Annotated in this window: 48 protein-coding genes and 2 pseudogenes (2 of these 50 only partly in view); 41 read left to right on the forward strand and 9 right to left on the reverse strand. The window is 56.8% G+C overall.

The window, feature by feature from the left end; all coding sequences use genetic code 11:
- Both ACMWL8_RS00880 and ldcA read right to left on the reverse strand, forming a co-directional pair.
- Positions 1-77, reverse strand: partial view of a potassium/proton antiporter gene (locus tag ACMWL8_RS00880; protein ID WP_041909504.1) — the 5' portion only. Its footprint begins 1,657 nt before the window's first position; the window shows 77 of its 1,734 coding nt (coding positions 1-77); its start codon is at positions 75-77; its stop codon lies beyond the left edge, outside the window.
- Positions 78-165: 88 nt separating this feature from the next.
- Entirely contained in the window at positions 166-1,080 is a 915-nt protein-coding gene (gene ldcA / locus ACMWL8_RS00885) for a muramoyltetrapeptide carboxypeptidase (RefSeq protein WP_045260287.1), read from the reverse strand.
- 106 nt (positions 1,081-1,186) lie between these two features.
- On the opposite strand from ldcA, the gene emtA reads away from it, so the two are divergent.
- Entirely contained in the window at positions 1,187-1,798 is a 612-nt protein-coding gene (gene emtA, locus ACMWL8_RS00890; protein ID WP_028013510.1) for a membrane-bound lytic murein transglycosylase EmtA, read from the forward strand.
- A 36-nt stretch (positions 1,799-1,834) separates the two neighbouring features.
- Here the strand turns inward: emtA and ycgR are convergent, their stop codons facing one another.
- Positions 1,835-2,566, reverse strand: coding sequence for a flagellar brake protein YcgR (ycgR, locus tag ACMWL8_RS00895; protein ID WP_028013509.1), 732 nt, complete (start codon positions 2,564-2,566; stop codon positions 1,835-1,837).
- A 207-nt stretch (positions 2,567-2,773) separates the two neighbouring features.
- On the opposite strand from ycgR, the gene ACMWL8_RS00900 reads away from it, so the two are divergent.
- Positions 2,774-3,028: a GlsB/YeaQ/YmgE family stress response membrane protein gene (locus tag ACMWL8_RS00900; RefSeq protein ID WP_028013508.1), complete on the forward strand. Its 255-nt coding sequence runs from the start codon at positions 2,774-2,776 to the stop codon at positions 3,026-3,028.
- Positions 3,029-3,140: 112 nt separating this feature from the next.
- A complete protein-coding gene (locus tag ACMWL8_RS00905) occupies positions 3,141-5,243 on the forward strand; it encodes a TonB-dependent siderophore receptor (RefSeq protein ID WP_045260286.1) in 2,103 nt (700 codons plus the stop codon).
- A 60-nt stretch (positions 5,244-5,303) separates the two neighbouring features.
- Here ACMWL8_RS00905 and ACMWL8_RS00910 read toward each other — a convergent pair whose 3' ends face one another.
- Complete coding sequence (locus tag ACMWL8_RS00910; RefSeq protein ID WP_045260285.1) at positions 5,304-6,989, reverse strand: alpha,alpha-trehalase; 1,686 nt, start codon at positions 6,987-6,989, stop codon at positions 5,304-5,306.
- A gap of 280 nt (positions 6,990-7,269) precedes the next feature.
- On the opposite strand from ACMWL8_RS00910, the pseudogene ACMWL8_RS00915 reads away from it, so the two are divergent.
- Positions 7,270-7,966: pseudogene (locus tag ACMWL8_RS00915) on the forward strand (carbohydrate porin).
- 14 nt (positions 7,967-7,980) lie between these two features.
- Here ACMWL8_RS00915 and ACMWL8_RS00920 read toward each other — a convergent pair.
- Complete coding sequence (locus ACMWL8_RS00920; RefSeq protein WP_028013503.1) at positions 7,981-8,937, reverse strand: AraC family transcriptional regulator; 957 nt, start codon at positions 8,935-8,937, stop codon at positions 7,981-7,983.
- A gap of 115 nt (positions 8,938-9,052) precedes the next feature.
- On the opposite strand from ACMWL8_RS00920, the gene ACMWL8_RS00925 reads away from it, so the two are divergent.
- Entirely contained in the window at positions 9,053-10,240 is a 1,188-nt protein-coding gene (locus ACMWL8_RS00925; RefSeq protein WP_045260284.1) for an MFS transporter, read from the forward strand.
- A 40-nt stretch (positions 10,241-10,280) separates the two neighbouring features.
- Here the strand turns inward: ACMWL8_RS00925 and gap are convergent, their stop codons facing one another.
- Entirely contained in the window at positions 10,281-11,291 is a 1,011-nt protein-coding gene (gap, locus tag ACMWL8_RS00930) for a type I glyceraldehyde-3-phosphate dehydrogenase (protein WP_045260283.1), read from the reverse strand.
- 78 nt (positions 11,292-11,369) lie between these two features.
- Positions 11,370-12,350, reverse strand: a complete 981-nt coding sequence (locus tag ACMWL8_RS00935) for a GlxA family transcriptional regulator (protein WP_041909518.1) — start codon at positions 12,348-12,350, stop codon at positions 11,370-11,372.
- A 148-nt stretch (positions 12,351-12,498) separates the two neighbouring features.
- Here ACMWL8_RS00935 and ACMWL8_RS00940 point away from each other — a divergent pair.
- Positions 12,499-13,470: pseudogene (locus tag ACMWL8_RS00940) on the forward strand (fatty acid desaturase).
- Positions 13,463-14,221: a phosphate/phosphite/phosphonate ABC transporter substrate-binding protein gene (locus tag ACMWL8_RS00945; RefSeq protein WP_045260282.1), complete on the forward strand. Its 759-nt coding sequence runs from the start codon at positions 13,463-13,465 to the stop codon at positions 14,219-14,221. The pseudogene ACMWL8_RS00940 and the gene ACMWL8_RS00945 overlap by 8 nt, the downstream one beginning before the upstream one ends.
- Here the strand turns inward: ACMWL8_RS00945 and ACMWL8_RS00950 are convergent.
- Both ACMWL8_RS00950 and ACMWL8_RS00955 read right to left on the reverse strand, forming a co-directional pair.
- Positions 14,200-15,096: a LysR family transcriptional regulator gene (locus ACMWL8_RS00950; RefSeq protein ID WP_045260281.1), complete on the reverse strand. Its 897-nt coding sequence runs from the start codon at positions 15,094-15,096 to the stop codon at positions 14,200-14,202. The two genes, ACMWL8_RS00945 and ACMWL8_RS00950, sit on opposite strands and share 22 nt — an antisense overlap.
- A gap of 23 nt (positions 15,097-15,119) precedes the next feature.
- Complete coding sequence (locus tag ACMWL8_RS00955; RefSeq protein ID WP_045260280.1) at positions 15,120-17,408, reverse strand: FdhF/YdeP family oxidoreductase; 2,289 nt, start codon at positions 17,406-17,408, stop codon at positions 15,120-15,122.
- Between the two features lie 978 nt (positions 17,409-18,386).
- Between ACMWL8_RS00955 and ACMWL8_RS00960 the strand changes: the two genes are divergently transcribed.
- The 34 genes from ACMWL8_RS00960 to ACMWL8_RS01125 form a co-directional block, all read left to right on the forward strand.
- Positions 18,387-18,881, forward strand: a complete 495-nt coding sequence (locus ACMWL8_RS00960) for a hypothetical protein (protein WP_045260279.1) — start codon at positions 18,387-18,389, stop codon at positions 18,879-18,881.
- Between the two features lie 23 nt (positions 18,882-18,904).
- Positions 18,905-19,408 carry a type VI secretion system lipoprotein TssJ gene (gene tssJ / locus ACMWL8_RS00965; RefSeq protein WP_028013495.1) on the forward strand — a complete coding sequence of 168 codons (504 nt, stop codon included), beginning with the start codon at positions 18,905-18,907 and terminating at the stop codon, positions 19,406-19,408.
- A 28-nt stretch (positions 19,409-19,436) separates the two neighbouring features.
- Positions 19,437-20,780 (forward strand): type VI secretion system baseplate subunit TssK, encoded by a 1,344-nt coding sequence (gene tssK / locus ACMWL8_RS00970; RefSeq protein ID WP_041909533.1) that lies wholly within the window; start codon positions 19,437-19,439, stop codon positions 20,778-20,780.
- A 17-nt stretch (positions 20,781-20,797) separates the two neighbouring features.
- On the forward strand, positions 20,798-22,036 hold the full coding sequence (locus ACMWL8_RS00975) for a DotU family type VI secretion system protein (protein WP_028013493.1): 1,239 nt from the start codon (positions 20,798-20,800) through the stop codon (positions 22,034-22,036).
- Positions 22,037-22,038: 2 nt separating this feature from the next.
- The gene (gene tssM, locus ACMWL8_RS00980) at positions 22,039-25,659 is read left to right on the forward strand and encodes a type VI secretion system membrane subunit TssM (RefSeq protein WP_045260278.1); all 3,621 of its coding nucleotides are present in this window, start codon (positions 22,039-22,041) and stop codon (positions 25,657-25,659) included.
- Between the two features lie 16 nt (positions 25,660-25,675).
- Entirely contained in the window at positions 25,676-26,392 is a 717-nt protein-coding gene (gene tagF, locus ACMWL8_RS00985) for a type VI secretion system-associated protein TagF (RefSeq protein ID WP_028013492.1), read from the forward strand.
- A gap of 11 nt (positions 26,393-26,403) precedes the next feature.
- The gene (tssA, locus tag ACMWL8_RS00990) at positions 26,404-27,420 is read left to right on the forward strand and encodes a type VI secretion system protein TssA (RefSeq protein WP_045260277.1); all 1,017 of its coding nucleotides are present in this window, start codon (positions 26,404-26,406) and stop codon (positions 27,418-27,420) included.
- A 75-nt stretch (positions 27,421-27,495) separates the two neighbouring features.
- The gene (tssB, locus tag ACMWL8_RS00995; protein ID WP_022648413.1) at positions 27,496-28,020 is read left to right on the forward strand and encodes a type VI secretion system contractile sheath small subunit; all 525 of its coding nucleotides are present in this window, start codon (positions 27,496-27,498) and stop codon (positions 28,018-28,020) included.
- Between the two features lie 3 nt (positions 28,021-28,023).
- Positions 28,024-29,523, forward strand: coding sequence for a type VI secretion system contractile sheath large subunit (tssC, locus tag ACMWL8_RS01000; protein WP_006810956.1), 1,500 nt, complete (start codon positions 28,024-28,026; stop codon positions 29,521-29,523).
- A 225-nt stretch (positions 29,524-29,748) separates the two neighbouring features.
- Positions 29,749-30,231 carry an Hcp family type VI secretion system effector gene (locus ACMWL8_RS01005; protein WP_008502640.1) on the forward strand — a complete coding sequence of 161 codons (483 nt, stop codon included), beginning with the start codon at positions 29,749-29,751 and terminating at the stop codon, positions 30,229-30,231.
- A 58-nt stretch (positions 30,232-30,289) separates the two neighbouring features.
- A complete protein-coding gene (locus ACMWL8_RS01010; RefSeq protein WP_023330611.1) occupies positions 30,290-30,781 on the forward strand; it encodes a type VI secretion system amidase effector protein Tae4 in 492 nt (163 codons plus the stop codon).
- Positions 30,778-31,131 carry a T6SS amidase immunity protein Tai4 family protein gene (locus ACMWL8_RS01015; RefSeq protein ID WP_045260276.1) on the forward strand — a complete coding sequence of 118 codons (354 nt, stop codon included), beginning with the start codon at positions 30,778-30,780 and terminating at the stop codon, positions 31,129-31,131. The genes ACMWL8_RS01010 and ACMWL8_RS01015 overlap by 4 nt, the downstream gene beginning before the upstream one ends.
- Positions 31,132-31,217: 86 nt before the next feature.
- Entirely contained in the window at positions 31,218-32,978 is a 1,761-nt protein-coding gene (gene tagH / locus ACMWL8_RS01020; RefSeq protein ID WP_045260275.1) for a type VI secretion system-associated FHA domain protein TagH, read from the forward strand.
- Complete coding sequence (locus ACMWL8_RS01025) at positions 32,975-33,772, forward strand: PP2C family protein-serine/threonine phosphatase (RefSeq protein ID WP_023336024.1); 798 nt, start codon at positions 32,975-32,977, stop codon at positions 33,770-33,772. Before tagH ends, ACMWL8_RS01025 begins: the two co-directional genes overlap by 4 nt.
- 16 nt (positions 33,773-33,788) lie before the next feature.
- Positions 33,789-34,781: a hypothetical protein gene (locus tag ACMWL8_RS01030; protein WP_045260274.1), complete on the forward strand. Its 993-nt coding sequence runs from the start codon at positions 33,789-33,791 to the stop codon at positions 34,779-34,781.
- A 9-nt stretch (positions 34,782-34,790) separates the two neighbouring features.
- Entirely contained in the window at positions 34,791-35,603 is an 813-nt protein-coding gene (locus ACMWL8_RS01035; RefSeq protein ID WP_045260273.1) for a type VI secretion system accessory protein TagJ, read from the forward strand.
- Complete coding sequence (gene tssE, locus ACMWL8_RS01040; RefSeq protein ID WP_028013485.1) at positions 35,596-36,159, forward strand: type VI secretion system baseplate subunit TssE; 564 nt, start codon at positions 35,596-35,598, stop codon at positions 36,157-36,159. Before ACMWL8_RS01035 ends, tssE begins: the two co-directional genes overlap by 8 nt.
- 2 nt (positions 36,160-36,161) lie before the next feature.
- Positions 36,162-38,033, forward strand: a complete 1,872-nt coding sequence (gene tssF, locus ACMWL8_RS01045; protein ID WP_045260272.1) for a type VI secretion system baseplate subunit TssF — start codon at positions 36,162-36,164, stop codon at positions 38,031-38,033.
- Positions 38,030-39,073 (forward strand): type VI secretion system baseplate subunit TssG, encoded by a 1,044-nt coding sequence (tssG, locus tag ACMWL8_RS01050; protein ID WP_045260271.1) that lies wholly within the window; start codon positions 38,030-38,032, stop codon positions 39,071-39,073. The genes tssF and tssG overlap by 4 nt, the downstream gene beginning before the upstream one ends.
- Positions 39,074-39,108: 35 nt before the next feature.
- A complete protein-coding gene (gene tssH, locus ACMWL8_RS01055) occupies positions 39,109-41,724 on the forward strand; it encodes a type VI secretion system ATPase TssH (protein WP_045260270.1) in 2,616 nt (871 codons plus the stop codon).
- 24 nt (positions 41,725-41,748) lie between these two features.
- On the forward strand, positions 41,749-43,167 hold the full coding sequence (locus ACMWL8_RS01060) for a serine/threonine protein kinase (RefSeq protein WP_414751537.1): 1,419 nt from the start codon (positions 41,749-41,751) through the stop codon (positions 43,165-43,167).
- 279 nt (positions 43,168-43,446) lie between these two features.
- Positions 43,447-43,857 carry a hypothetical protein gene (locus tag ACMWL8_RS01065; RefSeq protein ID WP_235428249.1) on the forward strand — a complete coding sequence of 137 codons (411 nt, stop codon included), beginning with the start codon at positions 43,447-43,449 and terminating at the stop codon, positions 43,855-43,857.
- 64 nt (positions 43,858-43,921) lie between these two features.
- Positions 43,922-45,880, forward strand: a complete 1,959-nt coding sequence (locus ACMWL8_RS01070; protein WP_246893629.1) for a type VI secretion system Vgr family protein — start codon at positions 43,922-43,924, stop codon at positions 45,878-45,880.
- Positions 45,881-45,902: 22 nt separating this feature from the next.
- Positions 45,903-46,958: a PAAR domain-containing protein gene (locus tag ACMWL8_RS01075; protein WP_024909805.1), complete on the forward strand. Its 1,056-nt coding sequence runs from the start codon at positions 45,903-45,905 to the stop codon at positions 46,956-46,958.
- Positions 46,959-46,982: 24 nt separating this feature from the next.
- Entirely contained in the window at positions 46,983-47,417 is a 435-nt protein-coding gene (locus ACMWL8_RS01080; protein WP_028013479.1) for a hypothetical protein, read from the forward strand.
- A gap of 22 nt (positions 47,418-47,439) precedes the next feature.
- The gene (locus tag ACMWL8_RS01085; protein WP_045261347.1) at positions 47,440-48,513 is read left to right on the forward strand and encodes a hypothetical protein; all 1,074 of its coding nucleotides are present in this window, start codon (positions 47,440-47,442) and stop codon (positions 48,511-48,513) included.
- Positions 48,514-48,859: 346 nt separating this feature from the next.
- Positions 48,860-49,210 (forward strand): immunity protein Tsi6 family protein, encoded by a 351-nt coding sequence (locus ACMWL8_RS01090; RefSeq protein WP_045261346.1) that lies wholly within the window; start codon positions 48,860-48,862, stop codon positions 49,208-49,210.
- A gap of 25 nt (positions 49,211-49,235) precedes the next feature.
- A complete protein-coding gene (gene tri1, locus ACMWL8_RS01095; RefSeq protein ID WP_045261345.1) occupies positions 49,236-50,303 on the forward strand; it encodes an ADP-ribosylarginine hydrolase Tri1 in 1,068 nt (355 codons plus the stop codon).
- Between the two features lie 157 nt (positions 50,304-50,460).
- Positions 50,461-53,001 (forward strand): type VI secretion system Vgr family protein, encoded by a 2,541-nt coding sequence (locus ACMWL8_RS01100; protein WP_246893631.1) that lies wholly within the window; start codon positions 50,461-50,463, stop codon positions 52,999-53,001.
- Positions 52,982-53,494, forward strand: a complete 513-nt coding sequence (locus ACMWL8_RS01105) for a hypothetical protein (RefSeq protein ID WP_045261119.1) — start codon at positions 52,982-52,984, stop codon at positions 53,492-53,494. Before ACMWL8_RS01100 ends, ACMWL8_RS01105 begins: the two co-directional genes overlap by 20 nt.
- A gap of 75 nt (positions 53,495-53,569) precedes the next feature.
- Positions 53,570-54,124 carry a hypothetical protein gene (locus tag ACMWL8_RS01110; RefSeq protein ID WP_074147927.1) on the forward strand — a complete coding sequence of 185 codons (555 nt, stop codon included), beginning with the start codon at positions 53,570-53,572 and terminating at the stop codon, positions 54,122-54,124.
- A 3-nt stretch (positions 54,125-54,127) separates the two neighbouring features.
- Complete coding sequence (locus ACMWL8_RS01115) at positions 54,128-55,204, forward strand: hypothetical protein (RefSeq protein ID WP_045261117.1); 1,077 nt, start codon at positions 54,128-54,130, stop codon at positions 55,202-55,204.
- A gap of 73 nt (positions 55,205-55,277) precedes the next feature.
- Positions 55,278-55,718, forward strand: coding sequence for a DcrB-related protein (locus tag ACMWL8_RS01120; protein ID WP_045261116.1), 441 nt, complete (start codon positions 55,278-55,280; stop codon positions 55,716-55,718).
- A gap of 3 nt (positions 55,719-55,721) precedes the next feature.
- Positions 55,722-57,671, forward strand: partial view of an RHS repeat-associated core domain-containing protein gene (locus ACMWL8_RS01125; RefSeq protein ID WP_045261115.1) — the 5' portion only. It continues 2,529 nt past the right edge of the window; the window shows 1,950 of its 4,479 coding nt (coding positions 1-1,950); it begins with the start codon at positions 55,722-55,724; its stop codon lies beyond the right edge, outside the window.

Below are 57,671 nucleotides of genomic sequence, written 5' to 3' on the forward strand. Positions count from 1 at the left end.
AATGAACTTAATAAAATACTGCTGGTTACAAGTACAGAACCCAAAATGAAAAGGCTGATTATCGCTGCGGCATCCAATGTTCTCTTTCTCCCACCTCAATGTTAACGCTGTTACTAAAACCCTAACATATTAACAACGGCAACAGCGTTTTATTAAGGGGGTTTTTTATGCTTTTATGACCGGATGACCACCGATCGTTAACCGACTGCCCGAAACATCATGTGTAAGCGTCGCCTGCGCGCCCAGCGCAAGGGTAACGGTCTGCTGTTCATGGCCGAAATCCAGTCCGGTGATAACCGGAATATCCAGCCGCGAGCGGATGAAATCGACCATCGTTTCCAGGGAGTAGCCCGCATCATAGTCATTCGGGGCAGAGCCGCTGAAGCTGCCCAGCACGATCGCGGACTGGCGATCGAGAATACCGGCATGATAAAGCTGCAATAACATGCGCTCGACGCGGAACGGATGTTCGTTAATATCCTCCAGCACCAGAATGCCGTCCTTGATTTGCGGCATCCACGGCGTGCCGATGAGCGAGACCAGCATCGCCAGGTTACCGCCCCAGAGCTGGCCCTCACATTCCCAGTGCGGTCCATTGCCTTGCCATTCCACGCTGTAGGTGGGATTGCGCAGCGCGCGCCAGAAATGCTCCATGGTGAACGCGTCCAGTTCCGGCGCGCCGAAGTTACCGGCCAGCATCGGGCCGCTAAACGTGATGACGTTATGCAGCGCCAGAAGACCAAGCTGGATGGCGGTGAAATCGCTGTGGCCGCATATCAACAGCGGATCCTGCTGCTGGCGTTGTGCCAGGCCCTGCCAGTCAATGCTCTCAAGCAGCCTGCTCGCACCATAGCCGCCGCGCACCGCAAGGACTATTCGGTTTTCGCCCTCCAGGTTCACCAGGCTATTGATATCATTTAACCTCTGCGCTTCTGTTCCGGCAAAACGCTGCTGGCGGCGGGGGATAATTGTCTGATTTTCTACCTGATGGCCGGATTCCAGTAAGCGCTGAACGCCCCGCTGCGCCGCGTCCTGGTTAATACAGTAGCCCGATGGCGCGATGAGATGAAACTGAGACATGGCAATTCCTTGCTGAATGAGAAACTAATTGTCTATATCATGCCGCGTATACGACGCCTGCTTCAAGGGCGGCGCACCGCGATGACCGGCTATAAGGATAGATGACGTGAAATTGAGATGGTTTGCTTTTTTGATTGTTTTGCTGGCTGGCTGTAGTTCAAAACATGATTATCAAAACCCGCCCTGGAACCCGGAAGTGCCGGTGAAACGGGCCATGCAGTGGATGCCGATCAGTGAAAAAGCCGGGAAGGCATGGGGCGTCAGCCCGCGGCTGATTACCGCCATTATTGCGGTGGAGTCCGGCGGCAATCCCACGCTTGTCAGCAAATCCAACGCGGTGGGGCTGATGCAGCTGAAAGCCTCTACGGCGGGGAGAGAGGTCTACCGCTATATGGGCTGGAGCGGCCAGCCGTCGACCAGCGAGCTGAAGAACCCGGAACGCAACATTTCTATGGGGACCGCTTACCTGAGCATTCTGGAACACGGCGTGCTGAAGGGCATTGAGGATCCGGAAGTGATGCAATACGCGCTGGTGGTCTCGTACGTGAACGGCGCCGGGGCGCTGCTCAGAACCTTCTCCTCTGACCGCAAAGAGGCGATTGAGGAGATCAACGACATGGACAAAGATGAGTTCGTCGAGCATGTGGCGAAAAATCATCCGGCACCGCAGGCGCCTCGCTATATCTGGAAAGTACAGAAAGCGATGGATGCCATGTAATGCCGCAAACGGGCGGCGCTCGCTGCCCGACTTTTCCTACAGAACCTTATTCGCACGTTCCCGTGCTTCCCGTTCCAGCGAATAGATAATGCGCTGCAGCTCGCGCTCCGCGCCGGGCCCGACGTTCAGAAAACGGAAGCTCAGACGCGGCGTGGTAATCGTTTCATTTTTGCTGTCCACCACCGTGCGCTCGCTGATGGCAATCAGCTGTGCATCGAAATAAAAGCGGCCCCAGCCCGCCATATCCAGTTCAATTTGCGTGAACCGCATGCCTTCTACCAGACCCTCCGGCTTCGGGGTATCCATCAGCGCGCCCATTCCGCCCAGCGACAGGTCAAAGAGACGGAAGCGGATCTCTTTTTTGTCCGGCATTTTGGCCTTACAAAAATAGGCAGGATGAAGGGGGGCGCTGATGCGGAAATATTCACGGCGCTGGACAAACCAGAGATTGCCAGGAAGGAGGGTAACAAAAGCCGGAAGTCCCTGGTATTCGCTCAATTCCAGACGCGGCAGGACAAATTCCACTTTGGCCCCATGGGTTTCGGCCATGACCACGATATTCTCTGCTTTCAGCGCCGCGCGGTTTTCATACTCCAGGCTGCCCAGGTCAATAACCAGCCTCTCCTGCGAGACGTCAAGGATCTTGCTGATAAATTGATTATTCGACCAGCTGATGCGCAGCGGCACTTCGCCTTTTTGCAGGTCGCGTAATACCCCTAATACAGCCAGCGGATTTTGCTTGAGGAACTGCTCACTGTAATGACTCACGCCGGATGGCTCCTTGATTGATGACAGACTGTCTTAGCGTTATCGGCAATCCACCCTCAAACTTAATACAAACCGGTGAGATTTTTTTACCGTTGTCCGCAGGATAAGTCGGTGAGACGAAACTGGTTTTCCGGTGATGACCTATACTTAAGTTAGCTGTGCAGAAGGTTTTCTGTACATGCGTTTAATCTGCAAGAGGGCATTGCTATGGGTATCATCGCCTGGATTATCTTTGGCCTTATTGCCGGCGCTATCGCAAAACTGATCATGCCGGGAAACGATGGCGGCGGCTTTATTTTGACCTGCGTACTCGGGGTCGTTGGTGCGGTTGTAGGCGGCTGGCTGGCGACGATGTTTGGTTTTGGTGGTGACATCAGTGGTTTCGACATGCACAGTTTCCTGGTCGCTGTCGTGGGAGCCATTGTCGTGCTGGGCATATTCAGATTACTGCGACGAGCATAAAATGACAGAACGGCTCTCTGCGGAGGGCCGTTTTTTTTGCCGCTATATTGATTTGCTAATCTAAATGATAATAATTGTCGTTCCGTATTACATGTAATAACAAGACGACATTATGAACTCCTCACGTTTTACGTTATGCACCCTGGCGGGTGCCGTCACGCTGGCATTGCAGGTCCAGGCTTTCGCCGAAGAATCAACCATTGTCGTCACGGGCTCAGAGCAGGGCAGCGCGCTGCCGGCCTGGACCAACAGCGCCACCAAATCGGCCGTTGCCGAAAGTAAAACGCCGCAGGTTATCAACACGCTCTCTGCGCCGGAGATCGAAAAGCGTCACGCGAACTCCGTGAATGAAATCCTGCGCTATGCCCCAGGCGTCTCAACCGAGGTGCGGGGGAATACCTCCTATATGAGCGAATACAAAATTCGTGGCTTTACCGTTGATCAGGAGTTTTACAACGGACTGCAGCTACCCTATAACGTCACCGGCAACACTAAGGCGCGCATCGATCCGCTGTTAATAGAGAGCGTCGATATCCTGAAAGGGCCTTCATCGGTGCTTTACGGCGGCGGTTCGCCGGGCGGGCTGGTAAATATTCAAAGCAAAAAGCCGCAGCGGGAAGCCCGAACCGAGGTCGGTTTTAACACCGGGAACCGTAATCTGAAAGAAGGTTACCTCGATTCGACCGGACAAATTGCCGACAGCGACTGGAATTACCGCCTGCTGGGTAAGGCGACGGAGAATAACGATCAGCCGCACACCAGCCGCTATGAAAATTATCTGGTCGCCCCGTCCGTTACATGGCAACCCGACAGTAAAACCCGCCTCACCCTGGATGCGCTGGCGCAAAACTCCCCGAGCCTGACGCCGTCTAACCCGCTGCCGCTCGCTTATCTGCGGTCCAAATATGCCGATCGCCGGGATTACGCCGGAGATGAGTGGAGCGGGTTTAAGCAGCGCCAGTGGATGCTGGGCTACAGCTTCGAACACGAGTTTGACAGCGGCTGGGGCTTTAATCAGAAAGCGCGCTATTTCGACGTCGATACCCACCAGAACAGCGTCTACGCGACGGGAACGGGAAGTGAGGTCTATCAGCTTAACCGCTTTGCCTATACCACCGATGAAGATCTTAAGAGCTTCAACATCGACAACCAGGTGACTAAAACCGTTGCGATGGGCGACTGGAAACACCATCTGCTGGCCGGGTTTGACTATCAGAGGCTGAACTCCCATTTCCACTACCGCTACGCGTCGACTACGCCGGGCATGGATATGCGTAATCCGGACTATTCGCAAATCCACAAAAGCGCGCTGGGGCTCTACACCGCCCAGAAAAACCGCCTCAGCTACCAGCAGAACGGGTATTACCTGCAGGATCAGGTGGAATTTGGCGGCTTAAATCTGTTAGGCAGCCTGCGCTACGACGATTACCGCTCCGTCACCACCGATTACCTGCAAAACGGCGATAAGGCCTGGGTATCGCAGGATCGCGTTACCAAACGCCTGGGAGCGCTTTACGCCTTCGATAACGGTATTTCGCCGTTTATCAGCTATTCAGAAGGTTTTGCACCGGTCTCGCCGCAGGGGACGTTCACGGCGAAAGACGTCAAGCCAACCACCAGCAAGCAGGTTGAAGGCGGGGTAAAATATCTGCTGGCAGAGTACGCCACGACGTTTACCGCCTCGGTGTTTAACATCCGGCAGAAAAACGTCGTCACCTCCGACCCGGGCTTCCTGAACTACCGTCAGACTGGTGAAGTGGAATCCAAAGGCGCGGAGCTCTCCGCCATCAGCCGCCCGACGGACAACCTGACGCTGATTGCCAACTATGCCTACACCCACGTAATTAATACCGAAGATGATAAATACCAGGGCAAGCGTCCTACTCAGGTGCCGGAAAATGCGTTCAACCTGTGGGGGGACTACACCTTCGAGAGCACGCCGCTGAAGGGGCTGATGCTGGGCGCCGGGGCGCGCTATACCGGGCCGATGGAGATTTCACCGTCTAACGATGCGGGTAAGCTGGGGGGCACCACGCAGTACGATCTGGCGGCGTCGTACCGGATGGGCGAAATTCTGCCTTCGCTGGCGGGGCTGACGCTTAAGGCAAGTATGCAGAACATCACCAATAAAGAGACGCTGACCTGCTACGATGCGACTAACTGCTGGATTGGGCGTGACAGGACGTATCAGCTAGGGGCGAGTTACAGCTTCTAAATCCCTGTGAGTTCAAAATGAAGGCCGGGTAAGGCGTAGCCATCACCCGGCAATACTCCCTTACTGCGCCGCAGCTTTCACCGGCGCAGCCTCATCGTTCGCCGCAGGCTGATTTTCCGGCACGTTGTCGCACGGTTTCTCTTTCGGACAAACCAGATCCAGCATTTTCAGCGTCACGCCGTTACTCCAGCCGAACCCATCCTGGAGCGGATATTCACCGCCGCCACCGCCGGTACCGGTAGAAGAGACATCATACTTCTCCACCAGCTTCTTCTCGCGATCATAAGTGTGCTGAACGTTCTTCAGGAAGCGCCAGGTCACGTCCATTGCAACCTTATCCTGCCCATAGTTCTGCAACCCTTCCGTTGCCACCCACTGCAGCGGTGCCCAGCCGTTTGGCGCATCCCACTGCTGGCCGCTGTTGATTGTGGTGGTGGTAATACCGCCCGGCTTCAACAGGCGCGCGGAGGTGGCCGCGGCCACTTTATCGGCGCGATCCTGTGCCGCCGCCTTCACGTAGAGCGGGAAGAGGGCCGCCGCCGTGAGCTGGTTGCGCACCTTCTTACTCTTGAGATCGTAATCGGCGTACCAGCCCTCTTTATCGTTCCACAGGTGGCGCTCAATGGCTTTTTGACGCGCGGTGGCTAATGCCTCGTATTTACTCGCCGCCGCGCTGTCGCCCGCCTCCTGGCCTGCTCGCGCGAGCAGTTTTTCCATTTTAAACATCAGGGCGTTCAGATCGACGGGCACAATGCTGGTGGTGCGGATGGTGCCGAGCTTTTGCGGGTCGTCCATCCAGCGGGAGCTAAAGTCCCACCCCGAGGCCGCTGCGGAGCGCAAATCGCGGTAGATTTCCGTCGCAGGCCGGTTAGGGTTGCTCTTCGCCGTGGTGATATCGTCAAGCCAGGACTCCGGGCGCGGGGTATCGCGATCGTCCCAGTAGCGGTTGAGTACGGAACCGTCATCGAGCTTCACCACGCGCTGGTTAGCCTGCCCTGGCTGAAGGCTTTCTACACCCTCCATCCAGTAGGTGTACTCTTTCTCCATTTGTGGACGGTATTTTTTCAGCGCGTCTTTGTCATGCGTCGCCAGCAGCTCAACCATCAGTGAGAAGAACGGCGGCTGGGAGCGGCTCAGGTAGTAGCTGCGGTTGCCGTTGGGGATATGGCCGAAGGTATCAATCTCATACGCAAAGTTATCCACCATATCGCTGATTTTGTCCCAGTGGCCGCTCTCCGCCAGGCCCAGCATGGTGAAATAGCTATCCCAGTAGTAGACCTCGCGGAAGCGCCCGCCGGGCACAACGTAAGGTTTCGGTAACGGCAGCAGGGAATCCCATTTGTTACTGGCTTTATCCGTGGTGCGCGTCAGCACAGGCCAGAGGTCGTCAATGTGCTCACGTAAGCTTTGTCCCGCAGGCGGCACATATTTTTCACCTTCCGCAGGCAGCGTGAAGTTCATCTCCACAAAGTGGCGCAGGTCAAAGCTTGTCTGGGTGTGCTGCATCCGGTAATCCGCCAGAATCATCAGCGGGTCGCTTTTGGGAACGGCATCGGCAAAGGTTTTCTGATCGGGAAACAGTTTGGCACTCTGCACGTCGTTAAACAGAGGGCCAAGCAAAATATCGGGTGAATTTTTCTGGTAGGCTGGTTGTTCTTCAGCATAACTCATCGTTGCCACACCAAGCAGCGCGCCTCCCAGCGCGAGGTGCAAAAGAGCAGGGCGTAAAGTACGAGGTCTTATCATCGGTTCGTCTCCTGTATTCCTGAGCAGCGTGACCGCTGTTATCAATCACCTGAAAACCTTAGACGAATATTGCCCGCTTCGCGTGTTGAATATCCCATTTTGCGCAGAACCAGACAATTTACCGCTTCGCACGCCCTGTCCGGAAGGATTTGTTGTGCAACAAAAAAAATAATAGAACCCAAAAGGCTATGTAGTCGAAATGGCGATGCTCCCTATTTGCGTATCCACTTTTATAATCAGGATGAATTTTATGAAATTAAAAAAACGGTAATACTGATAAGTGCATTTTATTCCGGCGCTTAGACAGCAGCAGGCGGCCGCCGCGCAGGCACCACCCGCCGTTGTTATGCAGTCCGAAGAGCCGGTGAGCAAAGCCGAACCGCCAAAGCTGACGCTTTCAGGGTTTGGCGATATTAAATTTTATGGTGACGTGGAGTTTAATATGGATGCCGCCAGTAAAACAGGCAGTCTGACCTCCATTAATCAAAGCACTAATAGCGACCGGGCGCCGGGATATAAATAACGCTGGGATATTAACGGGCGTAATTTATGAGGTTTTGATGGTTATCGAAAAATGGATAACGGCAATTTTGCCGGATTTTCCGTTCAGCCTCTCGGCGGGAAAATGTATCTCGATGATGCGGTATTCTTCTTCGGTTCTGTGAACGACGGGGAAATTAAAGTCGGACGATCTCTACAGCGACGGCTACGGGTTTACTATGACCTGGGACGGGCTTAAAACCGATCCGGAGAACGGCGTGGTCATGAACCTCAACACCGCTTACCTGGACGCGACGGGCGAGTATGATATTCATACCATCCATACGACGTACCTGATCCCGAACGTCATGAAGATGAAAAACTTCAACATCTATCTGGGCGCGTATGCGTCCTGGGTCAACGCTTCCCCGAAAGCGGGCGATAAGAAAAACGACGATCGCTACGGTGGCCGCGTGCGCTTTAAATACTCTTTCTGATGCCAGCCTGCCGGTCAGACCTCTTCCGGGGCCTGGCCGGCTTCCCGCAGCGTGCCCGGCGCATGGCCAATGATGCGCTTAAAGGCCCGGCTAAACGCCGCCAGCGATCCGTAACCCAGCCGCAGGGCGACCGTTTCAATCGGCTGATTTTCGTGACGAATGTACTGAATCGCCAGCCGCATTCTCAGTTCGCTGAGATACTTTGCCGGGGTCGTCCCCGTCGCGGCCAGAAACCGTTCGGCAAACACGGAGCGTGAGGTGCCCGCTTCTTTCGCCAGATCCGCCACGCTCCAGTTCAGGCCAGGCTGCTGGTGCATGGCGTAAATGGCCCGGCTCAGGCGCGGGTCGCGTAAAACCTGCACCCAGCCGGTGGCTTTACCGCAGCCGCCCTCAACCCAGCCGCGCACAATTAACGCCGCCACCACGTCAGCCAGCCGGGCAAGGATCCCGGCGAACCCGGCCTGACGGGTCATGGATTCTCGCTCCATCGCCGCCAGTAGCGGATGAATTTCCGGCCAGGTGGACATCAGCCGGCTGACCATCATCACTTCCGGCATTGCTTTGATCAGCGGCTGCATCCCGCCGAGCTCAAAATCCATACACCCGCTAAAGATGATGGTGTTCTCGCTCTCCGGACAGGGCTCGCAGGTAATGGCGCACACCGAGCCGCAGATAGGTTCGCTCGGAAAAGCGTTCACCGGGGTAATGGCTGCCTGCGCGTCAGAGAGCAGGGCGTGGGCATTCCCGCCAGGAATAAACAGCGCGTCGCCGCCGCTCAGTTCGAAGGTCGCACCGCTCTCCATACGCAGCAGGGCGCTACCGTGGCTCACAAAATGGAACTGCGCCTTACCGGGCGCCTGGTGGAACGCCACGCCAAACGGCGCGCTGGCTTCAATCCGTCGGTATTTCACACCCGACAGGCGCATGCCGCGTAAGAGTTCGCTGATCAAATCGGGGGACTGAACGGTCATGGCGCAACTCCGGACGAATAATCAATAAGTGGAGATTATATGTCATAGATCGTCCACGGTGAACCCTCTATGCTTTTGCGACAGTTGTCACATTTTTATAACGGGAGAACAACAGATGAATTCATGTGTCGTGGCGAGAGAGGCCGTGGCGCCAGCCAGACCCGCCTGGCGGGCCGTCTATTCACTGGGGCTGGGCGTGTTTGGGTTGATAACGGCTGAGTTCCTGCCAGCCAGTTTGCTGACGCCGATGGCCGCGAGTCTGGGCGTCAGCGAGGGCATGGCCGGGCAGGCCGTCACCGCCACCGCGCTGGTGGCACTGGTCACTGGGCTTCTGATTACGCCGGCGACCAAAAGTATCGACCGTCGCTGGGTACTGATGTTTTTCTCCGTGCTGCAAATCATCTCCAGCCTGCTGGTAGCCTTTGCGCCTACGCTGCACGTCCTGCTGATGGGGCGCCTGCTGTTAGGGGTCGCCATCGGTGGCTTCTGGGCGATGTCGACGGCCACCACGATGCGCCTGGTTCCGACGGATAAAGTACCGAAGGCGCTGGCGGTGATTTTCTCCAGCGTGTCGATTGCCACCGTGGTTGCTGCCCCGCTAGGGAGTTATCTGGGTAGCCTGATCGGCTGGCGCAACGTCTTTGTGCTCTGCATACTGCCGAGCGTACTGGCGCTGCTGTGGCAGATCTGGGTGCTGCCGTCCATGAAGCCCGAGAGCAGCGGTAGCCTCAGCACGCTGTTCCGCGTGCTGCGTCGACCGGGCATGATCGGCGGCATGCTGGCCACTATTCTGATCTTCAGCGGCCATTTCGCCTTCTTTACCTACCTGCGCCCGTTCCTGGAAACGGTGGGGCAGGCGAACGTTGAGACCATTTCACTGATCCTGCTGGGCTTTGGGCTGGCGAACTTTGTCGGTACTTCCGTTGCCGGACATCTGCTGGCACGTAATCTGCGCCTGACGCTGGCGCTGGTGCCGTTCGCCATGGGCATACTGGCGCTGACGATGGTGGCGTTTGGCCATCTGGCAATGCTGGACGGTTTCCTGGTGGCGCTGTGGGGCTTTGCGTTTGGTCTGGTTCCGGTGGGCTGGTCAACCTGGCTTGCCACCACCGTTCCGGATGAAGCCGAAAGTGCAGGGGGGCTGCTGGTGGCCTCAATCCAGCTGGCGATAAGCGCCGGTGCGGCCGGGGGCGGGGCGGTATTTGACCTTAACGGTGCCAGCGGCGTATTCGCCGGAAGCGGGTTCCTGCTGGTGACGGCGATGGTGATTGTGTTGATGGGCGTGAAAGTGAAAGCGGAATGATTTTTTGCCGGGTGAGCGTTCGCGCCACCCGGCTCCAGGCTTACAGCCCTTTCTTATCCATTAGCACCGCCAGATCTACCAGGCGGTTAGAGAAGCCCCACTCGTTGTCATACCACGCCAGGATCTTCACCATGTTCCCGCCAATCACCAGCGTGGAAAGCCCGTCGATAATGGAGGAGCGCGGGTCGCCCTGATAGTCGCTGGAGACCAGCGGTTCATCGCTATAGCCCAGGATCCCTTTCAGAGGCCCGCTGGCGGCCGCGTTGCGGAACGCCTCATTCACCTCTTCGGCGGTTACGCTACGGCTGAGCGTTACCGTTAAATCCACAATCGACACCACCGGCACCGGCACGCGCAGGGAGTACCCGGTCAGCTTGCCGTCCAGGGAGGGGATCACTTTGCCCAGCGCTTTCGCCGCGCCGCTGGAGTAAGGCACAATCGACAGCGCCGCCGCGCGCGCGCCGCGCAGATCTTTTTCCGGCTGGTCGTGCAGCGCCTGGCTGTTGGTGTAGGCGTGCGTCGTGTTCATCAGACCATGCTCGATCCCGAACTGCTGATGCAGCACCTGAGCCGCCGGCGCCAGACCGTTCGTGGTACAGCTCCCGTTACTGACGACCACGTGCTGTGCCGGGTCGTACCGATCGTGGTTCACTCCCATCACAACCGTCAGATCGTCATTTTTGCCGGGCGCGGAGATGATGACGCGCTTTGCGCCACCCTGCGTGACGTGCACCGCCGCTTTTTCCCGATCGGTAAAGAAGCCGGTGGCCTCAATTACCACGTCAACACCAACATCGCGCCACGGAATATTTGCCGGGTCGCGTTCGCTAAACACCACAATCCGCTGACCGTCCACCTGCAGCGCGCCGTCAGCCGCTTCAACGGGCGCGGGCAGTTTGCCCAGAAGGGAATCATGTTTCAGCAGGTGGGCGAGGGTTTTACTGTCCGTCAGATCGTTAATGGCCACAATCTGAAGATCCGGTTTACCCAGCGCCGCGCGCAGGAAATTACGTCCGATACGGCCGAAACCGTTAATACCGACCTTAACCATGGTGCACTCCTTATCTCTGTTGTCTGGAGTCACTGTAGGCGCGGGGCCGGTTGGCGTAAACGACAAAAAAGGATCAGATTACGCCATCTTGCGGCAGTGGAAGCGCTGGCGATACTCGCCTGGCGTGAGGTGGAGCTGTTTCTCAAACACGCGGCGCAGGTTAATGCTGGTGCCAAACCCGCTTTGCTCGGCAACCCGCTCAAGGGGATCATGGGTCTGCTCAAGCAGCTGTCGGGCGGCGGCCAGGCGCGCTTCCGTCACGTAACGGGCAGGCGAGACGCCCGCGTCGCGGGTAAAAACCCGGGTGAAATTGCGCGGGCTCATCGCCACCTTTTCGGCCAAATTTTCCACGCATAGGTCGGCGGTGAGGTTCTGCAGGATCCAGGTTTGCAGTTCGCTTATGGGCCCCGATGCGCCAGGCTGCTGCAGGCTATAGCGGCTGAACTGCAGCTGTCCGCCGGGGCGACGCAGATACATCACCATATCCTGCGCCACGTCGCGGGCGAGGGTAAATCCGTAGTCGTCTTCCACCAGCGCCAGGGTCAGATCGAACCCGGAACTCACGCCGCCGGAGGTCCAGATGGGGCCATCCTGAATATACAGCGGGCCGCCTTCGACGTGGATAGCCGGGTACTGGGCTTGCATCGTCTCCAGCAGCCGCCAGTGGGTGGTTGCGCGGCGGCCGTCCAGCAAGCCGGTCTGGGCAAGCAGCATCGCGCCCCCGCAAATGGAGGCGACTCGCCGGGCGTGCGGGGCAGCGAGGTGCAGCCAGTCCACCACCGCCGTGCTCTCCTGCTCGTTGATCCCGCGTCCGGTGATGATAATGGTGTCCAGCGGTTCGCGCGGATCCAGCTCCGGCAGGCGATAGTCCGCCAGCAGGTTCAGGCCAGACTGGCCGTGGATCACCTGGTGGGGCTGCGTGGTGGCGATGATGATACGGTAGCGGGGCTGAGTAAGCCCTTCCGGATGCAGCCGGTTGGCCTGCATCAGAATGTCGGCGATACCGGCGGCCTCAAAAAGCATGCCGCCGTCAGGTACGATAATTAATATTTTCTTCATGTCCTGAAAAGTACCTTTACCACAGAATAAGTCAAGCCGGGCGTGACCCTGCGTTTCCGGCAAAGCAAAGCGATTTAAGTTCTTTGTCATTTCAGGCGTTATCCCCGATCGTCAGAGTATTGTCTCTGGCGAAACGGCATCTGAAGGAATGAGTAAACGAAGCTCCCTCTATTTACATCCGCAGCAGCGCAATCACATCCACCGACTCGCATCTGGGGTTCTGTGGCGAAGTGAACTCCCTACGTGGCTGCTGATCGTCATTATCTATACCGGCTGGTTTTCCACCCTAACATTCTGGCAAACGCTCGGCCTGCTTCCCGCCACGCTGCTGCTTATCTGGTTTACCGCCTAGTACATGTCCCTGCAGCACGAGCTGATCCACGGGCATCCCACCCGTTTTGCCCGGCTTAACCAGCTGTTTGGCACGCTCCCGCTGGCGGTCTGGTATCCGTATGGCCTGTATCGGGATTCCCATCTGGCCCATCACCGTCACGATAGCCTGACCTTTCCGGCGGATGACCCGGAGTCGTATTATTTCACCGAGGCGAGCTGGGCGCGCTTTTCCCCGTGGCAGAAGCGCCTGATCCGGGCCCGGAATACCTTTGCCGGGCGGCTTCTGCTGGCGCCGCTGCTGGATATCCTTCAGACGCTGGGTAGCGCCGGGGCGGCGTTTCGTCATTTTCACCTGCGGGCGATGGCGATGTGGCTGGTTCACGCTCTGCTGCTGGCGGCACTTTTCGCGTGGATGGTGCATCACGACTTTTCACCCGTCTGGTTTGTGCTGGCGGTAAGCTATCCGGCGCTGGCGCTGACCAAAGTCCGCTCGTTCTACGAACATCGGGCGGCGGACGATCCGCTCGCGCGCTCGGTCATTAACGAGGCCGGGCTAGTCTGGCGGGTGCTGTTTTTGAATCTCAACTACCATTCTATTCACCACGATTTACCGGGCGTTCCCTGGTACGGGTTGCCGACGATCTACCGGCAAAACCGGGAGGCGTACCGGCTGCGTAACCACGGCTTTGTGGTCCGGGGCTACGGTGAATGGCTACGCCAGTTCTGGACCCGGCCAGTGGAGGTCACCGTCCATCCCGGAAAACAACAGGAGGAGAGGTATGAGTAACCTGCTGGCGTTTCCCATGTACGCCGTGGATCGCGGCGATACCCGCGCGCTCTGGCTGGCGGTGCAGCATCTGCTGGCCGCGCGTGGCGTGCCCGTCGGTGGTGCTCCCGGCTGGCCGGAGTCTGACCTGCTGGCCCACTGGCAGCAGCCTGAGCTTATCCTCAGCCAGACATGCGGCTACCCGCTGGTGACGCAGCTCCCGGAGGTACAGGTGGTGGGCTGTTTTCACTACACCGCCGCGGGCTGCGAAGGGAGCCAGTACCGCAGTTTTCTGGTAGCGCGCGCGGAGGAAAGGCATCTCACGCTGGCGGATTTTCGCGGACGTCGGGCGGTTTGTAATTCGGAAGACTCGCAGTCCGGCTATAACGCGCTGCGCAAAAAGGTGGCTCCCCTGATTGTTGACGGGCCATTTTTTTCACAAACGTCCTTCAGCGGCAGCCACCGTCAGTCGCTGATTGACGTGCAGCGCGGGAAGAGCGATATCGCCGCCATAGACTGCGTGACCTGGGCGCTGCTGGAGCGTCATGAGCCGGAACGGCTTGCGGGGCTGGCGGCGTTCGATCGAACGCCGCTGACGCCAGGGCTGCCATTAATCACGTCGCGACGCGCGTCCCCCGAAACGCTCAGCGCCATTCGCGATGCGCTGCGCGAGCTGGTGAGTGCGTCGGATTACCGGGAGGTCTGCGCCGCAGTGCTGATCGGCGGTTTCAGCGTGGTGACGCGCCAGGCTTACGCCTCCTTGTCCGCGTGATAAATCGCCTGCGCGTCGGTAAAGCAGCGCAGCGCCAGCGAAGAGACGGGTTTCTGCCTGCGCATAATCAGGCCGATGGGAGCCTCAATGTTCGCGTCGGCGATGGGGACAATCCTGAAAGTGCTGTTCAGGGCTTCCAGCCCGTTATTCAGAGGCATCACGGCGCAGCATACACCGCTCTGAACCGCCTGAATGATCTGGAACGTAGAGTCGCTCTCAAAAACGGCCGTCGGTTCGATGCCAGCAGCTTTAAAGCTGGCCTCCATATGCGCCCGGTAGTGCATCCCTTTGGTCAGGAACCCCAGCGGAAAATCCGTCAGGTCGTGCCAGGTCAGCATCTCCGGGGTAAGCTGGAAATGACGGGTGTCGTGGAGCAGCCCCATCTTCGTTTTAGGAAGCTGAATAATGTCAAACAGGCTGGTGTCGATGCTGTTCAGGTAGCAAATCCCCAGCTCAAGCTGATTGCGGCTGACGCCGTCGGCAATCTGCGCCGAAGACATAGAATAGAGGCTGTAGGTCAGCTCCGGGTACTTTTGCGTCAGCAGGCGGATAAAGATCATCGGATCCACGCTCGCCAGCGGCACCATCCCCAGACGTAGTTCTCCCACCACCTGGCCTTTACACAGCGCGGCTTCCGCCTGCAATCCGTCGTGTGCGGCAAGAAGCGCGCGCGCCCATGCTAGGATGCGCTCTCCCTCCGGCGTAAACCCTTCAAAGCGCTGCCCGCGCACGATCAGCACCAGCCCCAGCTCCTCTTCCAGGCTGCGGATGCGCATGGAGAGGGTCGGCTGGGTGATGTTGCACCGCAATGCCGCTTTACCAAAGTGGCGGGTCTCGTCGAGCGCGAGTAAATATTTTAACTGTTTTATGTCCATCACTCTTCTCTGCGCGTAAAGCCTTACAGCATGCGGATCTCTTTCGAGCGCAGGGTAATGCGAACCGGAACCGATTTATACGACGGCGTACCGCTGTCCTTGTCGAGATAATCGAGCGGCACCAGCACATTGGCCTCCGGGTAATACGCGCCGACGGAGCCCGGGGCGATGTTGTACGCCACCACCGTAATATCTTCCAGCCGCTGCGCGCTGCCAGGGAGGGCGGTTTCGATATCCACGCGATCGCCGTGTTCCAGCCCTGACTGCGCCATATCTTCTTCGTTCATAAACAGCACGTCGCGGCGGCCAAATACACCACGGTAGCGATCGTCCAGGGCGTAGATGGTGGTGTTGTACTGGTCGTGGCTGCGCAGCGTGATCAGGCGCAGCACATGCTCGCCTTCACCGCTGGCGTTTTCCTGTACGCCGTCGAATACCGAGAACATCGCTTTGCCCGTTGCGGTGGGCCAGATACGCTGTGTCGGAGGCAGCGGCATGCGGAAGCCGCCGGGAACACGGATCCGCGCATTGTAGTTCTCAAAGCCCGGAATGGTCTGCTCGATCAAATCGCGGATGCGGTCGTAATCCTCGACCAGCGTCAGCCACTCCACGCGTGTTTCCGGCAGGGTAGCCTTTGCGAGGCCAGCGACGATGGCAGGCTCCGAACGGAGCAACGGCGAGGCGGGTTTCAGCTTGCCGGAGGAAGCATGCACCATCGACATAGAGTCTTCGACGGTGATTGACTGGCGGCCGGTGGCCTGCATATCCAGCTCCGTGCGGCCTAGACACGGGAAAATAAAGGTCTCTTTGCCCACCAGCAGATGGGTACGGTTCAGCTTGGTCCCGACGTGCACGCTCAGATCCAGGTTACCCATCGCCGGGAAACCGTTCTCGTGGTCGGGCATCGCGACGGCAAAGTTACCGCCAAGGCAAATGAGCGCTTTTGCGCGACCGTCGATCATGGCCCGCGTCGCCTGCACCGCATCGTGTCCGTGACGGGAAGGGGGCTCAAAGCCAAACACCTCTTTCAGGCGGTTCAGGAAGGCCGGGGCAGGCTTCTCGCTAATCCCGACGGTCCGGTTCCCCTGAACGTTAGAGTGGCCGCGCAGGGGGCAGATCCCCGCGCCGGGCTTGCCGATATTCCCGCGCAGAAGCAGCAGGTCAGCAATCAGGCGGACGTTCGCCGTGCCTTTATTGTGCTGGGTAATCCCCATACCGTAAGTAATGATGGTGGCGTTTGATTTGGCATAGGCCTCGGCCACCTTTTTGAGCGCCGCCTGGCTGAGCCCCGACTCGCGCTCAATGTCGTCCCAGCGGGTCTGCGCGATATCGGCGGCAAAATCTTCAATACCCCGGGTGTGTTCTGCAATAAACGCGCGGTCAAGCACGTCACCGCGTTCGGCCTCCATCTCCAGAAGGTGTTTAGCAATGCCTTTCAGCGCGGCGGCATCGCCCCCGGCCTTCACCTGGAAGTAGGTTGAGGCGATGTCCGTAGAGCTATAGGTTGCCATTTCAATCACGCTTTGCGGGTCGGCAAAACGTTCGAGGGCGCGCTCGCGCAGCGGGTTGAAAACGATAATCGGCACATTGCGACGCGCCAGCTCGTGCAGGGTACCCATCATTCGCGGATGGTTGGTGCCGGGGTTGTGACCGATGGAGATCACCAGCTCAGTCTTGTCGAAATCGTCCAGCGAGACGGTGCCTTTCCCAATTCCGATGGAGCGCGGCAAGCCGACGCTGGTGGCCTCGTGACACATATTCGAGCAGTCCGGGAAATTATTGGTGCCGTACTCGCGGGCGAACAGCTGGAACAGATACGCCGCTTCGTTAGAGGCGCGCCCGGAAGTATAGAACTCGACCTGGTCCGGTTCGAGCCCGCGCAATATTTCCCCGATGCGTTGAAACGCCTCGTCCCAGTCGACGGGCCGGAAGGTATCGCTGGCCCGGTCATAGCGCAGGGGATGCGTCAGACGACCGTAACCTTCCAGCTCAAAGTCCGATTTAGCCAGCAGCGAGGAGACGCTGTTTTCCGCCAGAAAATCGGGCGTCACGCGCTTACTGGTCGCTTCCCAGGTCACCGCTTTCGCGCCGTTCTCGCAGAACTGGAATGTCGACTTGTGCTCTTTATCGGGCCACGCGCAGCCGGGGCAGTCAAAACCGTCCGGCTGGTTGGTGCGCAGCAGCGTCGCGGGAGCGTCCAGGGTATCCATTTGGGTACGTACCGCAATGGCCGTCGCCTTCAACGCGCCCCAGCCGCCGGCAGGACCATCGTAGTGTCTGATACCGGGAACTGAGCGTCTTTTCGTGTTCATACTGACTCCTGACGTGTTTGGTCGCGCAACGGCTGGGTAATAAGCAAAAGCAATGACTGGCTGAGATGGAAATCCACGCGGTCGAGTTACGGCTCTTGCCTGTAATTATCTTTATAACAATGAGTTAAGAATGTTGGCATGCAACTATTTAAAGAAATTATAACGAAATTTTATCATTTTAATAATAAATTGTATCTATCATCCGGTAGGCAGGATAGATAGCGTCGAGAGGGAAAGCATGTAGCGCAGGTAAAATTTCGAATGAAAGAGACGGTCGCTCAAAAGTGGAAACATGGCGGATGACAGGCGCTGTAGCAACGTCGGTATTCGAAATAGTGACGAGAAGGTTTACTCAGGCTTAATGATTAATGGAAATGTATAATCACTTACAGGGTTATTATCACAACATGAAATATAAGTTATTTTGAGTCGTGAAATTAAAGGCGCAGTCAATAAGTTAAATAGCGATGGTGTCGTCAGGTTATGCGGCAATATTAAACATACCCTGTTAGTGCAACAAATAATTCATCGTCGATATCTTCTTCTGATATCACCAAAACGCCATTTCTACTAATTATGGTAGTGGCGATAATAGCATTATTGCGTTAATGAAATCCTTTCTCTTTTGAATTTTATGCTTTAATAACAGTGTGTTATATCATTATCAGGTGTTGAAATAAGTAGATCCAGGCCATGTCGGGTTTTTTTATCAGATTAATCCTATAATGTTTCGGCTGCTTCAATTACCACCACTTACGCTGCGGTAAATATTGAATTGAAGCAAAGCTCATGTAAACTTGTTTACCGTTTGTCAAAATATGTCAGGAAGACGCTGGGCCTTATTCTGAAGGGCTCGTGCGGTAGCTATGCCTTTAAATTAGTAACACCCCGAAATTATCCTGACTATTTTAACAATAGCACCTAAGTCAAATTTCATCCCCTTATCTCCATCATCAAAATATCGCTACGGAAAAGCATATGAAAATGCGCGTACTGTTTTCACTTCTGTTTGTAATGGCGGTGGCGGGCTGTAAAGCGCCACAGAAACCGGCAATCACCGACGACACGATCGTGACCAGCCAGGTCAACGGTGTCACCCTGACCCACCGTCACGCCGTGGTGCCGCCAACGGAATTCACCCAGCTCAACGAGCCTTATCGTGCCATGTACCCTGCCTCCCTGATGAGCCGTCCTGATTTTGGCGGAAAGGTTATCCGTACGCTGGAAACCGGAAAAACCTATGTAGTGCTGGGGCAGGTTGAACACTACTGGATGGCGCTCGCCGATGAGGGGAACGACCAGCTGATTGGCTACGTCCCGATGCGTGCCGTTATCAAAGCCGACCAGTACGAAGCCACCGTCCGCAAACAGGCCATTCGTCCTAAGGCGCGTAAAAAAGCGACCTGTGTCGATGTGGATGGCAACAGCAAAGCCTGCAAAGACAGCGCTAACGGTACCTGGATCCTGAACTAAACGGCTTTCGTGGGCGTATTTTTATGAATAATAAAAAGTTTCATAGGCTGTGGTTAGTCTTTTACGCGGCGATTTTCGCCCTTGTCAGTGGTTGTACGTCGTCTTCACACAGCGACCCTTCCCGCTACAATCTGCAGTTTCAGGCTCATCCACAAATCAATGATTCTGCGCCACTTAAAGTCCGGGTGCTGTTGTTGAAATCCGATGCGGATTTCATGTCCAGCGACTTCTATTCCCTGCAGAACAACGCGTCAGCAACGCTTGGCGCGAATCTGCTGAACAGCGACGTTTTCTTCCTGATGCCGGGACAGCTGTCCAAAACCCTCAGCGGTCAGAGCGATCCTGAGGCGCGTTATATCGGCGTGATGGCGGAATATCAGAAGCTGGACGGTAAAAAATGGCGCGTTTCACTCCCGCTGCCTGTGCCAGGCGAAAATCATATCTACCAGTTCTGGAAATGGTCCGCGGATGAACTCCAGGCCAACGTTTTTCTCGACGTAAACGGCATTCGGGTCATCAGCCAGTAACGCGCTTCACAACAGGAAACACATCATCATGACCAAAGCAGAAAAGGTCGTCTGGACCGAAGGCATGTTCCTGCGTCCACACCATTTTCAGCGGACTGAAAGCTATCTGCTCAACCATGTTCGTGAATGGGGCGCACTGCAGCGATCGTATCTCTGGGGCTTTCTCGACGTTGAACTGGATGAAGCGATGCTTCGTCAGGGATGCATTGCCCTGAGCTACTGCAGCGGGCTGCTGCCGGACGGCACCTTTTTCCAGGTCCGTAACGGACGCAATGGTCCCGCGCCGCTAAAAATTCCTGACAATCTCACCAACGAAAAGGTGGTGCTCGCCCTGCCGGTTCGTCGTGGCGAGCGGGAAGAGGTGATTTTCAGCGAAGAGCCCGCCTCGCTGGCCCGCTTCGTCGCGTTTGAGCAGGAGGTGGAGGACGATAACGCCATGTCGGTGGGGGATGCCACCGTCCAGTTTGGCCGCCTGCGCCTGACGCTGATGCTGGAAAAAGACCTCACGGCAGAATGGACATCCATCGGCGTGGCGTTTGTGACTGAAAAACGCAACGACAACCACGTGCGGCTGGATAACAGCTACATCCCGCCGATGCTGAACGCCAATAACAGCCCGCAGATCTACAGCATGATCAACGATCTGCACGGTTTGCTGGTGCAGCGCAGCCAGCAGATTGGCGGCCGCCTGCGTCAGCCTGGCCGCTTTAACACTTCTGAACTGATTGAATTTACGCTGCTTTCGCTCGTGAACCGTCATCTGGGCGAGGTTTCACATTTAAAAACGCTGCCGCTGCTGCACCCGGAAACGCTCTGGCGCAGCTGGCTGCCGTTTGCCACCGAGCTCACGACCTGGACGTCGCAGCGCACCACCGAGAGCGTGCTGCCGATCTACGATCACGACGATCTGGCGAACTGTTTCAGCAAGCTGATGCTGATGCTGCGCCAGGGGCTGTCGCTGGTGATGGAAGACCACGCCATTCAGCTGCCGCTTAACGAGCGCTCGCATGGCCTGAACATCGCCACTGTTCCTGAAACCAGCATGGTGCGCGAATTCGGCTTCGTGCTGGCGGTGAAAGCCAACGTGCCGGGCGAACACCTGCAAACCCACTTCCCGGCGCAGATGAAAATTGCCCCGGTCTCGAAAATTCGCGATCTGGTTCAGCTGCAGCTGCCGGGCATTATGCTGCGCGCCATGCCGGTCGCGCCGCCGCAGATCCCGTGGCATGCCGGCTACAGCTACTTCGAGCTGGAGAAGGGCAGCGAGCTGTGGCACGAGATGGATAAGTCCGGCGCATTCGCCCTGCACCTTGCAGGGGAGTTCCCGGGGCTGGATATGGAGTTTTGGGCCATCCGTAGCCCGACAGAATAATAAAGCGAGCGCTTAATATGCAGGAACGACAGGATAGCGGCAGTGATGCCGCGTTTACCGGAGCCAGTAGCAACAATCAGCTGGTGGCGGCCGCCAATCCGCTGCTCAACGCGATTCCGCAGATCCGTCATTCGGTATCACATGACGATCAGGTGGCGTTACGCCAGCGCCTGATCGATGAGATTCGCCGTTTTGAAGTCCGCTGCCAGCAGGCGGGGCTGCCCTACGAAGTGATCGTCGGGGCGCGCTACTGCCTGTGCACGGCGCTGGACGAGGCCGCCGCGCTGACTCCCTGGGGCAGCAGCGGCGTCTGGTCCAGCAATGGCCTGCTGGTAACGTTCCATAACGAAACCTGGGGCGGCGAAAAGTTCTTCCAGCTGCTGGCGCGCCTGTCGCAGAACCCGCGCGAGCATATCCTGCTGCTGGAGATGATCAACTACTGCCTGCTGCTCGGCTTCGAGGGGCGCTATCGGGTGCTGGACAATGGCCGCACCCAGCTTGAAACCATCAAGCAGCGGCTGTGGCAGATGATCCGCGGCGTGCGCGGCAGCTATCCGCCGCCGCTTTCTCCCCATCCGGAAGATCGTCCGGTGCTGCGCAAGCTCTGGCGGCCGATGGTTCCCCTGTGGGCCTGCGTGGCGCTGGCCGGGTTTATCGCCTGCCTGTTTTATATCGTGCTTAACTGGCGCCTTGGCGACAACACCAACCCGGTGCTGGCGAAGATTTATCAGTCCCAACTGCCGGAAACCACCATCCAGCAGCCGGCGCGTCAGCTGCCCGCGGTGCTTAACCTGCGCGGCTTCCTGAAGCCTGAAATTGAGGCGGGCCTGGTGGCGGTAAAAGACCAGGCAGATCGCAGCGTCGTGATCCTGAAGGGCGACGGGCTGTTTGCCTCCGCCTCGACCGTCGTGCGCGACCGCTATGAACCGGTCATCAACCGCATTGCGCAGGCGATGAACAACGTCAGCGGCAAAATTCTGGTGGTGGGCTACAGCGATAACGTGCCGATCCGCAGCGCGCGCTTTGCCTCTAACTACGAGCTCTCACTGGAACGCGCGCGCTCCGTACAGAAAATGCTGCAGGGAAGCCTCTCTCAGCCTGGCCGCGTGAAGGCGGAAGGGCGGGGCGAGATTAACCCGGTGGCGCCGAACACGACGCCGGAAAACCGCGCCCGTAACCGCCGTGTGGAAATTACTCTGCTGGTGTCGCCTGAAAACACCCAGGCCGAGCTGAACGGATTGCCGCAAGGAAACTAAGGATGCTGACTACACTTCTTTCCATTCTGACCAACCGCATTCTGTGGAGCTTCCTCGGCGTAACGGCGCTGGCGGCGGTGATCTGGATGATTGGCCCTCTGCTGTCCATCGTGGACACCCGACCGCTCGAATCCGAACAGAACCGCATCATCAGTATCGCCGTGGTCTACCTGCTGTGGGCGCAGGGCCATATTCTGCCGCGCCTTTATAACGCCTGGTTGAACCGCAAGCTGATGGACAAGCTCAACGAGAACACCACCAGCCCGGAGGCGGCGGATCCGCAGCAGCGCCTGAACAGTGAGGAGCAGATCCTCGCCAGCCGTTTTGATGAAGCCGCGCAGATGCTTAAAAAAGCGCACTTCAGCAAAGCGGGCCAGGGCGCCCAGTGGACCCAGCGCTTCAGCACGCAATATCTCTATCAACTGCCGTGGTACGTCATTATCGGCGCGCCGGGCTCCGGTAAAACCACGGCGCTGGTGAACTCCGGGCTGCAGTTCCCGCTGGCCGACCGTTTTGGTAAGACCGCGCTGCGCGGTATTGGCGGCACGCGCAACTGCGACTGGTGGTTCACCAACGAGGCCGTGCTGCTGGACACCGCGGGTCGCTATACCACCCAGGAGAGCGAGCAGGCGCAGGATGCCGGTGAGTGGCTGCAGTTCATGGGGCTACTGCGCAAGTACCGTCGCCGCCAGCCGATCAACGGCGTCATCGTCACGATCAGCATTTCGGACCTGCTGACCCAGTCTGCCGAGGCGTCCCGCCAGCAGGCGGTGAACCTGCGCCAGCGCCTGTCTGAGCTGCATGAACAGCTGGGTATCCGCTTCCCGGTGTACGTGATGGTGACCAAGGCCGACCTTCTCAAAGGCTTCCGCGCCTGGTTTGCCGACTACGATAAAGCGCAGCGCGACCAGATCTGGGGCTTCACGCTGCCGTGGGAGCAGACCAAACACGCCGATTACGACCTGATGGGCAACTTCCAGCAGGAATTTTCTCTGTTACAGCAGCGTCTTGATGCCGGGCTGCCGGAAACCATGCTTAAAGAGCATGACGCGAAAACCCGCGCCGAAGCGTATCTCTTCCCGCAGGAGTTCGCTGCGCTGCGTCCGCTGCTGGCGGACTACCTGAGCACGGTCTTTGCGCGCTCCAACTTCGAAACTGAGTTCTCACCGCGCGGGATCTACTTCGCCAGCGGGACGCAGGAAGGCATGCCGTTTGACCGCGTAATGGGCGAACTGAACCGCGCGCTCTCCCTGCCGGAAGGGGCAGAGCGCGATAACTGGGATTCGGTCAGTAAAGAAGCCCCAATACCGGGCGCGAAGGGCCAGAGTTTCTTCATCAAGAACCTGCTGCAAAACGTTATTTTCCAGGAAGCCGGGATCGCCGGGGAAAACCGCTGGTGGGAACTGCGCAACCGGGCGGTGATCTGGTCCGGCTACGTGGCGCTGCTGGCCCTGCTGGCGATCCTCGGCGGGCTGTGGCTCACCAGCTATGCTAAAAACAAGGCCTATCTGGAAGAGGTGGATGCGAAGGTGCCGCTGCTGGACCAGCAGAGCAAAGCGTTGCAGAACCAGCCGCAGCGTGACCTGTTCGATCTGCTGCCATTGCTGAATGGCCTGGTGGACCTGCCGAAAAGCGACGCGTTTGATGTCAACGATCCGCCAGTCTCCCGCCGCATGGGGCTTTACCGTGGGGATGACGTCAGCGATGCTTCGCAGTCCCTGTACCAGAAGGCGCTGGATCAGCTGCTGTTGCCCGCCGTTGCTATGCACATCACCACCTGGCTGCGCAACGATAACGGCAGCGACGTGGAGTACAGCTACGAGGCGCTGAAAGCCTATCAGATGCTCTATCAGCCGAAGCACTACGACGGCAAATTCCTGCACTCCTGGGTGATGCTCAACCTGCAGCGCAACCTGCCGCAAAACGTCACGAAGGCGCAGCTGCAGCAGCTCGAATGGCATCTCACCCAGCTGCTGGAGCCGAAAATTCAGGCCTCGCCGTACGCGCAGGACGAATCCCTGGTGGCGCGTGAAAGAGCGCTGATCAACCAGCAGCCGCTTTCAACCCGCGTCTACGGTCGCCTGAAGCGCCTGCTGGAACATGACGACAACCTCAAACCGGTCTCCCTTTCCGACCTGGGCGGGCCACAGAGCGAGCTGGTGTTTTCCCGCAAAAGCGGTAAGCCGGTGAGCGAAGGGGTGCCGGGTCTTTATACGCCGGACGGTTACTGGAAAAGCTTTAACAGCCAGATTGACAGCGTAACGACCGCTCTGCATGAAGACGACGCCTGGGTGCTGGGCGCCGCGACCGCGCAGGAAGATAAACAGCAGATCGATAACGCCGTACGCCAGCTCTACATGCGCGACTTTATCGCGAACTGGGATCGCTTTCTCGCCGACATCCAGCTTAACAACAGCGCCGATCTCTCCCAGCGCATCAACACTGCGCGCCTGCTCTCTGGCGCAAACTCTCCCCTGCGCCGTCTGGTGCAGAACCTGAGCCAGGTGCTGACGCTCTCCCGGGATACCCCGGCACCGGAAGATGCCGATAAAGCGCAGGCGCAGAGCAACCGCGCCACCCGCACGCTGGAAGCGCTGTTCAGCAATAATGACAATGCCCCGACGCAGGCCGCCGCGATTACTCAGGCGCCGGAGCAGCTGGTGACGGACCACTACGCGCCGATGATTGAGCTGGCCCAGCCGCTGGAAAAGGGTGGCAAGACCATCGTCTTTGATGATTTTCTTAAGCAGGTGGATGAGCTTTATCGTTACCTGACCGCCGTGCAGGACGCTGCCAACAGCGGCATGCCGGCGCCGGGCGGCGAGGCGATCAGCCGTCTGCAGGCCAGCGCCGGTCGACTGCCGGGCGGATTGCAAACCATGTTCAGCAACATGGCGGTGGGGGCCAGCAGCGATACCCAGCGCCGCGATCTGGAAAACGTGCGTAAGCGGATCAACGTTGAAGTCGGCGGTTTCTGCCGTCAGGCGATAGCCGGTCGCTACCCGCTGGTGCGCAGCGCCAGCACTGAGGTCACTCCGGACGATCTCGCCCGCATGTTTGCGCCGGGCACCGGGCTGATGGATACCTTCTTTCGCGACAACCTGACCAGCAAAGTGGATACGACGCAGGCAAACTGGCGCTTTATGCCGGGTATCGACGGTAAAACCCTGCCGGGCAGCGAAGGGCTGCTGAGGCCGTTCCAGCAGGCCCAGTCGATTCGCGACGCGTTCTTTGCTAACGGCGCAACCACGCCATCTTTCAAGGTGACGGTTCGCACCGTGCGAATGGATAACACCATTCTGAACCTGACGCTGGATGTCGACGGTCAGCTGCTGCGTTACAGCCACGGTCCGCAGGCGGTGCAGATCATGAACTGGCCGGGGCCGGGCGGCACCAACCAGGTCCGTATGCAGCTGGGTCTGGCTAACGGCAGCACCGCGACGCTTGTGACCAACGGCTCCTGGGCGCTCAACCGCTTTTTTGACAAAGCGAGCACCAGCCCGGGCGCGGGAAGCCTGAGCCGTCAGGCCACCTTCAACGTCGACGGACATCAGGTCACGCTGGAGTTTGCGCCGAACAGCATCCGCAACCCGTTCCAGCTTCCCCGTTTTTCATGCCCATAACCGCAAGGACAGCCGTATGACGAATACCCCTGCGATGAACCGCTACAGCTGGTATGGCAAATTACCCAGCGCCGGAGATTTCCTGCAGCGTCGCTTTCCTGACACCTTACAGCGCCAGTGGTCGCACTGGTTTCAGGTTGGCCTGCTGGCCTGGCAGCAGGAAGAGCAGCGCAGCGGCGAGCGCCAGTTCACCAAAGCTCCGGTCTGGAATTTCGTCGTCCCGCCGATGCTGGGCAGTCAGATGATCCAGATGGGCTGCCTGCTGCCCGGCCGCGACAGCGTTGGCCGACAGTACCCGGTCTGCATTCAGCTGAGCTTCGCCCCGTCAGAGTGGTCGACCAGCCTGCTCAGCCAGGCGGAGAGCTGGTATCAGCAAATTGGTCGTCTGGGGCTGCACGCGGTGCGTAACAGCTTTTCCGCCTCGCAGCTGGATGAGATGCTGATGTCCATTCCGGCGCCGCAGCCCGTCGAGCCGCAGAAGCGCTCTGACATCCTCGACGTCATTGGCTACGACGAGGACGGCCAAAGCACGCTGGGCTGGCCGCAGGCGGCAGAGTGCTTTGACCCGCTGCGTCAGACCAGCTACTGGTGGACCAACCGCTGCGACGGTTACCCGCTGTACACCCACGTTCACAGCGGCAACTTCACCGGGCAGCTTTTTACCCTGCTGTTCGACCCGGCAGGGGGCGCCCGCCCGGGGCGTCACGGTCTCTATCCGCCTATGTTTGAATAAGCAGGGATCTCATGAATATCGAAGAATTTCTCGCGCCAATAAGTCCCGACAAGCCCTGTGGCGACAATCTGGAATATGACGCTGACTTCCAGGCGATGAACCAGGCCAGTCAGGGCAAAGCGGAACAGCAGTTTGGCGATACCATCATCCCGGCAGAGCCTGCGGACTGGAACACGGTAGAAAAATTCGCTACCAGCCTGCTGAGCCGCACCAAAGATCTTCGCGTGATGCTGGCGTTAACCCACGCCTGGACCCGCCGTCGCGGTCTTGCGGGCTACGCGGACGGGCTATTGCTGGTGCAGGAGGCGATCGCGCGCTACTGGGAGCCGCTCTATCCGCTGCTGGAAGAGTATGGCGAAACCGACCCGTTCTATCGCATTAACGCTCTGGCAGGGCTGAGCGATAAATCCGAGCTCACCGTCGCGGTACGTAACGCCTCGCTGCTGCGTTCAAACGGCGATGAAATTTCGCTGCGTGACGCCCAGGCGCTGCTGGACGGCAGTAAAACCGAGTGTCCGGACTATCCCGGTGGCCGTCCAAGACTGATTGACGAGCTGGCGCGCGGCGACCAGCCGGGGACCGCAGCGGTCATTGTGATTAACGAACGGCTGCTGGCCATCCGCGAGCTGCTCACCGGGCATCTCGGTGAAAGCGGCGTACCGGAAATGGAACAGCTGCTGAAAACCGTGGGGCTGGTCGCCAGCGCGTGTCAGGTGACCGACATCAGTAAGCTGCTGCCAAACCGTGACGCGCAGGCTGAACCGCACGCTGAGCCGCAGCCTGCGGCAGCGCAGCCCGTTCAGCCGGTCACCGACTGGCGCAGCGTGCAGGTTACCAGCCGCGCCGACGCGCAGCTAATGCTGGAAAAAGCGAAGCAGTACTTTGCGCAGTACGAACCGAGCCACCCCGCGCCGCTGATGATTGAACGGGTGCAGCGGCTGTCAGAACTTAACTTTATGGACATTATTCGCGACCTGGCGCCAGACGGCGTTAACCAACTGGAAAACATCTTTGGACGCCGCGAATGACGCGTCCTGGCATTATGACGACAGGCATGGAGTCTGCCGTTTCACCTTCACCGCGCATCTTTGATGGAGAACATCATGGCAATGAGTAACAGTGGACAGAAATTCATCGCACGCAATCGTGCTCCCCGCGTGCAGATCGAATACGACGTAGAGATCTACGGTGCAGAACGCAAAATTCAGCTGCCGTTTGTGATGGGCGTTATGGCCGATCTGGTTGGCAAGCCGGTGGAAAACCTGCCAGCCGTCGACGAGCGTAAATTCCTGGAAATCGACATCGATAACTTCGATGAACGCATGAAGGCACTGAAGCCGCGCGTGGCGTTCCAGGTAGATAACACCCTGACCGGCGAAGGTAAGCTCAACGTCGATCTGACCTTCGACAGCATGGACGACTTCCTGCCGGACGCGGTGGCCCGCAAAGTCGAGCCGCTGAACAAGCTGCTGGAGGCGCGCACGCAGCTCTCTAACCTGCTGACCTACATGGACGGCAAAAACGGTGCGGAAGAGCTGATCGCAAAAATCCTTCAGGATCCGACGCTGCTCAAATCCCTGAGCCAGATGCCAAAAAATGACGAAAGCGCGAAAGGTAGCGAGGAATAATCGATGAGCAACCAGACTCAACAACACGATCAGCAGGCGGGTCAGGCGTTCAGCCAGGATGAGTTCAGCGCGCTGCTGAACAAAGAGTTCCGCCCGAAAACCGATCAGGCGCGTTCTGCCGTGGAGAGTGCGGTCAAGACTCTGGCGCAGCAGGCGCTGGAAAATACCGTCACCTTCTCGAACGACACCTACCGCACCATTCAGAACCTGATTGCCGGTATCGACGAGCAGCTCTCCCAGCAGGTGAACCAGATCATTCACCACGAAGAGTTTCAGAAGCTGGAGAGCGCCTGGCGCGGCCTGAGCTACCTGGTCAACAATACCGAAACTGACGAGATGCTGAAGATCCGCTTTATGAGCATCTCCAAGCAGGAGCTGGGCCGCACCCTGAAACGCTACAAGGGCGTGGGCTGGGACCAGAGCCCGATCTTCAAGAAAATCTACGAGCAGGAGTACGGTCAGTTCGGCGGCGAGCCGTTTGGCTGCATCGTCGGCGACTATTACTTCGACCACAGCCCGCAGGACGTTGAGCTGCTGGGGGAAATGGCGCGCATTGGCTCTGCGGCGCACTGTCCGTTCATTACCGGTACCGCGCCGGGCGTGATGCAGATGGAGTCCTGGCAGGAGCTGGCTAACCCGCGCGATCTGACTAAGATCTTCCAGAACACCGAATACGCCGCCTGGCGTTCACTGCGTGAATCCGAAGACGCCCGCTATCTGGGGCTGGTGATGCCGCGCTTCCTGTCGCGCCTGCCGTACGGCATTCGCACTAACCCGGTGGACAGCTTTGACTTTGAAGAGCAGACCGACGGCGCAAACCACAACAGCTACTCGTGGGCGAACGCGGCCTATGCGATGGCCGCCAACATCAACCGCTCCTTTAAAGAGTACGGCTGGTGCACCTCGATTCGCGGCGTGGAGTCCGGCGGGGCGGTGGAAAACCTGCCGTGCCATACCTTCCCGAGCGATGACGGCGGCGTGGACATGAAGTGCCCGACCGAAATCGCCATCAGCGATCGTCGCGAAGCCGAACTGGCGAAAAACGGCTTTATGCCGCTGGTTCACCGTAAAAACTCCGACTTTGCCGCCTTCATCGGCGCGCAGTCTCTGCAAAAACCGGCCGAGTATCACGATCCGGATGCCACCGCCAACGCGCGCCTGGCGTCTCGTCTGCCGTACCTGTTCGCCTGCTGCCGCTTTGCCCACTACCTGAAGTGCATCGTGCGCGACAAAATCGGCTCCTTCCGCGAGCGCGAAGAGATGGAGCGCTGGCTGAACGACTGGGTGATGAACTACGTCGACGGTGACCCGGCGAACTCCTCTCAGGAGACCAAGTCCCGTAAACCGCTGGCGGCTGCGGAAGTGCAGGTGCAGGAAATTGAAGACAACCCGGGCTACTACGCCGCGAAGTTCTTCCTGCGTCCACACTACCAGCTGGAAGGTCTGACCGTTTCCCTGCGTCTGGTATCCAAGCTGCCGTCGCTGAAGACGAAAGACGCGTAAGAGCAACATCTTGCACGGGCCGGCAAGAAAGACGGCTGGAACGGTAATAATGACTTCACATTCATTCCGTTATTTCGGAGGAATGTAAGACTGTCAAATGACACGGTTCATTTGATATGAGGCAGAGGTAAAATATGGACGGTTTTATTCAGCCCCATGCTTTCCTGTTTGCCATATAAGTGCTTTTTCGAAAGCAATATTGTTCATCCACGAAGAGTAGATATTATGGCTATTGATATGTTTCTGAAGGTCGAGGGTGTTACGGGCGAATCTAAAGATTCTAACCACACCGGCTGGACTGATATTACCTCCTTCTCCTGGGGCGCTTCCCAGCCAGGTAATATGAGCGTTGGCGGTGGCGGCGGTGCCGGTAAAGTTAACTTTAACGACCTGCACGTTAACGCGCTGATCGACAAATCCACCACCGCTATCCTGAAACACTGCGCCAGCGGTAAACACCTGACTAAGGTTGAGCTGTCCGTCTGTAAAGCGGGCGGTCAGCAGGTGGAATACTCCCGCATTACGCTGGAAGATGTGCTGGTGACTTCCGTTCAGTACACCGGTGCAGACAACGGCGACACCGTGGGTGTGACCTATGCATTCCAGGCTGCGAAAGTGAAACAGCAGTACTGGGAGCAGACCACGTCGGGTGGTAAAGGTGCTGAAAGCAGCGCTGGCTGGAATATCAAAGAAAACAAAGAAGCATAATAATAGTGGGCCCGAAAGGGCTCACTTTACCCTGAGCTTCTTATCAAGGAGAAACGAGATGTCTCATATGCGTCCTGCTTTTGGTGCCGCCTGGAACAGATTCAGAGAAGTGAACGTAAATGTAGAACAGGTTGGCAAATTATTGGGTGGAAAAGTTCAGCATAATATCGACGCCGGTATTTTTAAAAATGCCTGCCCAATTCGTATGAGTTACGTTTTAAATTACTGTGGCATTCCGATTCCTTCTAACAGTAAATATGCGACAGTGACCGGGAATGACAAAAAGCGCTATATGTTCCGCGTTAAAGATATGATTGCATTTCTCCCCACGGTACTGGGCAATGCAGATATGTCGGTCTCTTCCCCAACGCCTGCGCAATTTGCAGGCAAGCAAGGCATTATCATCTTTACCGGGCATGGCTGGAGCGACGCAACCGGTCATGTCACACTCTGGAATGGAAATATTTGCTCTGATGATTGCCATTTCCTCGGCTCACCGGGTAATGGTTCGTTTATTCCGACCAACGCCACCTTCTGGAGCCTGAAATGAAACGTTTATTACTGCTGGTTTTGGCTATCAATGCCTCTGCCGTTTATGCCCAAAATCTGCCTGCCGTCAGCGCTTTTTCTCAGCAACAAATCTTTGAAAATTGGGTACAAAACCGTTGCATCAGTAAGATCGCGGACAGTAAAAGTCTGAAAGATGATGCAGAGGCCAGCGCGGCCACCTGGCTGGAAGCAAGCAATCTCCCTGCTGAAAATTTCGAAAAAGCTGACCAGATCATTGTTTCTTCTCTGAAAGAGAAGATAGGTGGTACTGAACCGGGTCAATATCAGGTTTTAAAGTGCAGCTTAATCGCCAACAGCGACGCGATTCGTCCGCTCAAAACCGCAAAATAGAAGCAGTGGAAGCGGCCCCAAACGCCGCCGTTCTCGTCCCGAGAGCGGCAGCGTTTGAGCGCTAATCATACCAGCAGGAATACGCCATGCGATTCACGATTATTTCTACGAAACCCGGTCATCAGCCGCCGCAAAGCAGCTGTGATTTTTACGCCCCGGGCGGCACCATTGGGCGCGGTACGGATAACAATCTGGTATTACCGGACAATGACCGCACCATCTCGCGTCTGCAGGCCATTGTCCACGTTGACGCTCAGGGCGAATGCCGCGTCACCAACCGTGGCAGCGTCACCCGCGTGGTATTAAACGATATTCCGCTGGAGCGCGGACGTCAGGTTGAACTGCAGGATGGCGACATTCTCGGTATTGATGACTACCGTATCGAAGTGACCGAACTGATCCACGACACACAGCCGGTGAGCCGTATGGCGGCCAGCATGCAGCAGCAGGCGCGTCCGACAGCCGCACCCGCTGCGCCCGCAGCGCAAGCGAAGCCTGCTAACCCCGCGCCACGCGGGAAGGCGGAACCGACCGCCGTGCCTTCCGAAATCTGGGACAGCCTGATGCAGGAGTTCTCCATCTCCGACAGCATCTCCAGCAACCGCGCAAAACCGCAGCCTGCGGCCTCACAGGATCCCTTCTCCCAGCCCGCTGCGCCGGAGCGTAATGCCGAAGATCCGTTGGCGATGTTCAACGACAGCGATCCAACGCTTGAGCGCAAGAACGTCGACCCGGACACCCTGTTCAGCGACGAAGTGCTGTTCAAAAAAGAGAGCATTTTTGACGACGTGACGCCTTCCACGCTGGTGCCGCCGGTTGAGGGGCAACCCGCCCCTAAAGAAGACGCGGCGGACGAGCTTGACCCACTGGCGCTGTTCGGTGGAAAGGCCAGCGCGCCAGCCGCGCGCAATGATGACCCGCTCGGGCTGATGGGCGGAGCACCGTTAACCCACCCGGATGATATTGCAGACGAAAAGCCAGCACCAACGCCTGAACCGGAGCAGGAAGAGGACGTGCTTGCCGATTCTCCGCTGTTCGCCCCAGAGCCGCAGGAAACGCCGCGTGAAGAAGAGCCGGCGCGGCCGGATTACGCAGGTTTCACCATGCCTACGCCGCAGGCCGTTGCGCGCAGCAGCGCTCAGGCACCGAAGGGGCGCCTGCGCATCGACCCGGTCAATAACGCGGCATCCCCAACCGCCAGCCCGAATAATGGCGAGAAGGGTGAAGTGCTGCAGGGCGAGCTGCTGCAGGCGCTGCTTGAAGGTATGGGCCTGAGCGAAATGCAGCCTGTTCCGCAGTTTGACCGGGAAAATATGCGTCAGTTGGGGCAGATTCTCGGCATGTTCTCGCAGGGCACCGTGGCGCTGCTCTCGTCGCGCTCCATCCTGAAACGCGGCGTAAAAGCCGATATGACCATGGTGCTGGACGATGCCAACAACCCGTTCAAGCTGTTGCCGACCGGGAAAACCGTCTTAATTCAGATGTTCGGCACCCCGATGCCGGGCTTTATGCCGCCGACCAAATCGGTGCGCGACGCGCTGATCGACCTTCAGGCGCACCAGCTGGGGATGATCTCCGGTATCCGCGCCATCATCGCCGCGATGCTGCAGTCCTTTAACCCGGAACAGCTGGAGGAGCAGGCGAAGCAAAACGGCATGACCTCGCGTCTGGCGCTGCCGGGCAGCCGCAAAGCCGCCCTGTGGGACTATTTTGTTCGTAGCTATGGCGAGACGGCGGGCGAGATTGAGGATGACTTCCACACCCTGTTCGGCGAAGCCTTCCTTCATGCGTATGACATGGAGGTGAATCAGTACAAAGACTCACAGAGCGGATCGGAAGACAAATGAATATCGCAACCGCTTCTCTCTCCCGCCAGGGGACGCGCGCCAGCAACCAGGATCAGACGGGAGAAACCATAGGGGAACGCTCAGCCTGCTTTGTCGTCTGCGACGGCATCGCGGGTCTGCCCGGTGGTGAAGTCGCCGCGGAACTGGCCCGTAACAGCATTATCTCCCGCTTCGATGGCGACAAACATCTTAATGCGCAGCACATCCGCGACTACGTGCAGACGGCGAATCGCACCATCCTGAGCGAACAGCAGGCCGTTCAGGACTATCGCCGGATGGGCACGACGCTGGTCAGCCTGTTTATTGACCGGGACTACGGGCTGGCGTACTGGGCGCATGCCGGCGACAGCCGCCTGTACCTGTTTCGCCGGGGGTGGCTGTGGCACGTCACCACGGACCACAGTCTGGTGCAGCAGATGAAGGATGCCGGGCATCAGACGGACGATCTCAACAGCAACCTGCTTTATCTGGCGCTGGGAATTGAAAACGGCGGACCGGAAGCGAGCTACAGCGACGTGGTGCAGGTAGAAGACGGCGATGCCTTTTTACTCTGCACCGACGGGTTCTGGCACGGCGTCAGCGAAGAGCAAATGAAGCAGTCGCTGCACATGGTCAATACGCCGCAGGAGTGGCTGACCTTAATGAACCAAATCATTCAAAAGAATGGCGAGCAGGAGGGGAATGCGCAGGATAACTATACCGCCCTGGCGGTATGGATGGGCAACCCTCAGGACACCACTTTGCTGCACACCCTCTCTGACGCAGCACAATTTCTTCCCTGCGGAACTGATTAGACACACAAGGAACGATATGAAACTTTGGCTATCGGGTTTGGCACTTCTGGCGGCGACCTCCACCGCGCAGGCTGACAATTTCCGCATCGTGCAGTCTCCTGCGCAGAAGCTGGATATCTGGATCGACAACATCAAAGACAACACCCCGCAGAGCTGGTGTAAGCCTGAGGTGGCGCTGCGCATTGTGGCGAACGGCAAGAAAGACGTCTCCGTGCTGGAAAACTTTGTGCCGCGTCTTGGCTCGCTGCTGGAACACCAGTGCAGCAAAGTGAATAAACTCAGCTGGACGCTCAACGATCCCGAGGGGACGACGCTGGCGCAGGGCACGGCAGCTAAAGCGCAGGAGTGGGCGCTGGTGGTGAAACAGCAGCAGGCTGCGCCTGCCGTCACCGCAACCCCAGCCAGCGGCGCGTTACTGCCACCCGATCAGAACGTGGCTTCCCGCACCGTTGCCGCCGACCGCACGCCGTGGCAGGAGTTTACCCTGCAGGACGGCTGCCACCTGCGCACCTTCTGGGAGGGCGGCGCGTCCGCTCCGGCGCTCTTTATTCCGGATTCTGACACCACCCGCTGCGGTAACGGCAGCTGGCTGAGCGGTCACACCGTCGTGTCGCAGTCCCGCAACGGCGGGCAGAAAGAGATGGCGGTGACGTACATTCACGGCTTCCCGGTGATGGGGCTGAATCAGAGCGCCGATCCGGAAAATGCGCTGATCACCTCCGTCAATAAAGAGCGCATGGTATTCAGCACGCCAGACAGCGATCAGAGCTGGATGATCCTGCCTTACGACAGCACCCTGAACAGCTGGAAGAGCAACGGCACGGTTGCGGTAGAAATTTCCCGCGAGACCGCCAGCGACGATGCAAAACTGCAGGCGCGTATTGCGGCGGTGAAGAAAACCTGGAGCGCCTGGGTTGCCCCAGGCACCCCGCTGAATATCGTTCTGATTGATACCCTGCGTCCTCAGCTGCGCGATCCGGCAGTAGGCGCCTGGCGCGCGGCGAATTAAGGAATGGCTATGAATACGCTCTATCAACACCTGGCGGGTGAAACGCTCAACGACGCGCTGGCGCGTCTTGAAGCGGAGATCAAAGCCCGTCCGGCAGATGCAGACCTCCGCGCCGCGTTCGTGCAGTTTTTAATCCTCAGCGGCAACGGGACGCGCGCGCTGACCCAGCTGAAAAGCTGGCTGGCGCTGAAGCCGCAGGCGAAACCCACCGTCACGCTGCTGGAGCAGTCCATTCAGGGCGAGCTGCAGCGCGCACAGGTGATGGCGGGGCAGGCGCGTCCGGCCATGCCTGAAACTCAGTGGCCGTGGCTGACCACCCTGGCCGCGGCGCTCCGCGAGGAGGGCGAGCGTGCCCGGTCGCTGCGCCTTGAAGCGCTTGACCAGGCGCAGGCCACTCCCGGTCACATCACCCTCGAAAACGATGAGGCTCAGGCGTTTGACTGGCTGATGGACGGCGATGCCCGTCTCGGCCCGGTGTGCGAAACCATCGTGAACGGACGCTATTTCTGGCTGCCGTTTAACGCTATCGCCGAGATCCGTTTCCAGGCGCCTGCCAGCGTGACCGATCTGGTCTGGCGTCACGCGCTGGTGCGCCTGACCGACGGTACGGAGCAGGTATGTCAGATCCCGGCGCGTTACCCGTTTTCTGCCGATGCGTCGGATGCGATCAAACTGGGCCGCACTACCGAGTGGCAGCCGCTCGATGAGGACGGCACCCTGTACGAAGGGATGGGCCAGAAAGCCTGGCTCAGCGAGCAAAGCGAAAGCCCGTTGCTGTCGTTAAGCCTCGTGTCGTTTGCGACGGATGGAGCCAATGAGTAATCCCGCTGGCGAAGGCGATCTGCTGCGCAGCGGCTGGCAAGCCCGCAGCAGGCAGGAGAAGGTGGGGGCGCGCGACAAAATGCAGCCTTCGCTGCTCGATCGCCTCACCGATAACGACCCGGAAAAAAAACGCGAGCCGGCTAACAGCAACCTGATCACCCACGCCGCGCTGCGTCGTAACGTGCTGCGGGATCTGCAGTGGCTGTTTAACACCATCAACCACGATGCCTCCGGCGATTTAAGCGCGCTACCGCACGTGAGCCGCTCGGTGGTTAACTTCGGCGTCGCGCCGCTGGCCGGGAAGAGAATGTCGGATATCGAATGGCACGACATTCAGCGCAAGCTCACCGAGGCCATCATCAATTTTGAACCGCGCATTTTGCCGCAGGGGCTGCAGGTCCGCTGCGTGTCGGATACCTCCTCGCTGGATCTGCATAACGTGCTCTCCATTGAGATTAAAGGGCGCTTATGGTGTGTGCCGTACCCGCTGGAGTTTCTGTTTCGCACCGATGTCGATCTGGAAAACGGCCATTTTGAACTGAAAGATGCGGGGTAATCATGGAAAGTAAACTGCTCGAATATTACAACCGTGAGCTGGCCTACCTGCGCGAAATGGGGGCCGAGTTTGCCGAACGCTATCCGAAGGTCGCCGGGCGGCTGGGCATGCGCGGCATCGAAGTGGCGGACCCGTACACCGAACGCCTGATGGAAGGTTTCGCGTTTCTGACCTCCCGCGTGCAGATGAAAATGGACGCGGAGTTTCCGCGCTTCTCCCAGCGTCTGCTGGAGATGATCGCGCCGAACTACCTCGCGCCCACCCCTTCCATGGCGATTGCGGAAATTGAGCCCGACAGCAGCCGCGGCGATCTGAGCAACGGCTTTATTGTGCCTCGCGGCACCATGATGGACAGCCTGGCGCTGAAAAAAACCGGCGTAACCTGCAGCTATACCACCGCGCACGAGGTCAATCTGCTGCCGCTGAAAATCGACAAAGTGGAGCTCGGCGGCGTGCCCGCTGACCTGCCGCTGGCGCAGCTCGGCTTAAGCCAGCGGGGGATCAACAGCGCCTTGCGGATCCGCATTGCCTGCGACGGCCCGCAAAACCTTGGGCACCTGAATTTTGACCGGCTGGAGTTTTTCCTTAGCGGCCCGGACATTGAGGCGCTGAAGCTGCTGGAGCTGGTGATGGAGCACCACGCCGGGATCGTCTGCCAGACGGTCAGCCCGCAGCCGCAGCGACAGCTGCTGGCAACGGATGCGCTGCGTCAGGAGGGCTTTGCGCCGGACCAGGCGCTCCTCCCGGACGATCTGCGCAACTTTGACGGCTACCGTCTGCTGCAGGAGTATTTTGCGTTTCCGGCCCGCTTCCGCTTTATCAGCCTGAGCGGTCTGAGCACGCTTATCCAGCGCTGCGAAAACGAAAAAGCCTTCGATATCTTCATTCTGCTGGATAAGTCGGATGAACAGCTGGAGCGCGTGGTCGACGCCAGCCATCTGGCGCTGCACTGCACGCCGGTCATCAACCTGTTCCCGAAAGTGGCGGCCCGGCAGAAGCTGAATGAAGGCCAGCATGAATACCATCTGGTGGTCGATAACATCCGTCCGCTGGACTACGAAATTTATGCCGTAAATAAAATTTTTGGCAGCGCCGACGGCCAGCGCGACGACCAGACGTTTCGTCCGTTCTGGAGCACCTGGAGCGGCGACGCGGGCAACTACGGGGCCTATTTTTCCCTGCGCCGGGAACAGCGCGTGCTCTCCGAGCACGCCCTGCGCTACGGCACCCGTACCGGCTATATCGGCTCGGAAGTCTTTGTCTCGCTGGTGGATGAACAGCATGCCCCGTGGCAGGAAAACCTGCGCTACATTTCTGCCGAGGTGCTCTGTACCAGCCGCGACCTGCCGCTGATGCTCCAGCAGGAGCTCGGGCAGTTCATTATGGCCGACTCCATGCCGGTGAAGGGGTTAACCCTGCGCAAAGGCCCGACGCCGCCGCGTCCGGCGCTGGCGGAAGGGTTCAGCACCTGGCGGCTCATCAGCCAGCTGCAGATGAACTACCTCAGCCTGATGGACAGCGAAAATGAAGAGGGGGCAGCGGCGCTGCGCCAGCTGTTAGGTCTGTACGCCAACCTGGCCGAAACGCCGGTTGCACGTCAGGTGGAGGGGGTTCGCCACTGCGTGCTGGAGCCGGTACACCGCCGCGTGCCTGAACCCGGCCCGGTCGTTTTCGCCCGCGGAATTGGCATCACCCTGACGGTGGACGAGCGGGCGTTTTCCGGCGCCAGCCCGTGGCTTTTCGGCAGCGTGATGGAGCGCCTTTTTGCCCGTCTGGTCTCCATCAACAGCTTCACCGAGTTCACCCTGAAGAGTCAGCAGCGCGGCGAGATAGGCTACTGGGCGCCGCGCATGGGTAAAAGGGCGCTGGTATGAGTGACGCTGCCACCGCACCGCTGCGCGTGCATCGCCTGACGAAGCTGCCGGATACGTTCTGGCACGGGGTCCGCGAGACGCCCTGGCGCTACGATCTGTTTCAGCTGTTAAGGCGCATTGATGCCCAGGGCGGCGAGCGCTACCCGCTGGGACGCGCGCCGCTGCCGAAATTTGAGCCGCTGCGCATTGGCCAGCAGCCCTCAATGAGCTTTGCGCCGTCGACGCTGGCCCAGGTGCGACAGCGTGAAGAAAGCGGGCTGCATGAGGTGTCGATCCTCAGCTTTGGCCTGTTTGGCCCGAACGGCCCGCTGCCGGTGCATATGACCGAGTACGCCCGCGAGCGGATTCATCATCATCAGGACACCAGCCTCAGCGCGTTTGCCGATCTGTTCCATCATCGTCTGGCGCTGCTGTTTTACCGCGCCTGGGCGGATGCGCAGCCTGTCGTTTCCCTCGATCGCGCCGACAATAAGCGCTTTGAGGGCTACCTGGCGTCACTGATCGGCATGGGGCAGCCGGGTCAGATGAACAAGGGCAGCCTGAGCGCCCATGCCCGCTTTACCCACGCCGGGCACCTGACCCGCCACGGGCGGGATCCGGAAGGGCTGGAGAAGATCCTGCGCAGCTATTTTAAAGCGCCGGTTAAGCTGGTGAGCAACGTGCCGCAGTGGATGCCGCTCTCCACCCGCGAGCAGGCGCAACTGGGAGCAGGACGCCGCATGCCGCGCATGGGGGAATCCGCTTTTCTCGGCGTCGCCGTCCGCGACGTGCAGCATAAGTTTCGTATCGAGATTGGCCCGCTGAGCGCGGAGGAGTACAACCGCTTTCTGCCGGGCGAAGCGTGGGTCACCGAGCTGCGCGACTGGGTGCGCCAGTACGCGGGAATTGAGTTTGAATGGGAAACACGGGTGATCCTGCGTGAAGACGCGGTGCAGGGCACCACGCTCGGCAGCGATGGGCGATTAGGCTTTAACACCTGGCTGGGGCATCAGCCGCAGCCTGTCCCGCGTGGCGATCTGGTGTATCGCGCAGAGCGATAAATTTTTCTAACGCATTGTTATCAACGGAACCGAACATGTCAGAAATTAGCCGTGCCGTGCTTTTCGGCAAACTGGATACGCTGTTATTTACCTCTCTGGAAAGCGCGACTGCCTTCTGCAAGCTGCGCGGCAACCCCTACGTTGAGCTGGTGCACTGGCTGCATCAGCTGATGCAGCAGCAGGATGGCGATCTGCAGCAGGTCATCCGCCACTTTGCCCTCGACGAACAGCAGTTAACGCGCGATATCGTGGCGGCGCTGGACGCTCTGCCGCGCGGCGCAAGTTCCGTTTCCGATCTCTCCGAACATATCGACAGCGCCGTGGAGCGCGCCTGGGTCTTCGGCTCGCTGAAGTTTGGCGTCAGCCGCATTCGCGGCGGCCATTTGCTGATTGGCATCCTCAAGACCTGGAATCTGGCCAACGTGCTGAAAAGCATCTCGTCGCAGTTCACCCGTCTTAACGTCGAAGTGCTGATCGAGCAGTTCGACGCTATTTGCACCAACAGCAAAGAGACGCAGCAGGCCGCTGCCGCCGTAGACGCACCCGCGGGTGCGGTCCCGGCGGCTCAGGGTACGCTGGCCCAGTACGGCCATGACCTGACCGCTCGTGCCCGCGACGGGAAGATTGACCCGGTTGTCGGGCGCGACGAGGAGATCCGCCAGATGGTCGATATCCTGATGCGCCGCCGCCAGAACAACCCGCTGCTGACCGGGGAGGCCGGGGTCGGCAAAACCGCAGTCGTTGAAGGGCTGGCGCTGCGTATCGCCGACGGCGACGTGCCGGAGCCGCTGCAAAATATTCAGCTGTGGCTGCTGGATATCGGCATGCTGCAGGCAGGCGCGGGCATGAAAGGCGAGTTTGAAGCCCGTCTGCAGGCGCTCATTAATGAAGTCCAGTCCAGCGCCACGCCGATTATTCTGTTCATCGATGAGATCCACACTCTGATTGGTGCAGGCGGCCAGCAGGGAACCGGCGATGCGGCGAACCTGCTGAAGCCGGCCCTGGCGCGCGGTCAGCTACGCACCATCGGTGCCACCACCTGGGCGGAATACAAAAAGTACATTGAGAAAGACCCGGCGCTGACCCGTCGTTTCCAGACCGTACAGGTTCACGAGCCGGACGAAGCGAAAGCGATTCTGATGCTGCGCAGCACCGTGTCGCCGCTGGAGACGCACCACCAGGTCATGCTGCTCGACGAAGCGGTCAGCGCGGCGGTGAAGCTGTCCCATCGCTATATCCCGGCGCGTCAGCTGCCGGATAAAGCCGTTGCGCTGCTCGACACCGCCTGCGCCCGCGTGGCGGTCAGCCAGAGCGCGCCCCCTGCGCAGCTGGAAGACTGCCTGCGCCATCTTGCCGCGCTGGACGTGGAAATTGAAATTGCTGAACGCGAAGCGCGCGTCGGCGCCGGTGAGGCCGATCGCGTAACGGCATTAATCACAGAGCGCGAGGCGTACGAAACAAAACGCGAAGCCCTGGCCCGGCGCTGGGAAGAAGAGCGCGGCCTGGTGCAGGAGATCATCCGCCTGCGCGCCGCGCTGTTTGCGGCGGGCGAGGAAGAGACCGCCGAGCTGCGCAGCCAGCTGGCGGGACAGCAGCAGGCGCTGAACGCCTTGCAGGGTGACGAGCCGCTGCTGTTTGCCGCGGTAGATGAAAACGTGGTCGCCGCGGTGGTCTCTGACTGGACCGGGATCCCGCTGGGCCGGATGGTGAAAAACGAGATCGACGCGGTACTCAACCTCGCCGACACGCTGAACCAGCGCGTTATCGGCCAGCGTCACGGGCTGGATCTCATTGCCCGCCGCGTGAAAACCTCGCGGGCGAAGCTCGATGATCCGAACAAACCGGTGGGCGTCTTTATGCTGTGCGGCCCGTCCGGCGTCGGGAAAACCGAAACCGCGCTGGCGCTGGCGGAATCCCTGTACGGCGGCGAGCAGAACGTCATCACCATCAACATGAGCGAGTTCCAGGAAGCGCACACCGTTTCCACCTTAAAAGGTGCGCCTCCGGGATACGTAGGGTATGGTGAAGGCGGCGTGTTAACCGAGGCCGTGCGCCGTCGCCCTTACAGCGTGGTGCTGCTGGACGAAATTGAAAAAGCGCACCCGGACGTCCATGAGATCTTCTTCCAGGTCTTCGACAAAGGCTGGATGGAGGACGGCGAGGGGCGCCACATTGATTTCCGTAACACCATTATCATTCTGACGTCCAACGTGGGCACCGAGCTGATAAGCGCCATGTGCGCCGATCCGGAGCTGATGCCGGAGCCTGACGCATTAAGCGGCGCGCTGCGCCAGCCGCTGCTGGAGGTATTCCCGCCGGCGCTGCTGGGCCGCCTGCTGGTGGTGCCGTACTACCCGCTCAGCGACGAGATGCTCGGGCAGATTGTGCGCCTGCAGCTCAAGCGCATTCAGCGTCGTCTGGAAGAGAATCACAGCATTATTTCTGAGTTTGACGACAGCGTGGTGGAACAGATTGTTCAGCGCTGCACCGAGGTGGAGTCCGGCGGCCGCATGGTGGATGCTATCCTGACTAACACCCTGCTGCCTCAGATGAGCCAGATCTTACTTACCGCCAGCCGCAGTGACGAGCAGTTCCGACGCCTGCATGTCACCTGCGAGCAGGGCGAGTTTCACTGTCAGTTTGCCGCGTAATAATCATCAAGAGAACTGTAAAAGATGACGGATAATGATAACAATCGGACTGTCCCAAACGCGCTCCCGGTCGGGTACCGCTTCAACGAGTTTGAAATCAAAGAGGTGATCGGCGGCGGCGGTTTTGGCATTGTCTATCGCGCATGGGATCACCAGCTCGAACGCACTATCGCTATCAAAGAATTTATGCCTTCCTCGCTCGCCGTGCGCGGCGACGACATGACCCTGGTGCTGCGCAGTGAGCGCTTTGGCAAAGCATTTTCCGCGGGCCTGAACAGCTTTATTCAGGAAGCGCGTCTGCTGGCGCGGTTTAACCACCCGAACCTGCTGCACGTCCTGCGTTTTTGGGTGCAAAACGACACGGCTTACATGGGGACGCTGTTTTATAGCGGCACCACGCTTTCACGCCTGCGCGAAGAAAAACCGGAGCTGATCAACGAGGCCTGGATCCGCCGCACGCTGCCGATGCTGTTCGGCGCGATCAAGACCATCCACGACGAAGGCTATCTGCACCGTGATATCTCTCTGGATAATATTCAGATCCAGGATAACGGCCTGCCGGTGCTGCTCGATTTCGGCTCTGCGCGCCGCACCATCGGTAACCTTTCCGACGAAACGGAAACCATGCTGCGCCCCGGCTTTGCGCCGATTGAGCAGTACACCGACGACAACGAGAGCGAGCAGGGGCCGTGGACGGATATTTACGCCCTCGGCGCGGTGCTGCGTACCCTGATTGTGGGTACTCCGCCGCCGGTCAGCGTGGTGCGCTCCATCCAGGATACCTGTAAGCCGCTGGTGGAAATCATGCCGCAGGGCTACTCCATTCCGCTGCTGCAGGCCATCGACCGCGCGCTGGCGCTGCACATGGAGGACCGTCCGCAGTCTATCGACGAATTCGCGGCGCTGATTGAGATGCCGGTCGCCGGGATCAACGACGTGCTCACCGCCAAAAAGACCGGCACCATGCTGGTTCCGGTTGAAGAAGAGAAGCCAGCTTCGGTGCTCGACTGGCGTCGCTATAAGATCCCGGGCATGGTTGCCGCGGGCGTGCTGGTGGGCGTTGTCGCCGGGGCGATGCTGTTCAGCGGTGGGAATGATGCGCCTGAGCAGGCTGCCCAGGCTCCGTCAGAGACGCGTCCGACAGAAACTTCCGCGAACGCGCCAGAGGTGAAGCCAGAAACGGCGACGGTGAGCGAGCCAGCGACGGCACAGCAGACGCCACCGCCTGCCGCGAGCCCGATTGCGCTGGTCTATATCCGTATCCAGGACGGTGAAATGCTGAAAGTGAACGGCGAACCAAAAGCGCTGCGTCCGGCGACCAACGGCTATGCCTCGCTCAAGCTGCCAGCCGGAGAGGCGAAGATTGAACTGCAGGGCAACGGGAGAACGCGCAGCCAGACGCTGGATATCAGCAAGCCGGGCACCTGGCTGGTGAATCCTTAGTAATGCACGATCTTCAAGGCCAGAGACTTATTCCAAAGGTGTTCGAAGAGCGTCTCTCCTCTTTATGTACAAAATCGCTTTAGGATTGAAAGCTCAGTTGGCTTAGTAGCGGTGGTCTTAATTGACCACCGTCAGTGAAAAACGACAGGCCCTTTTGTCTCCGACCCCGGAGAGTTAGCTGAAGCGAAGATGCGGAATTCCATTTTTGTCAGTGTTAATTACGTGTATAAACAAAATGTCGCTCATTTAAAGAGTAAATCAGGGTATTTCTGGGGAAGTATGGATCTTCTCGCAATTTTACTTTATTGCGCGAATTCAGTACGCCACAACAGAATCCCATTTCTTTCTGACGCAAAAGCATTTAGTGCTTCGTTGAATTATTTTGCAGGTGATGGTTTCAGCATTTTGGTCATGCTTTTTTTCGTGCTTGACTTACTTTTACTACTCTCTTTGTTTGCTTCGGCCTGGTTATTCTTCAAACGAAAGAACGGTGCAGTCAAATTTGCTCTTGCTCAGGAATTATTTCGTTTGATTTCATTCAGATGTTCAGTCTCATTTTTCCCTCTTTTAGTAAGCGTGTTTGGAATTTCAAACGTCTGGTTGAATGTAGGGCTATTTGTCACATCAGAGTCACTGAAAATCTACTCTCTTGTTTTTTGGATGAACGAGCGGGAAAAGCCCCTTTCTTGAATGATGCTTTATCAGAGATGCGACCCGCTTTTTTGCATCGCATAAGCTAAATGGAATAAAGATTATGCTCAACCGAATTACCGTTCAGCTCCCGGTGGAGGGGCTTCTGTTCTGGAAACTGACGGGCCGCGAGGCGATGTCCGAGTCGTTCGCGCTGACGCTGACCGTGCTTGGCACGGACGCGCGCATTGACCGCAGTAAGCTGCTGGGCCAGCCGGTCACGGTGACCATCCCGACGCAGAGCCTGCTGACCTCCCGCTATATTAACGGCAAGATTACCCGCGTGGCGGTGAGCGCCGTTGAGCTGACGGGCACCCGCTATGCGGTGTACCAGCTGACGGTGGAGCCGGACCTGTGGCCGATGAAGCGCGACCGTAACCTGCGTATTTTCCAGGGGCAGACGGTGCCGCAGATTGTCAAAACCCTGCTGGGCGAACATCAGGTTAACGTTGAGGATAAGCTCACCGGCAGCTACCGGGTGTGGGACTACTGCGTGCAGTATCAGGAGTCGAGCCTGGACTTCATCAGCCGCCTGATGGAGCTGGAGGGAATTGCGTATCACTTCAGCCACGATGCGGACAAGCACACCCTGGTGCTGACCGACGCCGCGACGCAGCATCAGCCGTTCAGCGGCTACGAGGTCATCCCGTACCACCAGACGCCGTCCGGCGGCAGCACGGACGAAGAGGGCATCAGCCAGTGGGCGCTGGAGGACAGCGTGACGCCGGGGATTTACAGCCTCGACGACTATGACTTCCGCAAGCCGAACGCGTGGCTGTTCCAGGCCCAGCAGAACCCGGCGTCGCCGAAGCCGGGCAGCATTGACGTGTACAACTGGCCGGGTCGCTTTGTGGACAAAGGTCACGGGGAGTTCTATGCCCGTATCCGTCAGGAGCGCTGGCAGGTGGAGCATCAGCAGATTCAGGCCACCGCCACGGCGGCGGGGATTGCGCCCGGACACACCTTCACGTTAACCAACGCGCCGTTCTTCAGCGACAACGGGGAGTATCTGGTGACGGCGGCGGGCTACCACTTCGAGGAGAACCGCTACGCCAGCGGCGAGGGGGAGACCATACACCGTACCGATTTCACGGTCATTCCGTCGGCGGTGGTTTACCGTCCGGCGCAGAGCACGGCTTGGCCGCGCACCTACGGCCCGCAGACGGCGAAGGTGGTGGGGCCGAAGGGGGAGAGTATCTGGACGGATAAATATGGCCGGGTGAAGGTGAAGTTCCACTGGGACCGGCTGGCGAAGGGCGATGACACCAGCTCCTGCTGGGTTCGCGTGTCGAGCGCGTGGGCAGGCCAGGGCTACGGCGGGGTGCAGATCCCGCGCGTCGGCGACGAGGTGGTGGTGGACTTTATCAACGGCGACCCGGACCGTCCGATTATTACCGGCCGCGTGTATAACGACGCGAGCATGCCGCCGTGGGCGCTGCCGGCTGCGGCGACGCAGATGGGCTTTTATAGCCGCAGCAAAGATGGCCATAAAGACAATGCCAATATTCTCCGTTTTGAAGATAAAGCCGGGCACGAGCAGATCTGGATCCATGCAGAAAAAAATATGGATACGGATATTGAAAATTCTGAAACTCATGATGTCGGTGTCGATCGTAGAAAAACCATCGGACAGGATGAGAATATTACGATTAAGCGGAACCTGAAATCAGATGTAGGTAATAATGAAACGCATAATATTGGTAACAAGCACGTTATAAACGTTGGGAAAGATCAAACCGTCTTGACCATGGATAAAGAAGGTAACGCGCTGCTGGAATCTGTGACCACGATTAAACTCAAAGTTAAAGACAACTATATTCTGATCGCCCCGGATACCATTGAGATTCACGTAGGCCAAGGCAACCTCAAAGCAGAGGCTGTGGAACAAGCCATCTTCAAAGGTGATGAGCTTACAAGACTAGGTGATGGGATCAATACCGAGCTCAAAGCAAATGATACGGTGAGTATAACGGGAACTAACCTTACCGATATTAAGGGCGCGATTGTAAAAGTTAACAGTTAATCTGCGTACAGAGAACGCTATTATGGGAAAACCAGCCGCCAGAGCGCGCATCGATTCCAGCGCACATACTGGCCCAATTCAAAGCGGAAGTCCCAACGTAATTATTGGCGGATTTCCGGCAGCACGAAAAGGCGACCCGCTTTCATGCTCCCAACATGGTCAGGGAAGTATTCTCAGTGGTTCAACAACGGTATTTGTGAATGGTTTGCCTCTCGCCAGGGAAGGTGACAAGACGGGTTGCAATACCTCAGCGACCCCTGCGGTCGCATCCACTCAACCCGCACCTCCGCAATACTGGGGCGGAACGGCGGCGAAGGATGCGGGTAAAGATGGTGCTATACATGGTGATGTTTACGACGCCCGTGTGCTTGGCGCCTATGCAAGCCTTGAAGATAAATCCGGCTTTGGAAAACCCGATACGGCTTCAGCCGGATTCGCACTTGCCGATATCACGGTCGGGAATACAAAAAGTCAGGATAAATATAAAGGCGAGGTACGTACTAAAGTAGGGGTGGCGACTGCCAGCGGCACGTTAGTGACCGATCGAGCTGATTACGGGGCGATTAATCTCAATGCAAACGCCACCGCAATACAATATGGCGCCTCGGGAAGCATTGGAAAAGAAGGGCAACAATACGGCGGCGTCGGTGGGGATGTATACCTGGCAACCGCTGAAGCGAAGGCCGTCAGTGAACTATATGACGGAAATAAAGGGCGTTATGGTTTTAATGTTGAACTTGGCGCAGAAGCCGCGGCGGTCAAAGGAGAGGCGACGGCTAAAGCCGATTTTTATGGCGTAGTCGTTGCCGATGGCAAGCTTTCAGGGAGTGCAGGGAGCGCTGGCGCTTCTGCAGGCGTTGGAACCTGGATTGATAGCACTGATTATTCATTTAACCTTAAGGTGTCCGGTGAGCTTGCAGCGGCGCTCGGTCTGGGAGGGGATGCCAGTATCAAATTTGCTCTCAAACCGATCCTTGACTGGATTTATGACGATGATGAAAGTAAGCCGTCCCCAGCGGCGGGCAGTGGCGATGGTGTGATTAAGACTGGCTGTGTTACAGTCCTGATAGGAGATTAAAATGTGTAAATGGGGAACGTTGTGATGCATTGGTTTTTCTTTATAGTCTTTATGATTTGGACGCTAGCGCTTATCTGGAATGGAAAAGATTTATTTAACAAAAAGCAATGGCTTCTTGCGGGGTTAATGTTCGTTCTAGTGTTAGTGGCTACGGTCGTCATTGGCTTTACGTTGAAATGGCTTGCTCAGTCAATGTCATTATTTTCCGTCGCAACGGCCAAGCATTATTCGATCATCTTATCCATGTCTTTCTTGTGTGTTTGGGGATTAAAGATCACAGTAGTGCTGCTCTGCACGTTATTTTCCGGGATTATGGGGGGGCACAAAAGATACAACGCGGAAAATTATGAAAAATTATCGTCTATGACACGTGCCGTGGCGCCTGGCTTACTTATCTTTGCTAAAAGCTTAATTACCCTCGGAAGCTTCCTTATGTTTTCGGGTTTATGGCTTAAGTAAGCGCGACGAGTGAGGTTGCATTATGGTTGCTGAAAAACAATATTTTTTCCCTCTTGAGATGAAGGATCAGGAAAAAGAGATTCGGGAAAACTTCTGGAAATGTCTCTATACCTCTGCAGAAAAAGAGATGCTTCATTACTGGCTATTGTTACCCCAGAATGTTAAGCCAGCAGAGTTAAAGCCGATCACATTTCAGGAGGTTGGGCTGACGAATATCGGACGATACATCGCCGATGACACCGGCCCCTATATTGAAGTCTGGGCTGCATATGAACACTGTCAGTGGGAGATGAATGCGTCAGACTGGCTTATAAATAAGCTCGATTTAATGGGTGAGAAAGTACTGAGCCAAAGAATAATTACGCATCCTTCAGGAAGCGGGAAGTTTGCGGATATCCTGTCCATTAAAACGATGCCATCGGGTGATGAGGTCGTTTCACGATATACGGTGCAGAAGGATTATAATCCTGTAAATGGTGGGGGAAATTACTTCCTTTTGAAAACGGCTTGTGCGTCGAAAGATTACAACACGATTGCCGATACTATTTTCCTGATTGCCATCAACTGGGATTTACTGCATCGCAGCAATTTGATGCTTTCAGAACTGTTGAAAACAGTCAGCCTTAGCAACAAAAATAACAGTGGATTTAAAATTCCGGATTCATGGCTGGTGAATACGCTGGATGATAATCGTCTGGTAATTGAACACACAATAGGTAACGTCAACCATGGAGTGATTAATTTCTGTCTTTTCCGTCAGGCTGATTATCCCGCTGCGCAGGCTATTTTCGATGAAGCAACTGCGCGCTTTAACCGCCACGATAGTGCGGTCTCTCTTACGACATCGGACATTGCCAGCATCCCAAATGATATCAATCCCTCGTTTACAGGCGATCTTTATAGCTGTACGGGAGAGGTAGTCAGTGCTGCTGAGAATATCAGGGCTTATTACGATATGCGTATCTTTAAAATGAATGATTTATGGTGTTACGTTGAGGTGGTTGGGCCTCATCGTAATCATCAGGATTATTATTACGAAGCCAATAAACGATGCATGGAAATCATTCTTTCTACGTTTCGCATAGAAAAACGATGAGCTGACAAAGTTAATTCATGGCCATCTAAATAAAACCATAGAAATGTGGTTTTATTTTTTGTTTCACAGAAATAATATCATAACCGCCCTCGTTCTGAGGATTAGTTAACTTCAGGCACTGAGATAAGATCATCGTGGAAAAAAATCATGCTCAGCTGAACTATCGTTCAGCTCGCGGGAGTGGATATTCTGTTCTGAAAACTGACATCCCGCTATGTTAACGGCAAGATTATCCACGTGGCGAACGGTGCCGTTGAGAGAACGGGCATGCACTATGCTGTGTAACAGGTAGAAGTGGAGCATCCGCAGGTTTAGGCCACCGCCAGGACAGTATTTGAGGTGACTCATGAGTAAAGAAAATTACACCGCGCTGGATTATATCAATGATGCTATTGATGCAATTAATCATCGATTAGATGAAAATCCTACATTTTCTTTATATGTTATGGCGAAGAATCAGTTGGACTATATTAAGTCTATTCTAACGGGGTCTGAGAAAGATAAAAGTAAATTGCACAAATTAAATCTTGGAGTGCTTGCGTCAAAAGAGTTTGATACAACCGATGCAGAACTTGCTCAGCATTTGTCCAATGTTAATTATATAGCTTCGCAAATGGGAAAAGGATTGAAGTTTATTCTCCCTCATGAGCAAGACGTTGAGTATTTGAAAAGGCAAAAACGATATCGCAAGTGGTAAACAACGTTTGATTAAAGGATGCGGGATGATAGATCTTTACAGCGAAGACTCAGTAATTAATCATTATGCCGATCGTTATCGTAACTACATGCCAGTTAATGTTCGTAAGGTAATAAGAAGCAGCATTGATGATTCAAATTCCTCTCATGTATGGGATGAAATATTACCTTTAATCACAAATGAAGATGTTTCACGCGATAAAGCACTTGGGGCATTAGTGGGTTTGGCTGTTGGAGATGCAGTTGGCACTACTCTTGAATTTAAACGCAGAGACAGTGAACATGTAGCGGATATTATTGGTGCGGGACCTTTTCAATTAAAACCTGGTGAATGGACAGATGATACGTCCATGGCATTATGTCTGGCAGAGACTTATCTTTCAGAAAACAGAATGCACACCGATGTGCTTAGAAAATATCTCCTGAAATGGTATCTTGACGGAGAGAATAGTAGTAATGGTCGGTGCTTCGATATCGGGAATACGACGCGATTCGCACTTGAACAGTATATGCGTGTCGGACCTTCCTGGTATGGTAATACAGAGAAACACACTGCTGGTAATGCTGGGGTTATTCGTCAAGCACCGGTGTCTATCTTTCGTCGAAAATCGCTGCGTGCGATTTACTTCGAATCCCAGGCTCAGAGTCGAGCAACGCATGGCGCGGTAGAGTCAATTAACGCATGCCAATTTCTGGGATTGGTATTGCACTATTTAATTAACGGTTATCAAAAAGAAGAAGCTTTTTCCCCTCATGTTTTCCCACTGTGCGCGCGTGTAATGATCATAAATGCGGGTGAGTATAAGCAAAAAACTCGCGATCAGATTCGTTCAAGTGGTTATGTAATCGATACGCTTGAGGCCGCGATGTGGTCCGTATGGAATACTGATAATTTCCGGGATGCGATTCTGCTGGCTGCCAATCTTGCCGATGACGCTGACAGCGTTGCGGCAACGGCGGGACAAATAGCGGGAGCATTATATGGTTATTCCGCTATTCCGCAGGAGTGGAAAAATAAACTCGTACAACATGAACGTATCGCCAAAATGGCTGGTGAATTGTTCGATAGAGCCCCTGAAGACCCTTTCTTGTAACTGTTTATCTCCATGAAAATTCAGGAAAAGTGGTTTTTTTGTGGCATGAGAAGTCAATCTTACAGCTACTCATTATCAAACCAGCAGCGTTTACGCTTTGCGTATTGAAATGAGTTAACTTCTGGCACTGAGATTAGTCCATAGTGGAATAATGATTATGCTCAACCGAATTACCGTTCAGCTCCCGGTGGAGGGGCTGCTTTTCTGGAAACTCTCAGGCCGCGAGGCGATGTCCGAGTCGTTCGCGCTGACGCTGACCGTACTCGGCACGGACGCGCGCATTGACCGCAGTAAGCTGCTGGGCCAGCCGGTCACGGTGACCATCCCGACGCAGAGCCTGCTGACCTCCCGCTATATTAACGGCAAGATTACCCGCGTGGCGGTGAGCGCCGTTGAGCTGACGGGCACCCGCTATGCGGTGTACCAGCTGACGGTGGAGCCGGACCTGTGGCCGATGAAACGCGACCGCAACCTGCGTATTTTCCAGGGGCAGACGGTGCCGCAGATTGTGAAAACCCTGCTCGGTGAGCATCAGGTCAACGTTGAGGATAAACTCACCGGCAGCTACCGGGTCTGGGACTACTGCGTGCAGTATCAGGAGTCGAGCCTGGACTTTATCAGCCGCCTGATGGAGCTGGAAGGGATTGCGTATCACTTCAGCCACGATGCGGACAAGCACACCCTGGTGCTGACTGACGCCGCCACGCAGCATCAGCCGTTCAGCGGCTATGAGGTCATCCCGTACCACCAGACGCCGTCCGGCGGCAGCACGGACGAAGAGGGTATCAGCCAGTGGGCGCTGGAGGACAGCGTGACGCCGGGGATTTACAGCCTCGACGACTATGACTTCCGCAAGCCGAACGCGTGGCTTTTCCAGGCCCAGCAGAACCCGGCGTCGCCGAAGCCGGGCAGCATTGACGTGTACGACTGGCCGGGTCGCTTTGTGGACAAAGGTCACGGGGAGTTCTATGCCCGTATCCGTCAGGAGCGCTGGCAGGTGGAGCATCAGCAGATTCAGGCCACCGCCACGGCGGCGGGGATAGCGCCAGGGCACACCTTCACGTTAACCAACGCGCCGTTCTTCAGCGACAACGGGGAGTATCTGGTGACGGCAGCGGGCTACCACTTCGAGGAGAACCGCTACGCCAGCGGCGAGGGGGAGACCATACACCGTACCGATTTCACGGTCATTCCGTCGGCGGTGGTTTACCGTCCGGCGCAGAGCACGGCTTGGCCGCGCACCTACGGCCCGCAGACCGCGAAGGTGGTGGGGCCGAAGGGGGAGAGTATCTGGACGGACAAATATGGCCGGGTGAAGGTGAAGTTCCACTGGGACCGGCTGGCGAAGGGCGATGACACCAGCTCCTGCTGGGTTCGCGTGTCGAGCGCGTGGGCAGGCCAGGGCTACGGCGGGGTGCAGATCCCGCGCGTCGGCGACGAGGTGGTGGTGGACTTTATCAACGGCGACCCGGACCGTCCGATTATTACCGGCCGTGTGTATAACGACGCGAGCATGCCGCCGTGGGCGCTTCCGGCCGCAGCGACGCAGATGGGCTTTATGAGCCGCACGAAAGGGGGCTCTGTGGACAACGCCAACGCCCTGCGCTTTGAGGATAAAGCGGGTGCAGAGCAGGTGTGGATCCAGGCCGAGCGCAACATGGACACCAGCGTTAAAAATGATGAAACGCACAGCGTCGGCGGGGCGCGCAGCCATTACGTGAAGAAAAATGAGCTGCATCGCGTAGAAGCGAACCAGACGCAGGCCGTGAAAGGTGGCACCGAGATCCTGACGGGGAAAGGCAAGCTGGATGCGGCGGTCGAGCAGTATGTTATTGCATCCGGGACGAAGCTGCGGCTGGTCTCAGGTGAAAGCGCCATAGAGCTTAACGCTAACGGCAAGATTAACCTGATCGGCAAAGAGTTTAACTTCTTCGTGGAAGGGGATGGTTATATCACCACGGGCGGTAAGCTGCACCTGAATACCTCGGGAACCAAGCCGGGCACAACGGCGCCGGGTTCTGGGCATAAAGGGGATATTGATGCGGCGGTGCAGGCGAAATTTACGCCGGGAAAGGAGAGTAAGGCTGGTGTGGCTGCCAGCGCACCAGCCGAAACCTCTAAAAACGCTACGCCTCCAGCATCCAATGTTTCTTCAAGCGGATATGGAAAGGATGTAGATAGTCTTGTCGATAAATCACCGACGATGAAAAATGACATAGCGACGTTAAAGAAACGAGGCTGGACATTTGAAGAAGGTGAAGCAGGCAAGGGGACGTTTGCCAATCGTCAAAAGCGCGTTATTACCGTTGATAAAAATGAGCTCGGTAACCCGAATGCAGTCGTTCAGTCTCTGTCACATGAAAGTGGTCACGCTTTATATGAACCCAACATTGATTTTTCTTCGCGCGACGCCTATCTCAACAGCACACTCAGTGATGAAGGCGCTGCAACGTTGAACAATATCCGGGTCCAACGCGAAATCATAGCCAACAAGGGTGGGGATATAGGTATTGCAGGCAATCCGGCAAATCAGACACAATATAATCGTATCTATGATTCTCTCGAACGTGGGGCTATAAAGGAAAGTGAAGCGCGTACGCAGATAGGCCGTATCTTTGGCAAAGGCGAACAAACGTCTACCACAGGGCAATATTACGAAGATTATTATGGCGGTTGGTATGATAAAAATTATCCATAGTCTAAAAACGGGTGCGGTGCTTGCGGCTTTATTAACGACGGGAATGGCAGGAGGTAACATGCAGAAACAGGATCTTTGGCAGTTCATTGCAGAAATGAGCGCATCACTCAAAACATTGTCCGTTAACAGTCTGGATAACGCTCCGTTGTCATTCAAACTAACGAAACAAAATGAATATATCAATTTCTACAATGCCGACGATATCAAACTGGCGGATGGAACGAACATTACTGCAATTGATTTACGTTTAAGTAAAGAAAGTGACGGGATGGCACCGTTACTGAATTTTTCACCGTCCGGCCAGTGCATCACTCTCGACACTGTTAAAAAACATTATCCGCAACTGACGTTAACTGATTATCCACGAGGCCGTTCGGAGAACGAAGTGACCAGTTATACAGCGCTAAAGGATATGAATGGGCAAAAAATAAGCTTCAGTTTCACGGTAAAAAAACCTGAATGCTTGGGTGGGGTCGCTATTAGCGCTGACTAAAAATGTTTATTTCATTACTCACTGCTTTTTAAAGTAGTGAGTAGCATAATATTTATCCAGCAAATGACGATTAACGTGAAAAAACGCCTTTCTGTCTCTCTTTTTTTTACCCTCATGTCTACCTTTCTGAGCAGTTATGAAGTAATGGCCCAGACTATGCCGCTCATTCTGGCTAAAGATGATTTTTCTCTGCAGTTAAACGACCAGATTGTGGCACTGGGTGAGAGATGGACTCCTGAGGTTGCGCGTAAAATTGCAGTTTCTGTGGAAGGTAGTTTTGTCGGTGAAGTTCCTTTTGACGGAACGAACTATAAATTCTACCAGCATCAGAAGACTGGGTTAAGAATATTCAGTTCCAATCTCTGGTGGGATAAAACCGAGCGAAGTGTTGACGATTATATTGTGGCGCAGATTACGTTAACTGCTCCGGATGGCAAAACAGTTCGCGGGATCCATATTGGTTCAACAATAAATGAACTTAATAAAGCTTACGGCAGTGGTCAGGTCGAAAATGATTCCGGGGAGCAGTGGGTTTCCTATGAATTGGGTAAGAAATTGCTCTCTTTTGAGCTTAAAGACAGTAAGGTTGTAAAAATAACAATGAATTACGAAAATGGTACTTCAGAGTGAATTATGGCCAAAAAATATCTGGCAGTCGTTTTGTTCACGGCGTTATTGACAGGCTTCGTTGAAACCACAACGGCGCTTGAATTATCGCAATATAATAAGCTCGATACGGTCAGTCACATCGTTAACGACAGCGAAGTGACAGACAATCTCAGGAAAACGCTGGGAAATCATTACCAGACCTTTATTGATAACTTTGATGTCTTCGGTGAACCGCATACCACCACAGGTGGCGGATTGTTTGTTGAAGGTTGGTTAAAAGATCTCTATCAGGAGAATGCATCCGCGCTGGTCATCAATCCTGACGGCAAAATCTTTGCAGCCTGGGTGGTTCCGACGTCGGACGTTATTCATTACCAGTCTTCTGTCAATAGCACGGTTATTCATGCCGATATTCAGCAGTGGGCCGCCAGATTTAATGTGAAGCATTTTGCAACGTTCGGCCAATCAAAACTCGTGTTTGACGGGGAGTGGGCTGGCGAATTCAAGAAAGACTCGACGTTAACCCTGCGGTTAGCTGAATCAGACAACCGGATCACCGGCTCTTATTGCTATATCTCCCAGAGAGGAAACCGCATAGATTGCCCGGAAGATGATGAGCAAAATCTTAGCGGTACGATCGCTGGCAATCGTGCCAGCGTTGAGTTCAACTCATCGTTTGGCGGCGTAGGCGGACGGGCTGTTCTGGAAATAAAGGGGCGTGAAATGGAATGGCGTTTAGTTACTCCTCCTCAAAATGGAAATTACTATGCCCCGCTGCGATATACGTTACGTAAAGCCGCTTCGGTTCAAAACGCGGAAACCAGAAAACTGGACACCGATAAATTCGTTATTTCGCTTATAAACAAATGCGGCCATTTTGAGAGCAAATGTGACGAGATGGTTTATCTCGGCGTGCGCAAAAGCGATAACAGTACCATCTCCTTAAGGGGTAAAACGTTACACGACTCCGCAGGCAAAATAATCGGCTCAACGTACAAGAATGGCGAGATCGCTTATACCGTGACGTATGCACCTGTGAAATTGGTTGTCAGCAAAGGCAGTCATGTTTTAGTCGAACAGTCAGGTCAGTGGCTTAAATAAAACAGTCAGCCAAAAGGCCAGCATGGATTGGCCTCTTTTGTTTCTCTCAATATTAATCATCCCGAGTTCACTTATGAAATACACCCTCCAGGAAGGTTCATTTTCCCTTTTTCCTGCTGCCTGGCAGGATAACAGCATGAACATCATTCGCGATGACGAAAGCGGGCTATCCGTGGTGGTCAGCCGCGGCGTGATTCCCGATGGCAGCGACTACAAAAAAGAGTTTCACCGCCAGTGGGACGTGCTGCGTCCTCAGATGGGTGAGATTGCCCAGAGCGAATTCCGGAGCGTAAAAGCCGGGCCAGATGGAAACATTAGCGGCCTGGAAGTTGAGACCACCTTTGACCGCAACGGGCAGCGCCTGTGGCAAAAACAGCTGGCCGTGCAGACGCCGGGCAAACCGGTATTGATGATTTTTACCCTCTCAGCGCTCAGAGCATTCACTGAAGAGGACGAGGTGCGCTGGAGCGCGCTTAAGCAGAGTCTGACGCTAAACGACAACCGGAATGTGTAAGGCATGAGCGATAACAACGCGGCCCGTAAGGGCGACGAGATTATTCACTCCAGCATTTTTGCTGACATCACCAGCATCGTGGCGGAAGGTGCCGCCTATGCGGTGATCGGTGCGGCGGTAGGGCTGGCGGCTACGGCGGCCGCGCCACTACTCGGTGCCGGAGCCGCCGCAGCGGGCGTGGCGGCGATTGGGTCCAGCTGTCTGTTAAGCGGAATTATCGGTGGTGTGCTGGCGAACGTGGCGGGGATCACCGACGATATTAGCAACGCCGCTGAGGGGCTAGGCAATGCGCTTTTCCCGCCGTCGCCTGCGGGCAAAATCACCACCGGTTCGAATAACGTTCTGACCAACGCAATCCCTGCCGCGCGCGCGGCAGGCACGCTCACGCCCGCCGATACCCCACCCCCTGAGCCGCAGTCGCCGGGCAGCTTTGCCGATTACGCGGGCATGCTGCTTTCCGCCGCCGGACAGTTTGGCAGCGAAATGTGGCAGCCGAGCGTGGCCTCTGCAGCTGCGGGAACCTCGCCGCTGGAAGAAGACAAGGTGGCGTGTGAAAAACACTCCGGGCCGCAGTATCTGGCGGAAGGCTCCAAAAGCGTCTTCATCAACGGCCAGCCCGCGGTGCGGGCGAAAGATCGCACCACCTGCGAAGGCACCGTTTCCGACGATGTCTCTCCTAACGTGATCATCGGCGGGGACACGCTCACGGTCCGCGATATCAAAAGCGGTAAAACGCCGGGTCTGGCGCTGGGGATGATTGCGCTCTCCCTGCTGCGCGGGCGTCCGGGCAAGATCCTGAAAAACATGCCCTGCGCGCTGGCGGCGGCAGGCGGCGGGATGCTGGCGGATATGGCGGTGAATGCCGTGTTTGGCTCCTCGCACCCGGTACATGCCGCCACCGGCGTGAAGGTGCTGAATGACGACGACGAGCTCGACTTCTCGCTACCGGGGCGCTTTCCACTGCGCTGGCAGCGCAGCTATAACAGCCTGACCACCCGCGAAGGGCTGTTCGGTCTGGGCTGGGCTACAACCTTTGACAGCTATCTGACGCTGGAAGATAACAATGCGACCTGGTTCGATGAAACCGGTCGCGAGCTGAGCTTTGAACTGCCGCCGGTCGACCGCGCGTTTTACAGCATCAGCGAAGGCATCATTATCCGCCGCAATGAGAACGGCGACGTGGCGATTGCCGACGACGACGGCGCGGTGTGGCGTCTGTATAAACCAACCCGGGCGAATCCCTCCATCCTGCGTCTGGCCTCCCTCAGCGATGAATACGGCAACGCGCTGCTGACGGCGTGGGACGAGCACGGCAGGCTGATCGGTCTTCACGACGAGCCGCGGGCTATCGACGTCACCCTGCGCTATGAGGATGAACGTTTCCCGCAGCGGGTTACCGCAGCCAGCCATTTCGACGGCAACCAAACCTGGCCGCTGATGCAGTGGGGCTACGATGCGCGCGGCCAGCTGGCGAGCGCGACGGATGCCTCCGGCGTGGTGACGCGTGAATACCGTTACAACGACCACGGGCTGATGGTCTGGCACCGCTTGCCGGGGGGGCTGGAGAGCGAATACCGCTGGAAACAATTCGATCACTGGCGCGTGGTGGAAAACCGCACCAGCACCGGCGACGGCTGCCGCTTTAGCTACGATTTAGACGCGGGGCTGACGACCGTCGAGCACTACGACGGCCAGACGCGACGCCACTACTGGAACGCGCAGAATCTGATTGTGCGCTACGTCGACGAGCGCGGTGAAAACTGGCGCTACGAGTGGGACGATAACGAGCTTCTGACGCGTCGCATCGATCCGCTCGGCAACGCCGTCACCTTCGTTTACGACGAGATGGGCAACCGGGTTCAGGAGACCGACGCCGACGGCAATACCCGCACCACTACCTGGCTGGAGCACCGCGCGCTTCCCTCGGCCATTATCGAAGCCGACGGCAGCGCC

The organism is Enterobacter sp. 04-C-12-SI-ECC (assembly GCF_047530715.1).
GTDB lineage: Bacteria > Pseudomonadota > Gammaproteobacteria > Enterobacterales > Enterobacteriaceae > Enterobacter > Enterobacter bugandensis.

Excerpts from the sequence above, each read along its gene's own strand:
- ACMWL8_RS01005 (WP_008502640.1), top strand. The coding sequence starts at position 29,749 with ATGGCTATTGATATGTTTCTGAAGGTCGAGGGTGTTACGGGCGAATCT.
- ACMWL8_RS01060 (WP_414751537.1), top strand. The coding sequence starts at position 41,749 with ATGACGGATAATGATAACAATCGGACTGTCCCAAACGCGCTCCCGGTC.
- tssB (WP_022648413.1), top strand. The coding sequence starts at position 27,496 with ATGGCAATGAGTAACAGTGGACAGAAATTCATCGCACGCAATCGTGCT.
- tagF (WP_028013492.1), top strand. The coding sequence starts at position 25,676 with ATGACGAATACCCCTGCGATGAACCGCTACAGCTGGTATGGCAAATTA.
- tssH (WP_045260270.1), top strand. The coding sequence starts at position 39,109 with ATGTCAGAAATTAGCCGTGCCGTGCTTTTCGGCAAACTGGATACGCTG.
- gap (WP_045260283.1), bottom strand. The coding sequence starts at position 11,291 with ATGGTTAAGGTCGGTATTAACGGTTTCGGCCGTATCGGACGTAATTTC.
- ACMWL8_RS00945 (WP_045260282.1), top strand. The coding sequence starts at position 13,463 with ATGAGTAACCTGCTGGCGTTTCCCATGTACGCCGTGGATCGCGGCGAT.
- tssE (WP_028013485.1), top strand. The coding sequence starts at position 35,596 with ATGAGTAATCCCGCTGGCGAAGGCGATCTGCTGCGCAGCGGCTGGCAA.
- tssJ (WP_028013495.1), top strand. The coding sequence starts at position 18,905 with ATGAATAATAAAAAGTTTCATAGGCTGTGGTTAGTCTTTTACGCGGCG.
- ACMWL8_RS00955 (WP_045260280.1), bottom strand. The coding sequence starts at position 17,408 with ATGAACACGAAAAGACGCTCAGTTCCCGGTATCAGACACTACGATGGT.
- ACMWL8_RS01015 (WP_045260276.1), top strand. The coding sequence starts at position 30,778 with ATGAAACGTTTATTACTGCTGGTTTTGGCTATCAATGCCTCTGCCGTT.
- ACMWL8_RS00925 (WP_045260284.1), top strand. The coding sequence starts at position 9,053 with ATGAATTCATGTGTCGTGGCGAGAGAGGCCGTGGCGCCAGCCAGACCC.
- ACMWL8_RS01100 (WP_246893631.1), top strand. The coding sequence starts at position 50,461 with ATGCTCAACCGAATTACCGTTCAGCTCCCGGTGGAGGGGCTGCTTTTC.
- tssF (WP_045260272.1), top strand. The coding sequence starts at position 36,162 with ATGGAAAGTAAACTGCTCGAATATTACAACCGTGAGCTGGCCTACCTG.
- ACMWL8_RS00910 (WP_045260285.1), bottom strand. The coding sequence starts at position 6,989 with ATGATAAGACCTCGTACTTTACGCCCTGCTCTTTTGCACCTCGCGCTG.
- ACMWL8_RS01105 (WP_045261119.1), top strand. The coding sequence starts at position 52,982 with ATGATAAAAATTATCCATAGTCTAAAAACGGGTGCGGTGCTTGCGGCT.
- ACMWL8_RS01080 (WP_028013479.1), top strand. The coding sequence starts at position 46,983 with ATGCATTGGTTTTTCTTTATAGTCTTTATGATTTGGACGCTAGCGCTT.
- tri1 (WP_045261345.1), top strand. The coding sequence starts at position 49,236 with ATGATAGATCTTTACAGCGAAGACTCAGTAATTAATCATTATGCCGAT.
- ACMWL8_RS01120 (WP_045261116.1), top strand. The coding sequence starts at position 55,278 with ATGAAATACACCCTCCAGGAAGGTTCATTTTCCCTTTTTCCTGCTGCC.
- tagH (WP_045260275.1), top strand. The coding sequence starts at position 31,218 with ATGCGATTCACGATTATTTCTACGAAACCCGGTCATCAGCCGCCGCAA.
- ACMWL8_RS00920 (WP_028013503.1), bottom strand. The coding sequence starts at position 8,937 with ATGACCGTTCAGTCCCCCGATTTGATCAGCGAACTCTTACGCGGCATG.
- ACMWL8_RS00950 (WP_045260281.1), bottom strand. The coding sequence starts at position 15,096 with ATGGACATAAAACAGTTAAAATATTTACTCGCGCTCGACGAGACCCGC.
- ACMWL8_RS01090 (WP_045261346.1), top strand. The coding sequence starts at position 48,860 with ATGAGTAAAGAAAATTACACCGCGCTGGATTATATCAATGATGCTATT.
- tssG (WP_045260271.1), top strand. The coding sequence starts at position 38,030 with ATGAGTGACGCTGCCACCGCACCGCTGCGCGTGCATCGCCTGACGAAG.
- ACMWL8_RS00935 (WP_041909518.1), bottom strand. The coding sequence starts at position 12,350 with ATGAAGAAAATATTAATTATCGTACCTGACGGCGGCATGCTTTTTGAG.
- ACMWL8_RS01030 (WP_045260274.1), top strand. The coding sequence starts at position 33,789 with ATGAAACTTTGGCTATCGGGTTTGGCACTTCTGGCGGCGACCTCCACC.
- ACMWL8_RS01035 (WP_045260273.1), top strand. The coding sequence starts at position 34,791 with ATGAATACGCTCTATCAACACCTGGCGGGTGAAACGCTCAACGACGCG.
- ACMWL8_RS00975 (WP_028013493.1), top strand. The coding sequence starts at position 20,798 with ATGCAGGAACGACAGGATAGCGGCAGTGATGCCGCGTTTACCGGAGCC.
- tssM (WP_045260278.1), top strand. The coding sequence starts at position 22,039 with ATGCTGACTACACTTCTTTCCATTCTGACCAACCGCATTCTGTGGAGC.
- ldcA (WP_045260287.1), bottom strand. The coding sequence starts at position 1,080 with ATGTCTCAGTTTCATCTCATCGCGCCATCGGGCTACTGTATTAACCAG.
- ACMWL8_RS00900 (WP_028013508.1), top strand. The coding sequence starts at position 2,774 with ATGGGTATCATCGCCTGGATTATCTTTGGCCTTATTGCCGGCGCTATC.
- ACMWL8_RS00960 (WP_045260279.1), top strand. The coding sequence starts at position 18,387 with ATGAAAATGCGCGTACTGTTTTCACTTCTGTTTGTAATGGCGGTGGCG.
- ACMWL8_RS01070 (WP_246893629.1), top strand. The coding sequence starts at position 43,922 with ATGCTCAACCGAATTACCGTTCAGCTCCCGGTGGAGGGGCTTCTGTTC.
- tssA (WP_045260277.1), top strand. The coding sequence starts at position 26,404 with ATGAATATCGAAGAATTTCTCGCGCCAATAAGTCCCGACAAGCCCTGT.
- ACMWL8_RS01010 (WP_023330611.1), top strand. The coding sequence starts at position 30,290 with ATGTCTCATATGCGTCCTGCTTTTGGTGCCGCCTGGAACAGATTCAGA.
- ACMWL8_RS01065 (WP_235428249.1), top strand. The coding sequence starts at position 43,447 with ATGGATCTTCTCGCAATTTTACTTTATTGCGCGAATTCAGTACGCCAC.
- ACMWL8_RS01115 (WP_045261117.1), top strand. The coding sequence starts at position 54,128 with ATGGCCAAAAAATATCTGGCAGTCGTTTTGTTCACGGCGTTATTGACA.
- ACMWL8_RS01075 (WP_024909805.1), top strand. The coding sequence starts at position 45,903 with ATGGGAAAACCAGCCGCCAGAGCGCGCATCGATTCCAGCGCACATACT.
- ACMWL8_RS01025 (WP_023336024.1), top strand. The coding sequence starts at position 32,975 with ATGAATATCGCAACCGCTTCTCTCTCCCGCCAGGGGACGCGCGCCAGC.
- tssK (WP_041909533.1), top strand. The coding sequence starts at position 19,437 with ATGACCAAAGCAGAAAAGGTCGTCTGGACCGAAGGCATGTTCCTGCGT.
- tssC (WP_006810956.1), top strand. The coding sequence starts at position 28,024 with ATGAGCAACCAGACTCAACAACACGATCAGCAGGCGGGTCAGGCGTTC.
- ACMWL8_RS01085 (WP_045261347.1), top strand. The coding sequence starts at position 47,440 with ATGGTTGCTGAAAAACAATATTTTTTCCCTCTTGAGATGAAGGATCAG.
- ACMWL8_RS00905 (WP_045260286.1), top strand. The coding sequence starts at position 3,141 with ATGAACTCCTCACGTTTTACGTTATGCACCCTGGCGGGTGCCGTCACG.